This is a genomic window from Streptomyces sp. NPDC048111 (assembly GCF_043202815.1).
Classification (GTDB): domain Bacteria; phylum Actinomycetota; class Actinomycetes; order Streptomycetales; family Streptomycetaceae; genus Streptomyces.
In genome coordinates, this window is sequence record NZ_JBIDBD010000003.1 from 521,806 (window position 1) to 567,724 (window position 45,919).

Annotated in this window: 45 protein-coding genes; 27 read left to right on the forward strand and 18 right to left on the reverse strand. The window is 72.1% G+C overall.

Features of this window, described 5'->3' with window-relative positions; translation table 11 throughout:
- Nucleotides 1-121: 121 nt before the first annotated feature.
- Nucleotides 122-523 carry an ArsR/SmtB family transcription factor gene (locus ACGF3I_RS10065; RefSeq protein WP_393130151.1) on the reverse strand — a complete coding sequence of 134 codons (402 nt, stop codon included), beginning with the start codon at nucleotides 521-523 and terminating at the stop codon, nucleotides 122-124.
- A 79-nt stretch (nucleotides 524-602) separates the two neighbouring features.
- Here ACGF3I_RS10065 and ACGF3I_RS10070 point away from each other — a divergent pair, with 79 nt between their 5' ends.
- The gene (locus ACGF3I_RS10070) at nucleotides 603-995 is read left to right on the forward strand and encodes a VOC family protein (RefSeq protein ID WP_393130152.1); all 393 of its coding nucleotides are present in this window, start codon (nucleotides 603-605) and stop codon (nucleotides 993-995) included.
- On the opposite strand, the gene ACGF3I_RS10075 is transcribed toward ACGF3I_RS10070, so the two are convergent.
- Both ACGF3I_RS10075 and ACGF3I_RS10080 read right to left on the reverse strand, forming a co-directional pair.
- On the reverse strand, nucleotides 935-1,660 hold the full coding sequence (locus tag ACGF3I_RS10075; protein ID WP_393130153.1) for a helix-turn-helix domain-containing protein: 726 nt from the start codon (nucleotides 1,658-1,660) through the stop codon (nucleotides 935-937). The genes ACGF3I_RS10070 and ACGF3I_RS10075 overlap by 61 nt on opposite strands.
- Before the next feature lie 65 nt (nucleotides 1,661-1,725).
- Nucleotides 1,726-2,976, reverse strand: a complete 1,251-nt coding sequence (locus tag ACGF3I_RS10080; RefSeq protein ID WP_393130154.1) for a YihY/virulence factor BrkB family protein — start codon at nucleotides 2,974-2,976, stop codon at nucleotides 1,726-1,728.
- Nucleotides 2,977-2,993: 17 nt separating this feature from the next.
- Between ACGF3I_RS10080 and ACGF3I_RS10085 the strand changes: the two genes are divergently transcribed.
- From ACGF3I_RS10085 to ACGF3I_RS10150, 14 genes are all read left to right on the forward strand, one after another.
- Nucleotides 2,994-4,640, forward strand: coding sequence for an acyl-CoA dehydrogenase family protein (locus ACGF3I_RS10085; protein ID WP_393130155.1), 1,647 nt, complete (start codon nucleotides 2,994-2,996; stop codon nucleotides 4,638-4,640).
- Nucleotides 4,641-4,931: 291 nt separating this feature from the next.
- Complete coding sequence (locus ACGF3I_RS10090; protein WP_393130156.1) at nucleotides 4,932-6,224, forward strand: GAF domain-containing protein; 1,293 nt, start codon at nucleotides 4,932-4,934, stop codon at nucleotides 6,222-6,224.
- Between the two features lie 43 nt (nucleotides 6,225-6,267).
- Complete coding sequence (locus ACGF3I_RS10095; RefSeq protein WP_393130157.1) at nucleotides 6,268-6,831, forward strand: GNAT family N-acetyltransferase; 564 nt, start codon at nucleotides 6,268-6,270, stop codon at nucleotides 6,829-6,831.
- Nucleotides 6,832-6,948: 117 nt separating this feature from the next.
- Nucleotides 6,949-7,032 (forward strand): putative leader peptide, encoded by an 84-nt coding sequence (locus ACGF3I_RS10100; RefSeq protein WP_310591794.1) that lies wholly within the window; start codon nucleotides 6,949-6,951, stop codon nucleotides 7,030-7,032.
- Nucleotides 7,033-7,157: 125 nt separating this feature from the next.
- Nucleotides 7,158-8,855, forward strand: coding sequence for a nitrite/sulfite reductase (locus tag ACGF3I_RS10105; protein WP_393130158.1), 1,698 nt, complete (start codon nucleotides 7,158-7,160; stop codon nucleotides 8,853-8,855).
- Nucleotides 8,852-9,031, forward strand: a complete 180-nt coding sequence (locus tag ACGF3I_RS10110; protein ID WP_393130159.1) for a hypothetical protein — start codon at nucleotides 8,852-8,854, stop codon at nucleotides 9,029-9,031. The genes ACGF3I_RS10105 and ACGF3I_RS10110 overlap by 4 nt, the downstream gene beginning before the upstream one ends.
- Complete coding sequence (locus ACGF3I_RS10115) at nucleotides 9,028-9,744, forward strand: phosphoadenylyl-sulfate reductase (protein WP_393130160.1); 717 nt, start codon at nucleotides 9,028-9,030, stop codon at nucleotides 9,742-9,744. The genes ACGF3I_RS10110 and ACGF3I_RS10115 overlap by 4 nt, the downstream gene beginning before the upstream one ends.
- Before the next feature lie 32 nt (nucleotides 9,745-9,776).
- On the forward strand, nucleotides 9,777-10,322 hold the full coding sequence (cysC, locus tag ACGF3I_RS10120; RefSeq protein WP_393130161.1) for an adenylyl-sulfate kinase: 546 nt from the start codon (nucleotides 9,777-9,779) through the stop codon (nucleotides 10,320-10,322).
- The gene (cysD, locus tag ACGF3I_RS10125) at nucleotides 10,319-11,254 is read left to right on the forward strand and encodes a sulfate adenylyltransferase subunit CysD (RefSeq protein WP_393130162.1); all 936 of its coding nucleotides are present in this window, start codon (nucleotides 10,319-10,321) and stop codon (nucleotides 11,252-11,254) included. The genes cysC and cysD overlap by 4 nt, the downstream gene beginning before the upstream one ends.
- The gene (locus ACGF3I_RS10130) at nucleotides 11,255-12,610 is read left to right on the forward strand and encodes a sulfate adenylyltransferase subunit 1 (RefSeq protein WP_393130163.1); all 1,356 of its coding nucleotides are present in this window, start codon (nucleotides 11,255-11,257) and stop codon (nucleotides 12,608-12,610) included. It abuts the gene before it with no gap.
- 239 nt (nucleotides 12,611-12,849) lie between these two features.
- On the forward strand, nucleotides 12,850-13,962 hold the full coding sequence (locus ACGF3I_RS10135; RefSeq protein ID WP_393130164.1) for an aliphatic sulfonate ABC transporter substrate-binding protein: 1,113 nt from the start codon (nucleotides 12,850-12,852) through the stop codon (nucleotides 13,960-13,962).
- 43 nt (nucleotides 13,963-14,005) lie between these two features.
- On the forward strand, nucleotides 14,006-14,800 hold the full coding sequence (locus ACGF3I_RS10140) for an ABC transporter ATP-binding protein (RefSeq protein ID WP_393130165.1): 795 nt from the start codon (nucleotides 14,006-14,008) through the stop codon (nucleotides 14,798-14,800).
- Nucleotides 14,787-15,677 (forward strand): ABC transporter permease, encoded by an 891-nt coding sequence (locus tag ACGF3I_RS10145; protein WP_393130166.1) that lies wholly within the window; start codon nucleotides 14,787-14,789, stop codon nucleotides 15,675-15,677. The genes ACGF3I_RS10140 and ACGF3I_RS10145 overlap by 14 nt, the downstream gene beginning before the upstream one ends.
- A gap of 5 nt (nucleotides 15,678-15,682) precedes the next feature.
- Entirely contained in the window at nucleotides 15,683-16,423 is a 741-nt protein-coding gene (locus ACGF3I_RS10150; protein ID WP_393130167.1) for a sirohydrochlorin chelatase, read from the forward strand.
- Between the two features lie 91 nt (nucleotides 16,424-16,514).
- Here the strand turns inward: ACGF3I_RS10150 and ACGF3I_RS10155 are convergent, their stop codons facing one another.
- From ACGF3I_RS10155 to ACGF3I_RS10190, 8 genes are all read right to left on the reverse strand, one after another.
- Nucleotides 16,515-17,093 (reverse strand): TIGR03086 family metal-binding protein, encoded by a 579-nt coding sequence (locus tag ACGF3I_RS10155; protein ID WP_393130168.1) that lies wholly within the window; start codon nucleotides 17,091-17,093, stop codon nucleotides 16,515-16,517.
- A gap of 95 nt (nucleotides 17,094-17,188) precedes the next feature.
- A complete protein-coding gene (locus tag ACGF3I_RS10160; protein ID WP_393130169.1) occupies nucleotides 17,189-17,821 on the reverse strand; it encodes a DsbA family protein in 633 nt (210 codons plus the stop codon).
- Between the two features lie 99 nt (nucleotides 17,822-17,920).
- Entirely contained in the window at nucleotides 17,921-18,319 is a 399-nt protein-coding gene (locus ACGF3I_RS10165; RefSeq protein ID WP_393130170.1) for a DUF4440 domain-containing protein, read from the reverse strand.
- Nucleotides 18,312-18,872: a DUF1697 domain-containing protein gene (locus ACGF3I_RS10170; protein WP_393130171.1), complete on the reverse strand. Its 561-nt coding sequence runs from the start codon at nucleotides 18,870-18,872 to the stop codon at nucleotides 18,312-18,314. Before ACGF3I_RS10170 ends, ACGF3I_RS10165 begins: the two co-directional genes overlap by 8 nt.
- Before the next feature lie 78 nt (nucleotides 18,873-18,950).
- Complete coding sequence (locus ACGF3I_RS10175; protein ID WP_393130172.1) at nucleotides 18,951-20,156, reverse strand: S8 family serine peptidase; 1,206 nt, start codon at nucleotides 20,154-20,156, stop codon at nucleotides 18,951-18,953.
- A 272-nt stretch (nucleotides 20,157-20,428) separates the two neighbouring features.
- Nucleotides 20,429-21,739, reverse strand: a complete 1,311-nt coding sequence (locus ACGF3I_RS10180) for an ABC transporter substrate-binding protein (protein ID WP_393130173.1) — start codon at nucleotides 21,737-21,739, stop codon at nucleotides 20,429-20,431.
- A complete protein-coding gene (locus tag ACGF3I_RS10185) occupies nucleotides 21,739-22,578 on the reverse strand; it encodes a carbohydrate ABC transporter permease (RefSeq protein ID WP_393130174.1) in 840 nt (279 codons plus the stop codon). Before ACGF3I_RS10185 ends, ACGF3I_RS10180 begins: the two co-directional genes overlap by 1 nt.
- On the reverse strand, nucleotides 22,575-23,711 hold the full coding sequence (locus ACGF3I_RS10190) for a carbohydrate ABC transporter permease (RefSeq protein ID WP_393130175.1): 1,137 nt from the start codon (nucleotides 23,709-23,711) through the stop codon (nucleotides 22,575-22,577). Before ACGF3I_RS10190 ends, ACGF3I_RS10185 begins: the two co-directional genes overlap by 4 nt.
- 2 nt (nucleotides 23,712-23,713) lie before the next feature.
- On the opposite strand from ACGF3I_RS10190, the gene ACGF3I_RS10195 reads away from it, so the two are divergent.
- Nucleotides 23,714-24,631, forward strand: a complete 918-nt coding sequence (locus ACGF3I_RS10195) for a phosphotransferase enzyme family protein (RefSeq protein WP_393130176.1) — start codon at nucleotides 23,714-23,716, stop codon at nucleotides 24,629-24,631.
- 51 nt (nucleotides 24,632-24,682) lie between these two features.
- On the opposite strand, the gene ACGF3I_RS10200 is transcribed toward ACGF3I_RS10195, so the two are convergent.
- Together ACGF3I_RS10200 and ACGF3I_RS10205 are read right to left on the reverse strand one after the other, a co-directional pair.
- Nucleotides 24,683-25,405 (reverse strand): 3'-5' exonuclease, encoded by a 723-nt coding sequence (locus ACGF3I_RS10200; protein WP_393130177.1) that lies wholly within the window; start codon nucleotides 25,403-25,405, stop codon nucleotides 24,683-24,685.
- Between the two features lie 110 nt (nucleotides 25,406-25,515).
- Nucleotides 25,516-26,751 carry an SAV2148 family HEPN domain-containing protein gene (locus tag ACGF3I_RS10205; protein WP_393130178.1) on the reverse strand — a complete coding sequence of 412 codons (1,236 nt, stop codon included), beginning with the start codon at nucleotides 26,749-26,751 and terminating at the stop codon, nucleotides 25,516-25,518.
- Nucleotides 26,752-27,076: 325 nt separating this feature from the next.
- Here ACGF3I_RS10205 and glgX point away from each other — a divergent pair, with 325 nt between their 5' ends.
- Nucleotides 27,077-29,197, forward strand: a complete 2,121-nt coding sequence (gene glgX, locus ACGF3I_RS10210; protein WP_393130179.1) for a glycogen debranching protein GlgX — start codon at nucleotides 27,077-27,079, stop codon at nucleotides 29,195-29,197.
- Nucleotides 29,198-29,359: 162 nt separating this feature from the next.
- Entirely contained in the window at nucleotides 29,360-31,711 is a 2,352-nt protein-coding gene (treY, locus tag ACGF3I_RS10215) for a malto-oligosyltrehalose synthase (protein ID WP_393130180.1), read from the forward strand.
- A 100-nt stretch (nucleotides 31,712-31,811) separates the two neighbouring features.
- Here treY and ACGF3I_RS10220 read toward each other — a convergent pair whose 3' ends face one another.
- Nucleotides 31,812-32,777: a LysR substrate-binding domain-containing protein gene (locus ACGF3I_RS10220; RefSeq protein ID WP_393130181.1), complete on the reverse strand. Its 966-nt coding sequence runs from the start codon at nucleotides 32,775-32,777 to the stop codon at nucleotides 31,812-31,814.
- Between the two features lie 147 nt (nucleotides 32,778-32,924).
- On the opposite strand from ACGF3I_RS10220, the gene lpdA reads away from it, so the two are divergent.
- From lpdA to ACGF3I_RS10250, 6 genes are all read left to right on the forward strand, one after another.
- Nucleotides 32,925-34,334, forward strand: coding sequence for a dihydrolipoyl dehydrogenase (gene lpdA / locus ACGF3I_RS10225; protein WP_393130218.1), 1,410 nt, complete (start codon nucleotides 32,925-32,927; stop codon nucleotides 34,332-34,334).
- A gap of 101 nt (nucleotides 34,335-34,435) precedes the next feature.
- A complete protein-coding gene (locus ACGF3I_RS10230) occupies nucleotides 34,436-35,290 on the forward strand; it encodes a winged helix-turn-helix transcriptional regulator (protein WP_393130219.1) in 855 nt (284 codons plus the stop codon).
- A 17-nt stretch (nucleotides 35,291-35,307) separates the two neighbouring features.
- Entirely contained in the window at nucleotides 35,308-35,433 is a 126-nt protein-coding gene (locus ACGF3I_RS10235) for a hypothetical protein (protein WP_393130182.1), read from the forward strand.
- A gap of 399 nt (nucleotides 35,434-35,832) precedes the next feature.
- Nucleotides 35,833-36,324, forward strand: coding sequence for a hypothetical protein (locus ACGF3I_RS10240; RefSeq protein WP_393130183.1), 492 nt, complete (start codon nucleotides 35,833-35,835; stop codon nucleotides 36,322-36,324).
- A 1-nt stretch (nucleotide 36,325) separates the two neighbouring features.
- Complete coding sequence (locus tag ACGF3I_RS10245; protein WP_393130184.1) at nucleotides 36,326-37,630, forward strand: M48 family metalloprotease; 1,305 nt, start codon at nucleotides 36,326-36,328, stop codon at nucleotides 37,628-37,630.
- Between the two features lie 440 nt (nucleotides 37,631-38,070).
- A complete protein-coding gene (locus ACGF3I_RS10250) occupies nucleotides 38,071-38,787 on the forward strand; it encodes a transposase family protein (RefSeq protein ID WP_393130185.1) in 717 nt (238 codons plus the stop codon).
- Between the two features lie 13 nt (nucleotides 38,788-38,800).
- Here the strand turns inward: ACGF3I_RS10250 and ACGF3I_RS10255 are convergent, their stop codons facing one another.
- Nucleotides 38,801-39,361, reverse strand: coding sequence for a DUF1707 and FHA domain-containing protein (locus ACGF3I_RS10255; RefSeq protein WP_393130186.1), 561 nt, complete (start codon nucleotides 39,359-39,361; stop codon nucleotides 38,801-38,803).
- Nucleotides 39,362-39,554: 193 nt separating this feature from the next.
- On the opposite strand from ACGF3I_RS10255, the gene ACGF3I_RS10260 reads away from it, so the two are divergent.
- Together ACGF3I_RS10260 and treZ are read left to right on the forward strand one after the other, a co-directional pair.
- Nucleotides 39,555-40,508, forward strand: a complete 954-nt coding sequence (locus ACGF3I_RS10260; protein WP_393130187.1) for a GNAT family N-acetyltransferase — start codon at nucleotides 39,555-39,557, stop codon at nucleotides 40,506-40,508.
- Between the two features lie 73 nt (nucleotides 40,509-40,581).
- The gene (treZ, locus tag ACGF3I_RS10265; RefSeq protein WP_393130188.1) at nucleotides 40,582-42,321 is read left to right on the forward strand and encodes a malto-oligosyltrehalose trehalohydrolase; all 1,740 of its coding nucleotides are present in this window, start codon (nucleotides 40,582-40,584) and stop codon (nucleotides 42,319-42,321) included.
- 30 nt (nucleotides 42,322-42,351) lie between these two features.
- On the opposite strand, the gene ACGF3I_RS10270 is transcribed toward treZ, so the two are convergent.
- From ACGF3I_RS10270 to ACGF3I_RS10280, 3 genes are all read right to left on the reverse strand, one after another.
- Complete coding sequence (locus ACGF3I_RS10270) at nucleotides 42,352-43,482, reverse strand: M24 family metallopeptidase (RefSeq protein WP_393130189.1); 1,131 nt, start codon at nucleotides 43,480-43,482, stop codon at nucleotides 42,352-42,354.
- Nucleotides 43,483-43,637: 155 nt separating this feature from the next.
- Nucleotides 43,638-44,591 (reverse strand): hypothetical protein, encoded by a 954-nt coding sequence (locus ACGF3I_RS10275; RefSeq protein ID WP_393130190.1) that lies wholly within the window; start codon nucleotides 44,589-44,591, stop codon nucleotides 43,638-43,640.
- Between the two features lie 41 nt (nucleotides 44,592-44,632).
- Complete coding sequence (locus tag ACGF3I_RS10280; RefSeq protein WP_393130191.1) at nucleotides 44,633-45,304, reverse strand: nucleoside/nucleotide kinase family protein; 672 nt, start codon at nucleotides 45,302-45,304, stop codon at nucleotides 44,633-44,635.
- Between the two features lie 57 nt (nucleotides 45,305-45,361).
- Between ACGF3I_RS10280 and ACGF3I_RS10285 the strand changes: the two genes are divergently transcribed.
- Nucleotides 45,362-45,754 carry a VOC family protein gene (locus ACGF3I_RS10285; RefSeq protein ID WP_393130192.1) on the forward strand — a complete coding sequence of 131 codons (393 nt, stop codon included), beginning with the start codon at nucleotides 45,362-45,364 and terminating at the stop codon, nucleotides 45,752-45,754.
- The last annotated feature ends 165 nt before the right edge of the window (nucleotides 45,755-45,919 follow it).

The window sequence follows — 45,919 nt, forward strand, 5'->3', positions numbered from 1 at the left end:
TAAACCCCCCGGTCGGCTGCGGGCCGTGGGGGCTTCTCGCGCCGTTCCTCGCGCCCCTGAAGCCCCGGTCGGCTGCTGGCCGGAGGTGGTTTTCGCGGGCCTTGTCTTGCTGGTGGGTGGGTCAGTCTGTTGCTGGGTGGGGGGCTCTGGCTCTGCGGGGGGCGTGGGCGCGGGCGGGGGCTGTCGTCGTGGGGGCGGGGGGTGTTGCGGGGGGCGGGGGTGGGGTGAGGGCTGCCAGGGAGGCGTCTTCCAGGAGTGTGCGGACCGCCGGGCCCGCCGCCCGGTAGTAGATGCGCGTGCCGTCGCGCCGCGAGGTGACCAGGCCGGCCGCGCGGAGCTTGGCCAAGTGCTGGGACGTCGCGGCGACGTGGGCCCCGATGAGCTCGGCCAGCGTGCTCACCGGCAGCTCCGCCCCGCTGAGCGCCCACAGCAGCCGGTACCGCGAGGGGTCCGCCACGGCCTTCAGGACGGTGACGGCCCGGTCGGCCCGGTCCTCGTCCCAGCTCTCTCTTTGCGCTCCCATGCAAAGAGCGTAACGGAGCCCCTGCGGCGTGTCCGTTTCGTTCAAGACCCGCTCCCACCGCCCTGCCTACGGTGAGGTCATGACTCCACGACTCGACGCCTTCGGCCTGGTGGTGGCCGACATGGCCGCCTCGCTCGCCTTCTACCGCCGCCTCGGCCTCGACCTCCCGGCCGACGCCGACACCCAGCCGCATGTGGAGTGCACGCTCCCCGGCGGCACCCGGGTCCTGTGGGACACGGAGGACACCATCCGCTCCTTCGACCCCTCCTGGACGCGCCCCGAAAGCGCCGGCCGCACCGGCCTCGCCTTCGCCTGCGACTCGCCCGCCGAGGTCGACGCGACGTACGAGGCGCTCACCTCGGCCGGGCACCGCGGGCACCTCAAACCGTGGGACGCCTTCTGGGGCCAGCGCTATGCGACCGTGCTCGACCCGGACGGCGTGGAGGTGTCGCTGTTCGCCGCCTCGGCGTAGTCGGTCAGCGTCATCCCGGCCAGTGCCCGCATCTCCCGAGCGAGGTGGGCCTGGTCGGCGCAGCCCGCGGCGAGCGCGGCCTCGGCGTACGGCATGCCCCGCGCCACCAGGGCGAGGGCCCGCTGGAGGCGCAGGATGCGGGCCAGCGTCTTAGGCCCGTAGCCGAACGCGTCGAGGGAGCGCCGGTGCAGTTGGCGGGCGCCGAGCCCGGCCTCGGCGGCGGTGGCGGCCACGCTCCACCCCGCGGCGAGGCGCCGGGCGACCGCCCGGGCCAGCGGGTCCGGCCGGGGCGCCGTCGCGAGGGCCGCGGCTTCGAGGGCGGCGGCGGGGTCGGCCGCATCGCCGATCGACGCGGCCAGGGCGCGCACCCGTGCGCCCGGCCAGATCGCGTCGAGCGCGGGCCGGGTGTCACGCAGTTCGTGCGCCGGGACGCCGAAGAACGCGGGGCCCGCGCCGGGCGCGAAGCGGATCCCCGCATAGCGCGTGCCGAGCGGGGCGCGCGGCAGGTGGGCGCGGGTGTCGGGGCCGGCCACCAGAAGGCGCCCCTCGCACCAGAGCAGATCCATGCAGCCGTCCGGGAGCACGGGGCGCGGGGCGTCGTCGGCGTCCACGGTGCGGGTCCACACGACGGCGCCTGACAGCCGCGACGGCCGCTCTCGGTACATGCTTCGAGGGTAGCCCCGGGTGCCGCCCGTCCCCGGTGCGGTCACCTCCAGCACGCCGGGTGCGGTCAGTCGTGGTCGCGCGGGGTCTTCTCGTGGCCGCGGGGCGCCTTCCCGGGCGCCGCGTCCGAGGGCTTCCCCGCCGGCTTCTCCGAAGGTTTGTCCTCGTGCCGCTTGGCCGTGTGCAGGCGGGACTTGACGTCCTCGGGGGGCAGGAACTTCGACCAGCGCTCGGGGAACTCCGAGGGCATCCCGGGGTCGATGCCGTCGTCCCCCTCGTCCCCCTCCTCCGCGTCCACGCCCGCGTCGCCGAAGAGCATCGGCTGGGACGGGTGGGCGCGGGCCACGATCTCGGCGGCCTGGGCCGCCCGCGCCCGCTCGCCCGCCTCGCGCGCCGCCGCCGTGGCGACCGAGGGCCAGACCCGGTCGATGGCCGCGTTGACGGCCGCTCCCACCAGCACCGCGAACGCCGAGATGCCGATCCAGAGGAGTACCGCGATGGGGGCGGCGAGGGAGCCGTAGATGGTGGGCCCCTCCACCGTGCTGGTCAGATAGATGCGCAGCAGGAACGAGCCGAGCACCCACATCGCGAGGGCCACCAGCGCGCCCGGCACGTCCTCGATCCACGGCGAGCGGACCGGCACCGAGACGTGGAAGAGGGTGGTGAGGAAGGCGATGGACAGCAGGATCATCGTCGGCCAGTACAGGAAGCTGATCACGTCCGTGCCCCACGGGATCAGCTCGACCACCCGGTCGGGGCCCACCACCGCGAGCGGCAGCACGACCGCGCCGATGAGCAGCGCCACGATGTAGAGGACGAGCGAGAGCAGCCGGGTCTTCACGATGCCGCGCTGCCCGTCGAGCCCGTACATCACGGTGATGGTGTCGATGAAGACGTTGACCGCGCGCGAGCCCGACCACAGGGCGATGGCGAAGCCGATGGAGACGATTTCCGGGCGTTTGCCCTGGGTGACGTCGTCGAGCAGCGGCTGGGCGAACTCGCGCACGCCGCGCTCGGACAGGACCGTGCCGGCCGCGTTCAGGATGTTCTGCTCGATGCTGGCGACGGTGTGCGTGCTGGTCCAGCCGTCCACGTAACCGAGCAGGGCGATGACACTGAGCAGCAGCGGAGGCAGCGAGAGGAGGGTGAAGAAGGCGGCCTCGGCGGCCAGGCCCAGGATCCGGTACTCGACACAGGAGTTGACGGTGTCCTTGAGGAGCAGCCAGCCCAATTTCCGCTTGGAGACGTTGCGGTAGAGGACGCGGGCCCGGTGAAGGCGGCCGGATGTCCGCTCGGGTGTTTCATTTGCTGGCTGCACGTCCTTACCGTATCGGCATGGCAGCCACCACCCACACAGTGACCAACCAGGCTCCGCCCCTGGTGGGGTACGACGTCTTCACCGCCGACCGCGCCCTGGGCGAGGCGGTCGAACGGCACACCGCACCGGAGCTCGTCGACGAGGTGCGCGAGGAGCTCGCGGCCCTCGGACGGTCCGCCGGATCGGCCCAGGCGCAGGAGTGGGGTGTGCTGGCGAACGAGAATCCGCCGAAGCTGCGCACCCACGACCGGTACGGCCACCGGATCGACGAGGTCGAGTTCCATCCGAGCTGGCACCGGCTGCTCGGCAAGGCCGTGACGTCGGGGCTCACCGACGCCTGGGGCCGGCCCGCCGGTCATGTGCGCCGGGCCGCGGGGTTCCTGGTCTGGACGCAGGCGGAGGGCGGGCACGGCTGCCCGGTCTCCATGACGCACGCGGCGGTGCCCGCACTGCGCACCGACCCGGCGCTCGCCGCCGAGTGGGAGCCCCGGCTCACCTCGCACGTGTACGAGGAGGGGCTGCGGCCGGCCGCCGAGAAGGCGGGCGTGATCTTCGGCATGGGCATGACGGAGAAGCAGGGCGGCAGTGACGTACGGGCCAACACCACCGTGGCGGCCCCGCTGGCCTCCGACGGCGCGTACGCGCTGACCGGGCACAAGTGGTTCTGCTCGGCGCCGATGAGCGACGGGTTCCTGGTGCTCGCCCAGGCGTCCCCCTCCGCGCGGGACAGCCTCACCTGCTTCCTGGTGCCCCGGGTCCTGGCCGACGGCACCCGCAACACGTTCGCGATCCAGCGCCTCAAGGACAAGCTGGGCAACAAGTCGAACGCCTCCAGCGAGGTCGAGTTCGACGGGACGTGGGCGCGCCGGGTCGGCGAGGAGGGACGCGGGGTGCGCACCATCATCGAGATGGTGGCGGCGACCCGGCTCGACTGTGTGATCGGCTCGGCGGCGATCATGCGCCAGGCGGTGGCCCAGGCGGTCCACCACGCCTCGTACCGACGTGCGTTCGGCGGGTTGCTCGTCGAGAAGCCGCTGATGCGCAACGTGCTCGCCGATCTTGCCCTGGAGTCCGAGGCCGCCACCACGCTGGCGCTGCGGCTCGCCGCCGCCTACGACGCGGACACCGAGGAGGAGCGGGCGTTCCTGCGCCTGGCGGTGCCGGCCGCCAAGTACTGGGTGACCAAGCGCTGTACGCCAGTGGCCGGCGAGGCGCTCGAATGCCTCGGCGGCAACGGCTACGTCGAGGAGTCCGGGATGCCGCGGCTGCTGCGGGAGGCGCCGCTGAACTCGATCTGGGAGGGCTCGGGCAACGTCCAGGCGCTCGACGTGCTGCGGGCGCTCCAGCGCGAGCCGCACGCGATCAACGCCTTCCTCCAGGAGGTCGGCAAGGCGCGCGGCGCGGATCACCGCCTGGACGGCGCCATCAAGGACCTGCTCACCGAACTCGCCGACCTGGACGGCATCGAGGGCCGGGCCCGCCGCCTGGTGGAGCGGATGGCGCTGGTGCTCCAGGGGTCGCTGCTGGTGCGCTGGGCGCCCCCGGAGGTCGCGGACGCGTTCTGCGCCTCGCGGCTCGGCGGTGACTGGGGGGCGGCCTTCGGGACGCTGCCGCACTCGCTGGATCTGGCGGCCGTGGTGGAGCGGGCCCGCGCCGAGGTGTGAACCGGCGTCCGGCGCGGCCGAAAACCGGCGGGCCGAGCGGTCCGTCGGGGGTGGTGCTGCGCCGACACGGCACCACCCCCGCACTCTCATGCGTCCGAGGACGGAGCATGACGACCGGACTTCCGGTGCACTGCCCACCTTCGTACCCACGCACGGCCGTTCGCGAGAGTTGCAAAGGGTTGCAACCATGTGGGGCATATCGCCGCGCGCCAACCGGCGGGCGGGCACGATGAATTCAGGACACCGGGGCCCGGCTCCGAGGGACTTGGGTGTCGAGGCCAGGAGGATTCCGTGCAGACCACCACGCTCGACGTGGCCCGGCTCGCCGCCATGGACGCCCAGGAGGCGACCCGGCTCCTGCAGGGCGTGCGCGCGGCTGCGCTCGCCGGCCGGCGCTCGAAGGTCGTGCCGCGTACGGAGATCGGCGAGTCCTGGCGGCGCGCGCTGAGCAGCGGGCTCGATCCGGACGGCGACAACACGGCGGGCCTGCTGTCCCTGGCCGAGGTCGAACGGCGCCGCCGGCACTCGCCGTTGGCGGAGGTCCTGCCGGTGCTCAGGGAGGCGCTGGTCTCGGTCGCGGACGCGGCCCAGCACATCATGGTCGTCTCGGACGCCGAGGGACGGCTGTTGTGGCGCGAGGGCCATCCTTCGGTCCTGAGGCGCGCCGACGCCCTGGGGTTCGAGGTCGGCGCCGACTGGAGCGAGCGGGCCGTCGGCACCAACGGGGTGGGCACCCCGCTCGTCACCGGCCGTCCGGTGCAGGTCTTCTCGGCCGAGCACTACGTGTCCTCCCACCACACCTGGACCTGCGCGGGCGCGCCCGTCGTCGACCCGCGCGACGGGCGGCTGATCGGGGTGGTGGACATCAGCGGCCCACTCGGCACCATGCATCCGGCCACCCTGTCCTTCGTGACGTCGGTGACCCGGCTCGCCGCGGCCGAGCTGCGCAACCGGCACTTCGCCGCCCTGGAGCGGCTGCGCACGGCGGCGGCGCCGGTGCTGTGCCGGGTGGGCGGGCGGGCGCTGGCGGTGGACGACAACGGCTGGGTCGCCGCGGTCACCGGGATGCCGCCCACCGAGCGGCTCGTCCTGCCGAAGTCGCCGCGCGCGGGCCGCGTCTGGCTGCCCTCGCTCGGCATGTGCGCCATCGAGCCGCTGCCCGGGGGCCGGCTCGTGCAGGTCGTCGACGAGGCGGACGGCCCGGGCACCCCGGCGGCCCGCCGGGTCGTGCTCGACCTCAGCAGGCCACGGCGCTGTTCGGTGACCGTGTCGGGGGAGGCCGGCAGCTGGACGCACGAGCTGAGCCCCCGCCACGCCGAGCTCCTGTTCGTGCTCGCCCTCAACCGGGAGGGCCGCAGCGCCGCGCAGCTGGCGCAGGACATCTTCGAGGACCCGACGCGCACGGTGACCGTACGGGCGGAGATGTCCCGGCTGCGCCGCGGTCTCGCCGAGGTGCTCGCGCACCGCCCGTACCGCTTCAGCGAGGACGTGCACGTGGAGGTGGTCCGGCCCGACCGGCCGGCCGACCTGCTCCCCCACTCCCTCGCCCCCGCGATCGCCCTGAGCCGGGGTGCGACCCCCTGACCTGCGTTGGAGGCGCGGGGGCGCGCATGATTGCCTGGGCCGCATGAGTATCACCGTGACCACCTGGTCCCTGGAACAGACCTCTCCGGCCGATCTGCGCCCGGCCGCCGAGCCGGCGGACGGTCTGACGATCATGCGCGCCGAGGTCCCCTCGCCCGAGTTCAGCCGCTTCCTCTACACGGCGGTCGGCGGCGACATCCGGTGGATCGACCGCCTCGGCATGACGTACGCCGAGTGGGAGCGGGCGCTCGCGGAGCCCGGCACCGAGACGTGGGTGGCGTACGAGCGCGGCACTCCGGCGGGTTATGTGGAGCTGGCGGCGCAGGCGGGCGGCTCGGTGGAGATCGTCTACTTCGGCCTGGTCCCGGCGTTCCGCGGGCGGCGCATCGGCGGCCACCTCCTGACGCACGGGGTGCGCAGGGCCTGGGACCTGGCGGAGCGCTGGCCGGAGCTGCCCGCCACCAAGCGGGTGTGGCTGCACACCTGCTCCCTGGACGGGGAGCACGCGATGGACAACTATCTGCGGCGGGGCTTCCGGCTCTTCGAGACCAAGGAGGAGCCGGCCGAGGACGTGGCGACGCCGGGCCCCTGGCCCGGTGCCTTCTGAGCCAACTCGGCCGCCCGGGCAGTGACCCGGACCACACCGTCTCACGATGCAGGACATCTTTGTCCATATGATGGATAGTGGTGGACTGGGTCCAAAGTCCCGTGACACGCTTCCGTCATGTCTGGAACTGGAATTGCCTTGGTGAGTCGGCGGCACGTCGACCTCGGCCGCATGTCCAGCGCCATCTGTCCGGCACGCTGACACACCAGCACCGCCGCGAGTTCCACCTCTCCCGGATTCTTTCCGTACCTGACAGCGCACCGCCGCGCCGAAGCGCGAGTGCGCAGGTCAGAGCCGCCCACCTGCAGTCCCGAAGGACATACGCCATGGCCGCCAGCCCAGAAGACCCTGCCCCCACGACACCGCGCCGCAAGACCGGCCGGCACCGTGGCGAAGGCCAGTGGGCCGCCGGACACTTCACGCCCCTGAACGGGAACGAACAGGTCAAGAAGGACGACGACGGTCTCAATGTGCGGACACGCATTGAGACGATCTACTCCCGGCGGGGCTTCGACTCCATCGACCCCAGCGACCTGCGCGGCCGGATGCGCTGGTGGGGCCTCTACACCCAGCGCCGCCAGGGCATCGACGGCGGCAAGACCGCGATCCTGGAGCCGGAGGAGCTGGACGACGAGTACTTCATGCTGCGCGTCCGCATCGACGGCGGGCGGCTCACCACCGAACAGCTGCGGGTGATCGGCGAGATCTCGCAGGAGTTCGCGCGCGGCACCGCCGACCTCACCGACCGGCAGAACGTCCAGTACCACTGGATCCGCATCGAGGACGTCCCGGAGATCTGGAACCGGCTCGAAGCGGTCGGCCTGTCCACCACCGAGGCCTGCGGCGACACCCCGCGCACCATCCTCGGCTCGCCGGTCGCCGGCATCGCGGCGGACGAGATCATCGACGGCACCCCGGCCATCGACGAGATCCACCGCCGCTTCATCGGCAACCCGGCCTTCTCCAACCTGCCCCGCAAGTTCAAGACGGCGATCTCGGGATCCCCGCAGCTGGACGTCGCGCACGAGATCAACGACGTGGCCTTCGTCGGCGTCGAGCATCCCGAGCACGGCCCCGGCTTCGACCTGTGGGTCGGCGGCGGGCTATCCACCAACCCCAAGCTGGGCGTGCGGCTCGGCGCGTGGATTCCGCTGGACGAGGTGCCGGACGCCTTCGAGGGCGTCATCTCGATCTTCCGCGACTACGGCTACCGGCGGCTGCGCAACCGCGCCCGTCTGAAGTTCCTGGTCGCCGACTGGGGCCCGCAGAAGTTCCGCCAAATCCTTGAGGACGAGTACCTCAAGCGCGAGCTGATCGACGGCCCCGCGCCCGAACTGCCCAAGGACGTCTGGCGCGACCACCTCGGTGTGCACCCCCAGAACGACGGCCGCTTCTACATCGGTTTCGCCCCCCGCGTGGGCCGGGTGGACGGCGCCACCCTCAGCAAGATCGCCGAGCTGGCCGAGACGCACGGCTCGGGCCGGCTGCGCACCACCACCGAGCAGAAGCTGATCGTGCTCGACGTCGCGCAGGACCGCGTCGAGTCCCTGGTCGGCGGCCTGGAGGCGCTCGGCCTCAAGGTCAACGCCTCGCCGTTCCGGCGCGGCACCATGGCCTGCACCGGCATCGAGTTCTGCAAGCTCGCCATCGTGGAGACCAAGGCGCGCGGCGCCTCGCTCATCGATGAACTGGAGCGCCGCATCCCGGAGTTCGACGAGCCGATCACCATCAACATCAACGGCTGCCCCAACTCCTGCGCCCGCATCCAGGTCGCCGACATCGGCCTCAAGGGCCAGCTGGTCCTGGACGACGACGGCAACCAGGTCGAGGGCTTCCAGGTGCACCTGGGCGGCGCGCTCGGCCTCGAGGCCGGCTTCGGCCGCAAGGTCCGCGGCCTCAAGGTCACCTCGGCCGAACTGCCCGACTACGTCGAGCGCGTCCTGAAGCGCTTCCAGGCCGACCGCGCCGAGGGCGAGCGGTTCGCGACCTGGGCCGCGCGCGCCGGCGAGGAGGCCCTGTCATGAGCGAGCGAGCGGCGCCCTACCACTGCCCGTACTGCGGGGACGAGGACCTGCGTCCCCACGAGGCCGGGCACGGCGCGTGGGAGTGCGCGGCGTGCAACCGGGCCTTCCAGCTGAAGTTCCTCGGGCTGCTCGCCCGCGGAGTGACCCGCAACGACCGCGGAGGGGAAGCGATATGACGGCCACTCAGGTCGCCGGCGGCCGCACGGCCGCCGAACTCAAGGCGCTCGCCGAGCAGGCGGGCCGTGACCTCGAAGACGCCTCGCCGCTGGAGATCCTGCGGTGGGCCGCCGCCACCTTCGGCAAGCGGTTCTGCGTCACGTCCTCCATGGAGGACGCGGTCGTGGCCCATCTCGCCTCGCGGGCGATGCCCGGGGTGGACGTGGTGTTCCTCGACACCGGCTACCACTTCCCCGAGACCATCGGCACCCGCGACGCCGTCGCCGAGGTGATGGACGTCAACGTCATCACCCTCACCCCGCGCCAGTCCGTCGCCGAGCAGGACGCCGAGTACGGCCCCAAGCTGCACGACCGCGACCCCGATCTGTGCTGTGCGCTGCGCAAGGTCAAGCCCCTTGAGCAGGGCCTGAGTTCGTACACGGCCTGGGCCACCGGGCTCCGCCGCGACGAGTCCCCGACCCGGGCGAACACCCCGGTCGTCGGCTGGGACGAGAAGCGGCAGAAGGTCAAGGTGTCGCCGATCGCCCGCTGGACGCAGGACGACGTGGACGCCTATGTCGCCGAGCACGGGGTGATCACCAACCTGCTGCTCATGGACGGCTACCCCTCCATCGGCTGCGCCCCCTGCACCCGAAGGGTCGCCGAGGGCGAGGACGCGCGCGCCGGACGCTGGGCCGGACGCAACAAGACCGAGTGCGGACTGCACGGATGACGGGCCGTCAGCACAGTGATCAGGAGACTTCGATGAGCGTGACGGAGGCGGGAGCCACCATCTGGCTGACCGGTCTGCCGAGCGCCGGCAAGACCACCATCGCCCATGAGCTCGCGGGCCGGCTGCGCGCGGCCGGACACCGCGTGGAGGTGCTCGACGGCGACGAGATCCGCGAGTTCCTCTCGGCGGGCCTCGGCTTCAGCCGCGAGGACCGGCACACCAACGTGCAGCGGATCGGCTTCGTCGCCGAACTGCTCGCGGCCAACGGCGTCAAGGCGCTGGTCCCGGTGATCGCGCCGTACGCGGACAGCCGCGAGGCGGTGCGGGGACGCCACAAGAGCGAGGGCACCGCCTATCTGGAGGTGCATGTCGCCACCCCGGTGGAGGTCTGCTCCGTACGCGATGTGAAGGGTCTGTACGCCAAGCAGGCGGCGGGCGAGATCAGCGGCCTGACCGGCGTCGACGACCCGTACGAGGCGCCCACCGCGCCGGACCTGCGGATCGAGTCGCACACCCAGACCGTGCAGGAGTCCGCGGCGGCGCTGTTCGCGCTGCTCACCGAGAGGGGCCTGGCATGACGTCGGCAGCAACCGTGACCGAGGGCGTGGACAGCCCGTACGCGCTCAGCCACCTGGACGCCCTGGAGTCCGAGGCGGTGCACATCTTCCGCGAGGTGGCGGGAGAGTTCGAGCGGCCGGTGATCCTCTTCTCCGGCGGCAAGGACTCCATCCTGATGCTGCACCTCGCCCTGAAGGCGTTCGCCCCGGCGCCCGTGCCGTTCACGCTGCTGCACGTGGACACCGGGCACAACTTCCCCGAGGTGCTCGCCTACCGCGACCGGGTGGTCGCCGAGCACGGGTTGCGTCTGCACGTCGCCTCGGTGCAGGACTACATCGACGCCGGCAAGCTGCGCGAGCGGCCCGACGGCACCCGCAACCCGCTCCAGACGCTGCCGCTGACGGAGGCCATCCAGGAGCACCGCTTCGACGCGGTGTTCGGCGGCGGCCGGCGCGACGAGGAGAAGGCCCGGGCCAAGGAGCGGGTGTTCTCGCTGCGCGACGAGTTCTCGCAGTGGGACCCGCGCCGCCAGCGTCCCGAGCTGTGGCAGCTCTACAACGGCCGGCACGCCCCCGGTGAGCACGTGCGGGTCTTCCCGCTGTCGAACTGGACCGAGCTGGACGTGTGGCAGTACATCGCCCGCGAGGACATCGACCTGCCGCAGATCTACTTCGCGCACGAGCGCGAGGTGTTCCAGCGCGCGGGGATGTGGCTGACCGCGGGCGAGTGGGGCGGCCCCAAGGAGAGCGAGACGGTCGAGACGCGCCTGGTGCGCTACCGCACCGTCGGCGACATGTCCTGCACCGGCGCCGTCGACTCCGACGCGACGACGCTGGATGCCGTCATCACCGAGATCGCCGCGTCCAGGCTGACCGAGCGGGGCGCCACCCGCGCCGACGACAAGATGTCCGAGGCCGCGATGGAAGACCGCAAGCGCGAGGGGTACTTCTAAATGAGCACGTCCACCGAGCAGTTGGCCGGACTTTCGGCCACCACCCTGCTGCGCTTCGCGACCGCCGGGTCCGTCGACGACGGCAAGTCCACCCTGGTGGGCCGGCTCCTACACGACTCCAAGTCGGTCCTGACCGACCAGCTGGAGGCCGTCGAGGCCGCCTCCCTCAGGCGCGGCCAGGAGGCCCCCGACCTCGCGCTGCTCACCGACGGCCTGCGGGCCGAGCGCGAGCAGGGCATCACCATCGACGTCGCCTACCGCTACTTCGCGACCCCGCGGCGCCGGTTCATCCTGGCCGACACCCCGGGCCATGTGCAGTACACCCGCAACATGGTGACCGGCGCCTCCACCGCCGACCTCGCCGTGGTCCTGGTGGACGCCCGCAACGGCGTCATCGAGCAGACCCGCCGGCACGCCGCGGTCGCGGCCCTGCTGCGCGTGCCGCACGTGGTCCTGGCCGTCAACAAGATGGACCTGGTGGCGTACGAGGAGAAGGTCTTCGCGGCCATCGCCGAGGAATTCACCGCGTACGCCGAAGAGCTGGGCGTTCCGGAGATCACCGCGATTCCGATCTCGGCGCTCGCCGGTGACAACGTCGTGGAGCCCAGCGCCCACATGGACTGGTACGGCGGCCCCACCGTCCTGGAACACCTGGAGACGGTGCCGGTCAGCCACGACCTGACCTCCTGCCACGCCCGCCTCCCCGTGCAGTACGTGATCCGTCCGCAGACCGCCGAGCTCCCCGACTACCGCGGATACGCGGGCCAGATCGCGGCCGGCACCTTCCGGGTCGGCGAGCCGGTGACCGTCCTGCCCTCCGGGCGCACCAGCACCGTCGCGGGCATCGACCTGCTGGGAGAGTCCGTCGACATCGCGTGGACGCCGCAGTCCGTCACCCTGCTGCTCGCGGACGACATCGACGTCTCGCGCGGCGACCTGATCGTGCCGAGCGGGGACGCACCCGCCATCACCCAGGACGTCGAGGCGACGGTGTGCCACGTGGCCGACCAGCCCCTGACGGTGGGTCAGCGGGTGCTGCTCAAGCACACCACCCGTACGGTCAAGGCGATCGTCAAGGAGATCCCGTCGCGGCTCACCCTGGACGACCTCTCGCAGCACCCGGACCCGGGCCGGCTCGTCGCCAACGACATCGGCCGGGTGACGGTGCGCACCGCCGAGCCGCTCGCGCTCGACTCCTACGCCGACTCCCGGCGCACCGGTTCCTTCCTGCTCATCGACCCGGCGGACGGCACCACGCTGGCGGCCGGCATGGCGGGCGAGGCCTTCGCGTCCGCCTCGGTCCACTCCCACGCCCCGGCCGCCACGGCCGAGGACGAAGAGGGCTGGGACTTCTGATGCACCACGACGTCTACTCGACCTTCGCGAAGGAGGGCGGCCGTGTCGGCAGCGGCGCGCTCGGCAGCGGCCAGGGCGGGGTGGGCCGATGTGCGCGATGACGTACGCGCACCGCTCGCGCGCCCGGCTGCACCGCCAGCACCCACCACCGCACCGAAGACCCGCCGACTTCCCGGCCGCGTCCCGGAGTTGAGACTCCGAACGACGTAAGCACCGGGCCTCCGAGAGGACACCCTCCCGTGCCTGCCAGCTCGACCGCGAGGCGCAGCCTCGCCGCCGCCGCCACCCTGCCCCTGCTGTTCGGGGCGCTGGCCGCCTGCGGCTACGGCTCGGCCGCCGACAAGGACGACGCCGCGAAGGCGGCGCCCGCCGCGGACGGCAAGAAGCTCTCCGCCGACTCCGTGAAGATCGGCTACTTCCCGAACCTGACGCACGCCACCGCGCTGGTCGGCGTCCAGGAGGGCTTGATCCAGAAGGAGTTGGGCGGCACGGCCGTCAAGACGGCCACCTTCAACGCCGGCCCCTCCGAGATCGAGGCGCTCAACGCGGGCTCGATCGACATCGGCTGGATCGGCCCCTCGCCGGCGATCAACGGCTACACCAAGTCCAAGGGCCAGAGCCTGAAGATCATCGGCGGCTCCGCCTCCGGCGGTGTGAAGCTGGTGGTCAACCCCCACAAGGTCACCTCGCTCGACGACCTCAAGGGCAAGGACATCGCCACCCCGCAGCTCGGCAACACCCAGGACGTGGCGTTCCTCAACTGGATCGCGGACAAGGGCTGGAAGGTCGACGCGCAGAGCGGCAAGGGCGACGTCAACGTGGTCCGCTCGGACAACAAGATCACCCCGGACGCCTACAGGTCCGGCTCGATCGACGGTGCCTGGGTGCCCGAGCCGACCGCCTCCAAGCTGGTGTCCGAGGGCGGCAAGGTGCTGCTCGACGAGTCGGACCTGTGGCCGGACAAGCAGTTCGTGATCACCAACATCATCGTGTCGCAGAAGTTCCTCAAGGAGCACCCGGACGTCGTCGAGGCGGTCCTGCGCGGCTCGGTGAAGACCAACGAGTGGATCGTGACCCACCCCGACCAGGCCAAGGAGTCGGCGAACGCCGCCCTCAAGAAGCTGTCGGGCAAGGCGCTGCCGGCCGACATCATCGACCCGGCGTGGAAGTCGATCAAGATCCTGGACGACCCGCTGTCGGCCAGTCTCCAGGCCCAGGCCGACCACGCGGTGAAGTCCGGACTCCTCAAGAAGCCCGACCTCAAGGGCATCTACGACCTGGACCCGCTCAACAAGGTCCTCAAGTCCCTGGGCAGGCCTGAGGTCGGCGACGCCGGCCTCGGCGCCAAGTAGTCCCCCACCAGCCGGCTCACAGGTTTCCCAGGAGGTGACGACCATGGCCACCGCACTCGCCAAGGCCACGGACCGCACGGCGGCAGAGCACGCGTACGCCGCCCGCATCGGGCATGTCTCGAAGTCCTTCAACGGTCCCGCGGGACCGCAGCTCGTCCTCGACGACATCACCCTCGATGTCGCTCCGGGCGAGTTCGTCACCCTCCTGGGCGCCTCGGGCTGCGGGAAGTCGACGCTGCTGAACCTGGTCGCGGGCCTGGACGCCCCCACCGCGGGCAGCATCGAGACGCCCGGCGGACGCCCGGCGCTGATGTTCCAGGAGCACGCCCTGTTCCCGTGGCTGACGGCGGGCAAGAACATCGAACTGGCGCTGCGGCTGCGCGGGGTGCCCAAGAACGAGCGGCGCGAGCGGGCCGAGGAACTCCTCTCCCTGGTCCGCCTCCAGGGTGCGTACGGCAAGCGGGTGCACGAGCTGTCCGGCGGTATGCGCCAGCGGGTGGCGATGGCCCGCGCCCTCGCGCAGGATTCCCAACTCCTTTTGATGGACGAGCCGTTCGCCGCGCTGGACGCGATCACCCGGGACGTGCTGCACGACGAGCTGACCCGCATCTGGCGCGAGACGAACGTGTCGGTCCTGTTCGTGACGCACAACGTGCGCGAGGCCGTCCGGCTCGCGCAGCGCGTGGTGCTGCTCTCCTCGCGGCCGGGCCGGGTGGCCCACGAGTGGACGGTGGACATCGACCAGCCGCGGCGCATCGAGGACGCCGACGTGGCGGAGCTCTCCGTCGAGATCACTGAACAACTGCGTGGGGAGATCCGCCGCCATGGCCAGCACTGAGACCACCGACGTCAAGGGCTCCCCCGACCTGGGCAGCCTGGAGGCGGGTCTTGACGCACTCGAGACCGTCCAGACCCACCGCACCCCGGTGCGCGAGGTCCTGGTCAAGAAGGTGCTGCCGCCGCTGACCGCGGTCGTCCTGGTCCTGGTGGTGTGGCAGGTCCTGGTGTCGGCGAAGGTCACCGACGAGTACAAGCTGCCCGCGCCGGCCGCCGTCTGGTCGAGCCTGGAGGACATGTGGCTCCAGGGCACGCTGTTGGACGTGGTGTGGACCAGCGTCTCGCGCGGCCTGCTCGGCTTCCTGCTCGCCCTCGCCATCGGCACCCCGCTCGGGCTCCTGGTGGCCCGGGTCAGGTTCGTGCGCGCGGCGATCGGCCCCATCCTGTCCGGCCTCCAGTCGCTGCCTTCGGTGGCCTGGGTGCCCCCGGCCGTGCTGTGGCTCGGCCTGAACGACTCGATGATGTACGCCGTGATCCTGCTCGGCGCGGTGCCCTCCATCGCCAACGGCCTCGTCTCCGGCGTCGACCAGGTGCCCCCGCTGTATCTGCGGGCGGGCCGCACGCTCGGCGCCACCGGGGTGCGCGGCGCCTGGCACGTCCTGATGCCGGCCGCGCTGCCCGGCTACCTCGCCGGCCTCAAGCAGGGCTGGGCGTTCTCCTGGCGTTCCCTGATGGCCGCCGAGATCATCGCGTCCTCGCCCGATCTCGGCCTGGGGCTCGGCCAGTTGCTGGAGAACGGCCGCAACAACTCCGACATGCCCGGCATCTTCCTGGCGATCGTCCTGATCCTGATCGTGGGCATCGCCATCGACCTGCTGATCTTCAGCCCGCTGGAGCGCAGGGTGCTGCGCGGCCGCGGTCTGCTCGTGAAGGGCTGACCGCCGTGCACCGCCCGGTCCTCCTCGTCATCGCCCACGGCAGCCGCGACCCCCGGCACGCCGCGACCGTGCACGCCCTGGTGCGGCGGGTGCGGGCGCTGCGGCCCGGCGTCCGGGTGGAGACGGGTTTCCTGGACTTCGACACGCCGTCCGTCCCCGACGTCCTGGACCGCCTGGACACCGAGGGCGTACGGGACGTGGTGGCCCTGCCCCTGCTGCTGACCCGGGCCTTCCACGCCAAGGCCGACATCCCGGCCGTGCTCGACCGGGCACCGGCCCGCCTGGACATCCGCCTCGCGGACGTCCTCGGCCCCTCGCCCCTGCTGCTCGCCACGCTGGAGCGACGGCTGTACGAGGCGGGGCTCAGCCCCGCCGACCGAAGCTCGACCGGGCTCGTCCTGGCCTCGGCGGGCTCCACCGACCCGGAGGCGATCGCAGTGATCGCTGAAATTGCGCGGGAGCTGCGGCACACCGGTTGGTGCGCCGTGCGGCCTGCGTTCGCCTCCGCGGCTCTGCCCCGTACCGAGGACGCGGTACGGGCCCTGCGCGCCGAGGGCGTCCGCCGGGTGGCGGTGGCCCCCTATGTGATCGCTCCGGGCTTCCTGCCCGACCGCATCGCCAGGGGCGCGGCGCAGGCCGATGTACTGTCCGACGTCCTGGGCGCGGCGCCGGAGCTGGCCCGCCTGCTCCTCCAGCGCTACGAGCAGGCCCGCTCCGGGGCCGGGCGCCCCCTGCTGAGCGCGTAGCCGCGCGGCGCGGGCCCCCGGGACCGCCGCGGGAGGGGCCTCAACTCGGCCCGGTCTCCGGGGTACTTGGCCCTGCCTGCGAGATCCGGGCCTACGCCGACCCGCGCGGATCGCGGCCCGAGGCGGCGAGGGCGCGCTCGAAGGTGGTGGCGGCGGGCGCCGGCCGGACGGGGTCGGCGAACCCCTCGTACTGGCGGTAGAGCTCCGCGTTGTCCTCGACGACCTTCAGGACGAACGCGGCGGACTCCTCCGACAGGCGCACCTCCTGCCCGGTGGCACGGGCGACGTCCCACCCGTGCACCGCCATCTCCTTGATCACCATGGCGGCGATCCGCGCGGCGGGCAGTGCGGCGCCGCCCAGGTCGACCTCGCCCTCCCACACGTCCGGCTCGGACCAGGCGGTCACGGCCCGGTCGAGCTGGGCGGCGTAGCGCTCGGCCCAGTCGGCGTCGGCGGTGAAGTCCCGGGCGGTGAGCTCGTCCGGGAGCGGCTTGCGCAGGGCCCGGTGCTCCAGGCCGTGCGAGGTGTAGAGCACCCAGTGGTTGACCAGGGCCCGCACGTCCCACCCCTGGCAGGGGGTGGGCCCGGCGAGCCGGTCGGCGGTGACGCCGCGCGCGATGCGGGCGGCCTCTGCGGCGCATTCGGTCATGACGCGGTGTTCGTTCTTCATGCCGCCAGCGTCTCCCGGCACCACGGGCGCCGTATTGAACAAACGCGACAGGCCGACCGGCCGTGCGACGGCCCGCCGCACAGGGGTTTCGGGTCTCAGTCGAAGCGCAGGGAGCCCGTGCGGGTGCGCTTGAGCTCGAAGAAGTCGTCGTACCCGGCGATCGTGCGCACGCTGTCGAAGAGCCGCGCCGCCTCCTCGCCGCGCGGAATGGAGCTGAGCACCGGCCCGAAGTAGACCTTGCCGTCCAGGTGCAGGGTCGGGGTGCCCACATAGCCGTCCTCGGCCGGGTCCTTGCCCGCGTCGTGGCTGCGGCGCACGGCCTCGTCGTACGCCGGGTCGTGGGCGGCGCCGGCCAGGGCCGCGGGCAGACCGAGTTCCGCGAGCGACTGGGCGATCACCTCGTCGAAGTCCTCGTTCTTCTCCTGGTGGATACGGGTGCCGAAGGCGGTGTAGAGGTCGCGCAGCACCGCGTCTCCGTGCGCCTCGGCCGCCGCGACCGCGACCCGGACCGGGCCGATCGAGCGGTCCACCAAGTCCCGGTACCAGTCGGGGAGTTCGTTGCCGAGGTTGTGCAGGTGGAGACTCATCGGCCGGAACCGGAGGTCGAGGGCGCGGTGCTGCTCGACCTCCAGGATCCAGCGGGAGGTGATCCAGGCGAAGGGGCAGGCGGGATCGAAGTAGAAGTCGACGGCGACGCGCTCTGCGGGGTCCTGCGAAGTGTTCGTCATGACAGGAGACTAGCTCCGCATTGGCCCCCGGTCCTGGGCCATTCGACAGGAGATCCACTGGTCCAATCACGTCGCCGTCCAGCCGTGGCGGGGTGCGGCTCAGCCGTCCTGGGGCAGGGGGTCCGACGGCAGGGCCGTGAAGGGGGTGGCCTGGTGGAAGTAGAGCAGCCAGCCGTCGTCGGTACGCCGCCACAGTGAACTGCGGTGCGCCAGACGTCCGTTGTTGTCGGTGTCGAAGGTCAGATGGACCACGTCGGGGGCGAGCCGCACGCCGGTCATGCCGGACGCGGTGATCGGCCGGGCGACGCGGGCGTCCTCCGCGGTGAGTGCCGCGATGATCTCCGCCCGGTTCCAGCGCCGCCCCGAACGGCCGAACTCCACGTAGTCCGGGTGCAGTTGGGCTGCCAGCAGCTCGGCGCTCGCGCGCACCTCGGGGTCGAGCAGTCGCAGCTCCCCCTCGACGGCGGCCTCCACGGCGCGCCCCTCGCTCTCAGGCACGGGCCGCCTCCGTCATCTCGACGAGCGCCTTGACGGTGTTCCAGTTGCGCGAGGTGGCCTCGACGCCCTTGAGCAGGGCGGGCCGGGACAGGGCCGCGCCCAGCTGCGAGGTGCCGAGGCCGCCGGGCGCGTACAGATAGAGCACCTGGTCGCCGAGCCGGAACTCCTCGGGGAGGTAGGCGGCCGGGTCGAGGGAGGCGAAGCGCTCGGCGGTGACGGCGGGGCCGGAGAAGAAGGTGGCGTGCAGCTGTTTGCCGGCCAGGTCGTCGGCCGGGAAGGGGCAGGCGTCCAGCACGGAGCGCAGATAGGCCCCGTCGCGCACCATGCAGGCGACGGTGAAGCCGAAGTGCTTCTCCAGGGCGGCCGACAGGTCGGCCGCGAGCGCGTCCTGGTCGCCGGAGGCGCTGGTGAAGACGGCGTTGCCGCTGTTCAGATACGTCCTCACCGCGCCGTGACCCAGCTCCTGGAGGAGCCGGCGCAGCTCGGCCATGGGAACCTTCCTGTTCCCGCCCACATTGATGCCGCGCAGCAGAGCGGCGTACGTCGTCGTCATGGGCCCCACAGTAGGACGGCCTCCGCGCCCCGTGGGGGACGGGCGCGGAGGCCGTCGTTCACTGCTGCCGGACGGTGTCTACTCGACGACCTTCAGCAGCTTGTTCGGGGTGCCCGGGCTCGCGTTGCCGATCTTGTCCGGCGTGGCGCCGCGGGTCAGGGCGTCGGAGACCTGGGCGGGGGTGGCGTCCTGGTGTCCCGCCAGGTAGACGGCCGCCGCGCCGACGACGTGGGGGGTCGCCATGGAGGTGCCGGAGATCGTGTTGGTGGCCGTGTCGGAGGTGTTCCAGTCGGAGGTGATGTCCGAGCCGGGGGCGTACAGGTCGACGGCCGCGCCGAAGTTCGAGAAGCCGGACTGCTGGTCGTCCTTGGTGGACGAGGCGACCGTGATGGCCTCCTTGACCCGGGAGGGCGAACCGTTGCCGGCGTCCGCGGACTCGTTGCCCGCGGCCACGCCGAAGGTGATCCCGGAGGCGATGGCCTTCTGGACCGCCTCGTCCAGGGCGGGGTCGGCGGTGCCGCCGAGGCTCATGTTGGCGACCGAGGGGCCCCGGTGGTTCTTGGTGACCCAGTCGATACCGGCGACCACCTGCTCGGTGCTGCCCGAGCCCTGGTTGTCCAGGACCCGCACGGCGACGATCTTCGCCTTCTTGGCGACGCCGTGCGCGGTGCCCGCGATGGTGCCCGCGACATGGGTGCCGTGGCCGTTTCCGTCGTCGGCCTTGTCGTTGTTGTCGACCGCGTTGAAGCCGTAGGAGGCCCGGCCGCCGAAGTCCTTGTGCGAGATGCGGACCCCGGTGTCGATCACATACGCGGTGACGCCCTCTCCGGCGCTCGCGGGGTACGTGTACGTGCCGTCGCCCGCCGTCGCGGTCTGGTCGATGCGGTCGAGCCCCCAGGACGGGGGGTTCTTCTGCTCGGCGTTGATGTGGAACTTCTTGTTCTGCACGACCTTGCCGACGGACGGGTCGGCGGCGAGGCGCTTGGCCTCGGTCTGCGACAGGCCGTCGGCGGAGAAGCCGTTGAGGGAGGAGGAGTAGTCCCGCTTGAGCTCGCCGCCGTACTCCTCGGCGAGCTTGCGCTTGGTGTCGGCCGTGGCCGACTTGTCGAGCAGGACGATGTAGCTTCCGTCCACCGCGCCCTGGGCGTTCAGTCCGTAGACCGGGCCCTCGGCGGGCGCCGCTCCGGCGAACGGGGAGTTCAGCGCGGTGAATCCGGCCGCCGCCACGAGGGCGGTTATGCCCGCGGTGAGCTTGATCCTGCTCGCACGCTTGTGAGTTGCCATGAAGAGGGGTCTCCTCGTCATCTGTGTGGGGGGTTTGCCTACCGGAAGGAAACTTTCCGGGGCTGGTTCGAAACCCTTGCCGATGGGCGCGCACAGATCAAGGACTTCATGCAGCTGTGACTTAGCCAACAAGGTTTCGTAATGCGAAATCCTTCATGAGCGGGCAACTCGGGCCTTATGGAGGGCCGGTGGACACTCTGTGTGATCCCCGTACCCTTCGGCACACGTCAATGGGGCTGTCCGCAAAGGGAGTTCGCGCGCGGTGACACGGGTCATCGCTGATAGCGGGCGAGGACCCGGTTTCCGTCCTGGACCAGGCGCTTGCGCAACTCGGCCTCGTCGATGGCGCCGCTGTAGTACTCCTGGAGTGCCGGGGTCGCCACCTTGTCCTTCCACTCGGGGTAGCCCCGCACCGACTGGGCCGGGGCCGGGCGCAGATGGGGGGCGAGGGCCGTGCCCGTGGCCCAGCCGTAGGCGGTGGTGTGCAGGGCGGGGTCGGCCAGCGCCTCGGTTCCGGTCGGCAGCATCCAGTCGCCCCGGGCCAGGCGCACCATGTGGTCGGGGCGCAGCAGGAAGGCGATGAACTCCGCGGCCTCCCTCTTGTGCGGGCTGTCCTGGGCGATGGACAGGGTCTGCGGGCTCACGCCCTGGTCGAGGCCCGCGCTTCCGGCCGGTGCGGGCAGCACCGTCCACGAGAAGCCGGGCGGCGCCTGCTGCACGATCTGCTGGCGGTAGGAGAAGCCCAGGGGGACCATCGCGTAGGTGCCGGCGAAGAAGCCGGGCAGCGTGTCCGAGCCGCCCATGCCCAGGGTGGAGCGCGCGGCGCTGTGATCGGTGCCGATCTGGGCGGCGATGGTGCCGGGCACGACGGCGTCGCCCGCGGTGAACGCCACCTTCGTCCTGCCGTCGGCGCCGTGCGCGAAGAGCCGGCCGCCCGCCGACAGGCCCAGGTTGAGGGTGACCGAGACGGGCTCCTTGAGCGGCCAGGCCACCCCGTAGCGGCCGTCCCGGGTGAGCCGTTCGGTCACCTGCCTGAACTCCGGCCAGCTCCACGGGTGTTCGGGGGTGGGAACGCGCGCCCCGGACGCCGTCAGGAGCTTCGTGTTGGCGATGAGCACCCTTGGTTCCTGGAGGAACGGCACTCCGTACACCCCGGCGCCGAAGGTCGTCGTCTCCCAGCTGCGCGCCGGGATGTCCGCCCTCAGCGCCGGCGGCAGCAGGCCGTTCAGGTCCGCGAGGTAGCCGCCGTGGGCGAAGTCGGCCAGGTCGTCGGAGGCGTCGTGCAGCACGTCCGGTGCCTCGCCTCCCTCGAACGCGGTGAGCAGCTGGTCGTGGACGGTGTCCCAGCTGCCCTGCACGTATTCGACCTGGACGCCCGGATGCGCGCCGTTCCACTCGCGCACCAGGGCTCTGGTCGCCGCCACGGACTCCTTCTGCCAGGCCAGGGACTGGAAGCGCAGCCGGACCACTCCCGGAGCGTCCGTGCCCGCGCCGGAGCACCCGGCGAGCAGGGAGAGCAGCAGGGCGAAGGCTGCCGCGGTGCCCAACAGCCGTACGGGACCGCGTCGTTCCCCGGGTCGCATCAGCTCTTCACCGCCCCGGCCAGCATGCCGCCGGTGATCCGTTTCTGGATGATCGCGAAGATCACCAGGGAGGGCAGGGTGGCGAGGAAGGCGGCGGCGGCGAGCGGGCCGAGGTCGGCGACGCCCTCGGCACCCAGGAAGTGGGTGAGTACGACGGGCAGCGTCTGCTTCTCCGGGGACTTGAGCAGGACGAGGGCGAAGAAGAACTCGTTCCACGCGGTGATGAAGGCGAAGAGCGCGGTGGCCACGATGCCGGGCGCGAGCAGGGGCGCGGTGACGGAGACGAGGGTGCGCAGCCGCCCCGCCCCGTCGACGGCGGCGGCCTCCTCCAGCTCGGCGGGCACCGCGCGCACATAGCCGTTCAGCATCCACAGCGCGAACGGCAGTGACCAGACCACGTACACCATGACCAGACCGCCCACCGAGTTGATCGCGTGCAGGTTCTTGAGGACCAGGAAGAGCGGGATGATCAGCAGGACGAACGGGAACGCCTGGCTGATCACCACCCAGGCGGTGGCGGCGGCCGTGAGCCGGCCGCGTCCGCGGGCCATGACGTACGCCATCGGCGTGGCGATCAGGACGGCGATGAGGGCGGCCGAGACGGCGGCGATCAGGCTGTTGAGACCGGCGTGGAGCAGCGGCTGCTCGTCGAAGGCCTGGCGGAAGTTGTCGAGCGTGGGATGGCGCGGGATCCAGGCCGGGTGCAGCGAGCCGAGTTCGCGCGGCGACTTGAAGGCGGTGGAGATCAGCCACAGGAAGGGGAACGCGAGGAAGACGAGATAGGCGAGGAGCGCGAGGTACTGTCCGGCGCGCCCGGCGCCGCGTGTGCGGGCACTCATGCGTCGCCCCTCTCCCCGAGGCGGCCCGCCAGGAAGACGGCGAGGCAGACGGAGATCACCGCCACCATGACGCAGCCCATGGCCGCCGCGTACCCGAACTGGCCGTAGCGGAAGGCCTCTTCGTAGGCGAAGAGCATCGGAAGGCGGGTCCGGCCGCCGGGCCCGCCGTTGGTCAGGACGTAGACCAGCGCGAAGGAGTTGAAGTTCCAGATGAAGTTGAGCGCCGTGATGGCGAGGGCCACCGGTTTGAGCGCGGGCCAGGTGACGGCGCGGAAGCGGCGCCAGGCCCCGGCGCCGTCGATGGCGGCGGCCTCGTGCAGTTCGGGCGGGGTGTTCTGCAGCCCGGCCAGCAGGGCCACGGTCGTCTGCGGCATGCCCGCCCAGATCCCGACGACGATCACGGCGGGCAGGGCGGTGGCGAGCCCGGTCAGCCAGTCGTGGCCGCCGCCGAGGCCCAGGGTGCGGGTCGTCTCGTTGAGGATGCCGGCGTCCGGCTGGTAGACGAGGCGCCACATGATGCCCACCACGACCTCGGGCATGGCCCAGGGGATGATCGCGAGTGCCCGTGCCAGCCAGCGCAGCCGCAGCCGCTGGTTGAGGAGCAGGGCGAGGCCGAGGGCGAGCAGGAATTGCGGCACGGTGACCCCGACCGCCCACAGCAGCCCGATCCTGAACGAGTCCCAGAACAGCCCGTCGTGCGCCAGATCACGGAAGTTGAGCAGCCCGACCCACTGCGTGGCGGAGGTGCGGCCGGACTGGGAGTCGGTGAAGGCCAGGGCGAGCCCGTAGAGCAGCGGGCCCACGCTGAGGACCAGGATCGGCAGGAGCGCCGGAAGGACCAGGAACCAGGCGGCTCCCCCGCGCCCGTCCCCGCCCCCGTTCCCGCCCCTGTTCCCGAGGCCGCCCCCGCCGCTGCTCCCGCGTCCGTCCCTCCGCCCGTCCCCCCGCCTGTTCCGATGCGTCGGCCTTCTGGTGGCTGACCGCGCACCGGCGGTCGTCGATGACACCTTTTCGACCCCTTTGTCCAGTAATGCCGAACAGCCTCCGTCATCGTGCTGACGGTCCGTCCGTTCGTCAAGACGACCTGCGTGAATGCGAGACTTGGCAGGTACCCAACGATCACCGGGAGACATCCATGGACGAGGCACGGGCGCGCGCCCTGCTGGCCGCCGCGGCACTGAGCGACGCCGGGGGGCTGCTCGCGCGAGCGGGCGCGGACGCCGAGCTGCTCGCCCTGGGCGAGAACGCGGTCTTCGCGCTGCCCGGCGGCGGCGCTCTCGGGCCGGACGGTCTCGTGGTCAAGGTCGGCCGCGACGCCACGCACCATCCGGAGCTGGCCGAGCGCGCCGAGCGCGAACTGGCCGTGGCCCGCTGGCTGGCCGACGCCGGGGTGCCCGCGGTCCGGGCCGCTGAGCCGGAGCCGCGCCTGGTCGAGGGGCACCCGCTGACCGTCTGGCACCGGCTCCCGACGGCCGAACGTGCGGCCACCCCGGCCGATCTGGCCCCGCTGCTGCGGCGCGTCCACGCGCTCGCGCCGCCCTCCTTCCCGCTGCCGCGCCGCGAACTGCTCGGCGGCGTCGAGCGGTGGCTCCAGCTGGCCGGCGCCGCGATCGATCCGGCGGACGCCGCGTATCTGCGCGCCCGCAGGGACGGGTTCGCCGAGGCCGCGGCGGCACTCACGCCGCATCTGCCGCCCGGCCCCCTGCACGGCGACGCCCTCCCGCGCAATGTGCACATCGGCCCCGACGGGCCGGTCCTGGTCGACCTGGAGACCTTCTCCGCCGACTTGCGCGAGCACGATCTGGTGGTGCTGGCCCTGTCCCGCGACCGCTACGGGCTGCCCGCCGAACAGTACGACGCCTTCGTCACCGCCTACGGCTGGGACGTGCGGGAGTGGGAGGGATGCGCGGTCCTGCGCGGGGCGCGCGAGACGGCCAGCTGTGCCTGGGTCGCGCAGCACGCGCCCACCAACCCGAAGGCGCTCGCGGAGTTCCGCCGCCGCGTCGCCTCGCTGCGCGACGAGGATCCCGGGGTGCGCTGGTATCCCTTCTGACCGCCCCGCCGGCACCTCCCGCGCGCCGCGCCCCGCCCTCGGCGCCCGGTCTCAGCCGCCGGACGGGACCAGCGGGCGCAGCGGCCAGGAGCCGTCGACCACCGCGTCCGCGGTGCCCTTGTTGCGCAGGAACTGCTGGAAGTCGGCGGCCCACTCGGCATACCACTGGATCTGACGGTCATGCAGCTCCGCCAGGCTCAGGCGCGCCACCTGCGGGTGGCGCTCGGCTATCGCCACGGCCACCCGGGCCGCCGCCAGCGCGTCCGCCGCCGCGTCGTGCGCCGCTTCCAGGACCACGCCGTACTCGACGCAGACCGCCTCCAGGGTGCGCTTGCCCTTGCGGTAGCGGTCCACGGAGCGGTCGATCGTGTAGGGGTCGACGACCGGGCCCATCGGCGCCCCGCCGAGCCGGTCGCCCAGCGAGGGCAGTTGGTGGCGCCTCAGCTCGGCGGCCAGCAGCGTCAGATCGAAGGCCGCGTTGTAGGCGACCACCGGAACTCCCCGGCGCCAGTGCCCCGCCAGCGCCTCGGCGACCTCGTCGGCCACCTCGGCCGCGGGCCGGCCCTGCGCGGCGGCGTGCTCGCTGCTGATGCCGTGAACGGCGGAGGCCTGCGCCGGGATCCGTATCCCCGGATCCGCCAGCCAGCCCTGCCGGCCGACCACCTTGGCGCCGTGGACCTCGACGATCGCCGCCGTCACGATCCGTGCCTCGCGCGGCTCGGTGCCGGTGGTCTCCAGGTCGAACCCGACCAGCGGTTCCAGGTGCCAGCTCATGCCGATGCCCCTCCTTCGTGGTGCTTTCCCCCAGTTGACGACCACCCTCGCACGCGGCACTGACAATCGGCCCGGCGGCCGGAACCCGCCGCCGAGCGTCCCACCACTATTCAGGACACAGGACGCGAATCGACCCAGACCGACTCGAACTCCTCGCGGTAGGTCTCGAAGAGACCGTGCTCCACGTCCTGCCCCGGCCGCACCACGCCCCGCCGGCCACCGCCGCGCAGCACGAGCACGGGCGCCTCCATCCCGCGCGCGCGGCGCAGATACGACTGGACGACCGCGAGGCCGTCCGACCCGTCGCCGTCCACCAGATACGCGGTGAAGCGCGGCGTTTCGTCGAAGACCTGGATCTCGAAGGCCCCCGGATCGCGCAGCGCCGTGCGCACCCGCCGCATGTGGAGGATGTTCATTTCCACCGAGCGGCTCAACTCCCCCTTCTTCAGCCCCAGTTCACGCTCTCTTCGTTTCACGGCGCTGCTCGCCGGATTGAGGAAGAGCAGGCGCACGCGGCATCCGGTCTCGGCGAGCCGGACCAGACGCCGGCCCGAATAGTTCTGCACCAGCAGGTTCAGGCCGATGCCTATCGCGTCCAGCCGCCGGGCCCCGCCGAAGAGGTCCTCCGCGGGCAGCTGGCGCTGGAGCCGCACCCGGTCGGAGTGGACGGAGACCACGTCGGCATAACGGTCGCCCACCAGGTCCTCGACGGCGTCGATGGGCAGGCGGTGCGCCGCCGGGGCCCCGCTGCCGCCGCCCAGGACGTCCAGGAGCCGGGCCGAGGCACGCTCGGCCTGGGCCAGCACGGCCTCGTTCAGGGCGCGGTTGCGGGAGACGACGTTGCGGGCCACCTCCAGCTCGTCCAGCGCGAGTTCGACGTCGCGCCGGTCGTCCACGTACGGCTCGAAGCAGGGCCAGTGCTGCACCATCAGCTCCCGCAGCTGCGGGAGGGTGAGGAAGCTGAGCACGTTGTCGTCGGCCGGGTCCAGGAGGTAGCCCTTGCGACGGGAGACCTCGCGCACGGCGACGGCGCGCTGCACCCACTCCTGGCCGGCCGGGCCCGCCGCGGCCACCACCCAGTCGTCCCCGTGGACCGGCTCGTAGATCGGCCGGAGCACGGCGGCCACCACCGCGCGCAGACGCTGTTCCACCAGGTTGAGCCAGATGTAGGCGCGCCCGGCCCGCTGGGCGCGGGTGCGTACCTCGCTCCAGGCGTCGGCGCCCCAGTCCAGCTCCGCCCCGATCTCCATCGGGCGTGCGACGGAGACCGCTCCGGGCGGGAGGTCGCCGGAATCCCCCTCATGACCCGTGTCACCAGGGGGCAGCTCAAGGCCTCCCGAGCTCACCCGCGCACCGCCTTCCGCCCCCCGGCAGATCTCCTGCGGGCCCGGCCCGCCCCCATGCCCTTCAACGATCAAGGAAGGGTACTCCGGGAGCGGGAGGCGTTGCAGCCCGATCACGAGTCGAGTTTGCCAACTGGCCCGAGGATACGGCCTGTTCTGGCGGGCACTATCTGACGGGGTGAGCGGATTCATGGCGCACCCCCCGCGCGGGCCGGAGCCGGGTCACCCGTTGGCGCACGCGGACGTCCCGGGTGACGGTCGTTCTTTCAGGGAGGATCTGGCCGAACAGCCCACCAGTAACCCGAGTGGAAGTGGAAGAGTCTTGCCCATGCAGGTGTGGCCGGGACAGGCTTACCCACTCGGCGCCACGTACGACGGCGCCGGGACCAATTTCGCGGTCTTCTCCGAGGCCGCCCGTCGGATCGAGTTGTGTCTGCTCCACGACGACGGCTCGGAGACGGCCGTCGAACTGCGCGAGTCCGACGCGTTCGTGCGCCATGCCTATCTGCCCGGTGTGCTGCCGGGACAGCGGTACGGCTTCCGGGTGCACGGTCCGTACGAGCCGCGGCAGGGGCACCGCTGCAACTCGGCGAAGCTGCTGCTCGACCCGTACGCGCGCGCCATAAGCGGTGAGATCGCCTGGGACGAGTCGGTGTACGGCTACCACTTCGGCAGGCCGGACAGCCGCAACGACCTGGACTCGGCGCCGCACACGATGGCCTCGGTGGTGGTCAACCCGTTCTTCGACTGGGGCGACGACCGCCCGCCCCGCACCGACTACCACCACACGGTCTTCTACGAGGCGCACGTCAAGGGTCTCACCATGCTCCATCCGGAGCTGCCGCCCGAGCAGCGCGGCACCTACGCCGCGCTCGCGCATCCGGCGGTCATCGACCATCTGACCCAACTGGGCGTCACCGCGCTGGAGTTGATGCCGGTGCACCAGTTCGTCAACGACCACCGGCTCGCGGACGCCGGGATGTCGAACTACTGGGGCTACAACACGATCGGGTTCTTCGCCCCGCACAACGCGTACGCCTCCTGGGGGGACCGCGGCCAGCAGGTCCTGGAGTTCAAGCAGGCGGTGCGGGCCCTGCACGAGGCGGGCATCGAGGTCATCCTCGACGTGGTCTACAACCACACGGCCGAGGGCAACCACCTCGGCCCGACCCTGTCCTTCCGCGGCCTCGACAACGCGCAGTACTACCGGCTGGCCGAGGATCCGCGCTACTACGAGGACACCACCGGCACCGGCAACAGCCTCCTCATGCGGTCCCCGCACGTGCTCCAGCTGATCATGGACTCGCTGCGCTACTGGGTGACCGAGATGCACGTGGACGGTTTCCGCTTCGACCTCGCGGCCACCCTGGCCCGCCAGTTCCACGACGTGGACCGGCTCTCCTCCTTCTTCGACCTCGTCCAGCAGGACCCGGTGGTCAGCCAGGTCAAGCTGATCGCCGAGCCGTGGGACGTGGGCGAGGGCGGCTACCAGGTGGGCAACTTCCCGCCGTTGTGGACCGAGTGGAACGGCAAGTACCGCGACACGGTGCGGGACTTGTGGCGCGGTGAGCCGCGCACCCTCGCCGAGTTCGCCGGCCGCCTCACCGGCTCGTCCGACCTGTACCAGGACGACGGACGGCGGCCCCTGGCCTCGATCAACTTCCACACCTGTCACGACGGCTTCACACTGAACGACCTCGTCTCCTACAACGACAAGCACAACGACGCCAACGGCGAGGGCAACCGGGACGGCGAGAGCCACAACCGGTCCTGGAACTGTGGCGCCGAGGGGCCGAGCGAGGACCCGGAGGTGACGGAGCTGCGGGCCCGCCAGATGCGCAACTTCGTCGCCACCCTGATGCTGTCCCAGGGCGTCCCGATGATCAGTCACGGCGACGAGTTCGCGCGCACCCAGAGCGGCAACAACAACGCGTACTGCCAGGACACCGAGCTGTCCTGGGTGCACTGGCCGGACCAGGACGACGACGCGGACGGCACGCTCCTCGCGTTCACCCGGGCCATGGTGGGGCTGCGCCGCGACCATCCGGTCTTCCGGCGCCGGCGCTTCTTCCACGGCCGCCCGGTGCAGGGCACCCACGACGAGCTCTCGGACATCGCCTGGTTCACCCCCGACGGCCAGGGGATGACCGAGGAGGACTGGCAGTCCGCGAGCGCCAAGGCCCTCTCGGTGTTCCTGAACGGCAACGCGATCTCCGAGCCCGGACCGCGCGGCGAGCGCATCGGCGACGACTCGTTCCTGCTGATGTTCAACGCCAGCGCGGAGGAGATCGACTTCGTGGTCCCGGTCAACCACGGCCGCCAGTGGCAGGTGGTGGTGGACACCGCCCGGCCGGAGGGCGTGCCGCCGGGCGAGGGGCCCAAGGTGGCGGCGGGCGAGCGGGTCCCGCTGATCGGCCGGAGCCTGACGGTGCTGAGGCGGCCGGCCTAGCGGCGCGCGCGGGCCGTGCCCGGTGGCGGGGGGGGGCCGGGCGCGGCGGGTGCGCCCCGTGCCGGTCGCGATCCGGCCATCGGGCGGGGCCGACGCCGCCGACCGGGGCAACCGCGCGGGCCGAGGGGCACAGAAGGCCCGCGACCGGGTACGTGGGTTCATATGACCCCGCCCCTCGCGACTTACCGGCTCCAGCTCCAGCCCTCGTTCCCGTTCGCCGCCGCCGAGGACGCGCTGCCCCACCTCGCGGAACTCGGCGTCTCGCACGTGCACCTCTCGCCGGTCCTGGAGGCCGTGCCCGGCTCGACCCACGGCTACGACGTGACCGACCACGCGCGGGTGCGCGAGGAACTGGGCGGCGAGCCCGGCCTGCGCAGACTCGGCGCGCGCGCCCGGGAGTTGGGGCTCGGCCTGGTCCTCGACATCGTGCCGAACCACATGTCCTCCGCCGCCCGCCACAACCGGCAGCTGTGGGACGTGCTGCGCGCGGGCCCCGGATCGCCGTACGCCCACTGGTTCGACATCGACTGGGAGGCGGGCGACGGGCGCGTCCTGCTGCCGGTGCTCGCCGGTCCCCTGGGCGCAGAGTTCGACCGCCTGACGGTGGAGGACGGCGTACTGCGGTACGGGGAGGAGCGCTTCCCCCTGCGGGAGGGCACGGCGGGGCTGCCGATGGCCGAACTGCTCGACGCGCAGTTCTACCGGCTCGGCTGGTGGCGCCTGGCCAGGACCGAGCTCACCTACCGGCGCTTCTTCACCATCGCGGAGCTGATCGGCGTCCGGGTCGAGGACGAGGACGTCTTCGCCGCGACGCACGCCAAGATTTTGGAGCTGATCCGCGACGGCGTGGTGGACGGCCTGCGGGTGGACCATCCCGACGGGCTCGCCGACCCGGAGGCGTATCTGCGCCGGCTCGACGAGGCGACGGACGGCCGCTGGACGGTGGTGGAGAAGATCCTCACCGGCGACGAGCACCTGCCGGCCACCTGGGCGGTCGCCGGCACCACCGGTTACGACGCGCTGCGCCACCTGGACGGCCTGTTCACCGACCCGGAGGGCATGAGCCAACTCACCGCCGGATACCGGGCGTTCACCGCCGTGAGCGCCGACCGGGGCGGGCGCTGGGAGCCGACGGTGCGGCGGGCCGCCTACCGGGTGCTGACCCATGAGCTGGCCGCCGAGACCGAGTTCCTGGTGCGCCTGGCGCAGCGGATCTGCGCGACGGGCGGTCCCGAGCTGCGCGACCACGCCCCGTGGGCGCTGCGCCTCGCGCTGCGCGAGCTGCTGGTGCGCGTGCCTGTCTACCGGCCCTACGGGCTCGGCGCGGACCAGGTGCTCACGGCGGCGGCGGCTTCGGAAGCCAAGGCCGCCTTCCCGGTCGCGGAGGAGTCGGCGGCGGTCGACGTGGTGCGCGGCCTGGCGCTCGGCACCCTCGGCGACGGACCCGACGAGGCCCGCTTCCGTACCCGCTTCGCGCAGACCTCCTCCGCACTGCACGCCAAGTCCGTCGAGGACACGGCCTTCTACCGCTACACCCCGCTCCTCTCGGTCAACGAGGTGGGCGGGGACCCGGCCAGGCCCTCGGTGACGCCGGAGGAGTTCCACGCGTTCTGCGCGCGGCTGGCCCGGGACTGGCCGGCCACGGGCACCGTGCTGTCGACGCACGACACCAAGCGCAGCGCCGACGTACGCGCCCGGATCGCGGTGCTCTCCGAATGCCCGCAGCGGTGGGCGGCCCTGCTGGAGCGGCTCGCGGGGGCCGGCGCGCCCGATCCGCAGCTGGCCTGGATCGCCTGGCAGACCTCGGTCGGGCTCGCCGGGCTCCCGGCCACCGAGCGCCTGGAGGCCGCCCTGTTGAAGGCCGTGCGCGAGGCGGGTCTGCACACCGGCTGGACGGAACAGGACCCCGGCTACGAGAAGGCCGTGAGCGACTTCGTCGCGGCCGGCCCGGGCGGACAACTCGCTTCACACGTACGGGACTTCACCCGGGAGACGGAGTCGGCCGCACGGGCGAACGCCCTGGGGGCGGCGCTGCTGCATCTGACGATGCCGGGCGTACCTGACCTGTACCAGGGGACGGAGAGCGAGTACGCGGCGCTGGTGGACCCGGACAACCGCCGTCCGGTCCCCTTCGATCCGGCGGCGCTGCGGACGCCCGAGGGCAAGCTCGCCGTGACGCTCGCCGCGCTGCGCCTGCGCCGTGAACTCCCGCACGCCTTCGGCGAGTCCGGCACTTACGCGCCCCTGGGCGTCCGGGGCCCGCGCGCCGGTCACTGCGTGGCGTTCTGCCGCTCGGGCGAGGTGGTGACCGCCGTGACGCGGCTGTCGCTGCGCCTGGCCGAGGCGGGCGGCTGGGCGGACACGGAACTCGTCCTGCCGGAGGGACGCTGGGCCGATGTGCTGGGCGCTGGGCGGGAGTTCAGCGGTCCGGTGGATCTCGGCGAGCTGTTCGCGCAGAGTCCGGTGGCCCTGCTCAGGAAGGTCGCCCGAGCGGCTGACGCGCCCAGCGGGTGAGCGGCCGGCCTCGGCCGGGTCGCGGGCGGAGGGGGCTTGGCTCGGCCCCGGGCGGCGGCAGAGACCCGGCAGGGCGGCGGGCAGCGGGCAGCGGGCGGCGTCAGGACACCCCGGTCGGCTGCCCGGGTGAGGGCGCCCGCCTGTCGTACCCGCCGGTCGGCTCGTCGGGAGCGGGCGCCGCCGTGCCGTACGGGGCCGAGCCCCGCAGGAGTTCGGTGAAGGCCGCCGCTGCGCCGGCCAGCTCCACGCGCGAGAACACGGTCAGGGGCCGCTTCCAGGAGGCGTCGACGGAGAGCAGCACGCAGTCCTCGCCGATCCCGCCGCGCACGGCGTGCGTGGGCACCGCGACCACTCCCACTCCGGCCGCCGCCATCCGTACCGCCGTCGAGGTGTGCTCGGTACGCACCACCGTGCGCGGGATGAAGCCGGCCCGCTCGCAGACCAGGTCGAGGAAGGGGCGTCCCTCGACGAGGGGTTCCATCGCACAGCGCACCCAGGCGTGATCGGCGAACTCTTCGAGCCGTACCGAGCTGCGATGGGCCAGCGGATCGTCGAAGGCGACGGCGAGCGCGATCTCCTCCTCGCCCACCGGCACCACGGGCCCCGTCCAGCGGGTGGGCGGCGGTCCCACCGCCAGATCCGCGGCCCCGCGCTCCAGGGACTCCTGGAGCGCCTCGGGACTGGCGTGCTCGTGCAGGAAGAGCTGGACGCCGGGGTGGGCACGGCGCCAGCGGGCGAACACCTCGGGCAGCACGCCGACGGCCACCGCGTGCACGGCCGCGATGTGCAGCTCACCACCCTCGGCGCCGGCCGCCGCGCGGGCCGCGCGCTCGGCCTGTACGGCGCTGCGCACCGCGAGCCGGGCGTGCGGCAGGAAGGCGCGGCCCATGGGCGTGAGCCGCACCCCGCGCGAGGTGCGTTCGAGGAGCGCCCCTCCCACGGCCTTCTCCAGCGCCTTGATCTGGTGGGACAGCGCGGGCTGGGTGACGTGCAGGAGTTCGGCGGCCCGCGTGAAGGAGGTCTCCTCCACGACCATCACGAAGTACTCCAGCTGTCGCAGGCTCATGCCGTGTTCTCCCTCGCTCCGTCGGCCGCGGACACACCGCGGACTCCGCTCGCCCCGCCCGCGCCATAAGCATGGTGCATGGGCCCCAGAAGAACATTGCCTTGGACTCATGAGGGGCGCCGGGCAGAAGGTGGCTCCATGAGCCAGATGAATGAATCGGCCGAGACCGATGTGATCGTGATCGGCGGCGGCACCGGCGGGTACTCCACCGCGCTGCGGGCCGCCGCCCTGGGCCTGCGGGTCGTGCTCGCCGAGCGCGACAAGGTCGGCGGCACCTGTCTGCACCGCGGCTGCATCCCCAGCAAGGCGATGCTGCACGCCGCCGAGCTGGTGGACGGCATCGCCGAGGCGCGGGAGCGGTGGGGCGTGAAGGCGAGCGTGGACGGGATCGACTGGCAGGCGCTGGTGGCGACCCGCGACGACATCGTGTCCCGCAACCACAAGGGCGTCGAGGGCCACCTCGCGCACGCGGGGGTCCACGTGGTGCGCGGCAGCGCCCGGTTGACCGGTCCGCGCGGCGTGTCCGTCGAAGGGCACGGGACGTTCACCGCCCGGCGCGGCATCGTGCTCGCCACCGGTTCGCGGCCCCGGATGCTGCCGGGCCTGGCAGCCGACGGCCGGCGCGTGGTCACCAGCGACGACGCGCTGTTCGCCCCGGGCCTCCCCCGGTCCGTGCTCGTGCTCGGCGGTGGCGCGATCGGCGTCGAGTACGCCTCCTTCCACCGCTCGATGGGCGCCGAGGTCACCCTGGTGGAGGCCGCCGACCGGCTGGTGCCGCTCGAAGACGCCGACGTCGGCCGCCACTTGACGCGCGGCCTGAAGAAGCGCGGGATCGACGTGCAGACCGGGGCGCGCCTGCTTGCGGCCGATGTACTGGAGAACGGCGTACGGGCCTCGGTGCGCACCGCCCGTGGCGAGGTCCGCGCGGTCGAGGCCGAACGGCTCCTGGTGGCGGTCGGCCGCGCGCCGGTCACCGACGGACTCGGCCTGGCCGCGGCCGGGCTCGCCGTCGACGAGCGGGGTTTCCTCGCGCCCGCCGACTGGTCCCGCCTGGAGACGTCCGTGCCGGGGATCCACGTGGTCGGCGATCTGCTGCCGCCGCCCTCCCCGGGGCTCGCCCACGCCTCGTTCGCGGAGGGCCTGTTGGTCGCCGAGACCCTGGCCGGGGTGCCCTCGCCACCGGTCGACTACGCGGCCGTCCCGCGGGTGACGTACTCCTCGCCGCAGACCGCCTCGGTGGGTCTGACGGAGGCCGAGGCCCGCGGCCGCGGACACGACACCGTCGTCAACACCATGCCCCTGACGGCCGTCGCGAAGGGGATGGTGCACGGGCAGGGCGGTGTGGTGAAGGTGGTCACCGCGCGGGGCGGGCAGGTGCTGGGCGTCCACCTCGTCGGTCCGAACGTGTCCGAGATGATCGCCGAGAGCCAGCTGATCGTGGGCTGGGAGGCCGAGCCGTCGGACGTGGCGCACCACATCCACGCGCACCCCACGCTCTCGGAGGCCGTCGGCGAAACCTTCCTCACCCTGGCGGGGCGTGGCCTGCACCAGCAGTGACCCGGCCGCGCGCCGCGTCCGGGTCAGTGAGCGTTTTTCATCATCGGTTTGAGCTGGCCAGATGCAGCGTGGGGACGGCTTGGACGAGGCTGGTGATTCGGGTGGTCGAGCATCGGAGCTTGCGAAGGAGGCACCAGGACTTGAGGGTCGCCATGGCCTGCTCAACGAGGGCACGGATCTTCGCGTGGGATCGGTTCACCGCGACCCTCCGCGCCCTGGGGCGTGACGGCATGGTGTCCGGGCGGGTGTGCCCGACAGTGCCGCCGCGCGTGGAATACGAACCGACCCCTCTCGGGCACGAGGCGGGGAAGCTGACCATCCTCAACGGCGAGTGGGCGCGGGTCCACGTCGACCAGATCCACAACGCGCGCACGGACTTCGACCACCAGGCCGCCGTGGCACCCGCCCCGCTCACATCACCAAAGGCGCCGGCATTCCGCTCGTCAGGTGGCGCACGGCAGATGGGCGCAGGGCTCTCTGTGCCTGGTGCGGCGCAGCGCGCCGGGCAGCTCCTTGAGGTCCCCCTACGGTGCTCTGCCCCGCATCTTCAGTCCAGGCAACCCGTTCCGCACCACGGTCCCGGGGGCCGCTTGCGACACGATCACTGTCGCTGTGGGCGCGGAGGGGCACGTGACGTGTCACTGCGCTCCGCAGGGACGGGCGCCGGTAGACGTCGAACCGGCCATCTGCCGTGGGTTGCGGATGTCCACGGAGGCCCCTCATTGGCGCTACGGACGGGACAGCGTGGGCAAAACCTGTGCGAGCTGCCGCCACCGCACTCGGCCCGGCTGCGATCGATGACTCGGCCCCGGGGGACGACGCCCCCACAGCCCGCTGAGGCGGCCTGCTTGACGCCAGGCACTTACCGGCTCGCCGGGTCCCTCCTATCCTGGGGTCGTCCGGTCCCTTCAGGCGAAGGGGGCAGAAGGCCGCTCTCGGGAGCGGCCTGCTCCTGAGAGAGAGGGGACTGGGTATGAGTGACGACAAGTCATCTCATCGAGCGAGGCTCGCCGGCGAGCTGCTGAAGCGGTTTGCCGTCGCACTGAGCGTTCGCGCTCTGTGGGCGGTCGTCCGCGAGGTGATGCACGCCTCCGGGTGACGCTCAGGCTGGAGGGAGGCACGGTTCGGGGCAGGCCCCCTTTGCTCCCGGGCCGCACGTGCCTCCCTCCACGCCCGCTCCGGAGCGGCAGGTGCCGCCCCGGCGGGCGGCGGACGAACAGGAGTCCGACAGGACGTCCGGATGCCCCTCGGCGTCCGGGACGACGGTGACGCGGCGGTCGCCTGTCGGCGAAGGTGCCCTCCTCGGCACCCGATGCTCCGCCGGCCGTTGGAAGGCCCTTGGCCCCACCAGCAATCGTGAGGGCCGGAATCGTCCTGGCCCGCTGCCTGCGCTGCGTTGCTACGGTGGTTCGGCTCGGTGCGCCCTGTGCCGAGCAGCGGGTGGAGCGCGGGCCGGCGGTTCGCGCGGGACGGGGGACCAGTGGCTACGGTACGGAAAGTGGTGCGCGACGTGGTAGCCGACCAGGCTCCGCACGAACTGCCGTTACTCGACGGACTCGCCGGAATCGACGACGGACGGTTGACGCAGCTTTTCGCCGACTCTGAACGGCGTGAAGCCCTTCTCGGCTTCGGGATCACGGAGGTTGCGGGCCTCGTCACCCCGGTGGTGTGGATGGCTGTCGACGAGACGGCTCGCCGTGCCGTTCGCAGTACGCTCGACGCCTCCACCCGACGCCTCTCCGTCGTAGCGCGTCGGTTGCTGCGCCGGCCGCTCCCGAGCCCGCAGGCGGTGACGCCGCTGACGTCAGCTCAGCTCTCGGTCGTGCACCAGCGGGTACGGGAACTGGCCCGGGCCTCGGCCATCGAAGTACCGCAGGCCCAAGCCCTCGCCGACGCGGTCGTCTCCCGGCTTGCGAGGGAGGGCGAAAGGCCACCCGCAGAGCCTGCGCCCGCCATCCGTCCCGCTCCGGAGACCGAGCAGAGCCCTTGACATGGGCGGGAGGAAGAAGGTCCGCGAACTGGGCGACGGCACCACTCGCCGCTTTCTGTTCCTGCTCTTCCTGCTGGTGACCTCCAGCCACTTCCTGCTCTACGCCGTCACCTCACGCTGGCGGGACCGCACGGAGTACGACCGCTGCACCACGTCCGCCCTCATCGGACCCGACGGCAAGATCCGGCCTCTGCTGCGCGATGACCAGGTGCTGGCCTTCGGCTCCCAGGTCAAGGCATGCGCACATACCCTGCTCTACCCCGCCTACCTGCAATCTCTCCTCGGCACCGCCCTCGTGCTGGTGGTCACCTTCCTCGTTCACCTGGCGATCCCCCGCTGGCGGGACCGCTCCGGCCGCCTGCACCGCATCACCCAGCAGACTCACCCTGAGGTGCACGAGGAACTGCTCCGCCTAGCCGCTCTCGCGGGGCTCGCACCCTCTCCCCGTTTCGTCATCGATCCTCAGGCCCTGTCCGCAGGAGCGGTGGTCTTCGGGCACGGCCGACACGTGACCGTATGCATCAACGCCGGCCTGCTGGCACGACGCACCTCCCATCCACGCCAGTTCCAGGCGGTGCTCCTCCACGAACTGGCCCACGTCGACAACGCCGACGCCGGAATGGCCTACGCCACCGTTGCCCTGGGCCGGGTCTTCATGATCGCTGTCCTGCTGCCCTACACCTTCTTCGAAGGCTGGCTGGCGCTTCGGGGACATGTCCCCGGCTCCGCCCTTCCACTTGAGAGAGAGCAGCGCCCACGGATACCGGAGATGCTGTTCGCCGCCGCCCTTGTCGTGCAGATCCAGTGGGCCCGCGCGGACATCCTGCGCCACCGTGAGCTCTACGCCGACCGCCAGGCAGTCGCCTGGGGAGCCGACCCCGAGATATGGCGATCCGCCGGGGACCGCGCCGCCTGCCCGCCCTCGGGCCGACGCCCGCGCTCACTCCTGCGAACGCCGGCACTTTGGCTTGCCCTTCCCTGGCGCACCCACCCCAGCTGGCAGCTACGCGCTCGGTCCCTGGATCAGCCCTGGCTCGGCAACCTGACAGCCACGGGGCTGGCCGCGGGATCCGTTCTCAGCCTGTTCTACGCGTTGGACGGCATCCGGCAGACCGGATACAGCGGCCCCCTGGACGGACCGCTCTCCCTGCTCGGCTTCGTCCTGGTCCTGGCAGTGGCCTACGCGGCGAAACCGCAACTGGATCCAGGGCTCGTAGCAGCTGTGGGCGAGCGCGTGACCGAGACACTGGAGGACCTCGTTGAACGCGGGGACCGCTGGCTGGACAAGAGGAAACGCAGACCGTAAGGCAACCGGCCCCCTGGGCAGATGAACTGGGCTCGGCGGTTGTTGAGGATGGAAGGCCGAGCTGACCGAACGCTGGAAGGCCGCCCACCAGAGCGGCGCACCGCCGCCCCGCCCGGTCAGGCCCCCGCCGCCTGGGAGCACGAGACGCTCGACTTCGGTTGACCGCCGGCAACGGGCCGGCCTGCCCGCCCGCCGCACTCGGGTGCGTGTGAAGCGCCGGAGGCGCCGTGATGCCACCCGCAGGCCCGCCCGGTGCGCCGCCGTTTCCGGCTACTTCGCGGCCGCCGGGGCGGTGGCCCTGCTGGCCTCGTCGCCACCGACGGCCTGCCGGTTCGTCTGGCCCCTCACGCGCCGAAGCTCAGACGAGGTCCGCCGAGGTCGCATCGTCGGGCCGCTCTGCCGAGTGGGCACCCGTTGGCGCGGGTGCCAGCAGCGGGTCGGTGCGGGCGCCGGTCGCTCACGGAGGAGCGCAGACGAGGCGCCCCTCGCCACGTTCGCGCCGTCGCTGGCCGCGGCGGCTGCTGGTCCTGGCCCATCTGCGGTGCGGCCATACCTACGCGCAGCTCGCGGCTGGTTTCGGCGTCGGCATCGCCACCGCCTACCGGTACATCGCTGAAGCGGTCGAGGTCCTGGCAGCCCTCGCCCCGGATCTCGCCGAAGCGGTGAAGACGGCCTCGACCAAGGCGTTCGTGATCCTGGACGGCACTCTGCTGCCGATCGACCGGATCGCCGCGGACCGGCCCTTCTTCTCCGGGAAGCACAAGAGACACGGCATGAACGTGCAGGTCATCACCGACCCGACCGGCAGACTGCTGTGGGCCTCGCCCGCGCTGCCGGGAGCGGTCCACGACATCAGGGCCGCGCGTACCCACGGCATCATCGACGCCCTGGCCGAATCGGGTGTGGAGTGCTGGGCGGACAAGGGCTACCGCGGCGCCGGCGGCACCATACGGCTGCCCTACTGGGGCCGCTGGGAGACGCTGTCCGCAGGTCAGCAGGCCGTCAACCGCTCGCACGCCAAGATCCGCGCACTCGTCGAGCAGGCCATGGCTACCCTGAAGAACTGGCGTCTCCTGCGCAAGATCCGCTGCAGCACCACCCGCATCACCCACCTCGTCCAGGCGATCCTCGCCCTGCACCTGCCCTGCTCACGCTGAGGTTGGAAACAGCTCAGTGGGTGGCGAGCCGGAAGGCCATCCGGCCGAAGCTGACCTGGTCGCCGTCGGCCACGGCCACCGCCACCGTGCCCGTCACCCGCCGCCCGTTGACGCACGTCCCGTTGGTGGAGCCGAGGTCGCGCAACTGCCAGACACCGCCCTGGAAGACGAGTTCGGCATGGACCCGCGAGACCGTCTCGTGGCTCAGGCGCAGCCCGTTCGCCGGATCGCGGCCGATCCGCAGCGGGTAGGGGCCCGGCGCGGGGAAGAGCAGCTTGGGCAGCCGCTCCGTCTGCCAGGCCCGGCGCAGCGAGACGGAGAACTCCGAGATCCGGCCGACCGCTCCGAACACGGCCTTCGACCAGCGGCCGCCCCGGTCCAAGTCGGCGGTCAGGACGGCCAGTTCGTCCGGCCCGCGGGCGGCCAGCGCCAGCTCCATCCGCCGCAGGAACGTGTCGTGCGACAGTTTGCCCTCGGCGGCGCCCTCCCGCAGCACGTCCAGCACCCGGTCGCGTTCCGCGTCGGAGAGCCGCGCCGGCGCCGGGGAGGTCCGGAATTCGAAGGAGGACGTCACACCGGCGATTGTCCTTCCCCGACGGGCGGCCTGTCCAGCGGCGGGCGACCCGTGACCGGGGGCCCGTACGCACCACCGTCGCGCCGCTGACCTGCGGCGCAGAAGGTACCGGCCGGACCGAAATCCCGTGTCGGGCAGGACGGTTGTGCTGTTAGGGTCTGCCGATTCGCACCATCCACGGGGGGACCCACTCTTGTCGTACACCGCGTCGGACCTCACCATCCGTCCGCTCGCCGGGCCCGGGGAACTCGGGCTCTTCCAGCAGCTGTCCTACGTCCTCGACCACGAACTCGAGGACGACCTCGCCACCGGCCGCCGCACCCCCGAGCGGATGTGGGTGGCTCTGCGCGGGGACCGCGTACTGGCCCGCGTCGCCTGGTGGTCGACCGGCAGCGGCAAACCGCCGCACAGCCTGGACGTCTTCGACGTCGACGACTCGCTGCCCGCGGCCGAGCGCCACGAGATCGGCCTGAGCCTGCTGGAGACCGCCACCGCGGCCGTGGTGCCCGCGGGCCGGGCCCGCCCCGAGTACGGCCGCTTCCTGCCCGGCAACTGGCGCGAGGACGCCGCCGCCCGCGAGGTCACCGAGACCCGTATGAACATCCTGGCCGCCTCCGGCGCCACTCCGCTCGTCGAGCGGCTGCGCCTGGAGTGGCGGCCGGGGGCCCCGCTTCCCGAGGCGTCCACCCGGCTCGTCTTCCGCCCGGCCACCGACCGCGAGGAGCTCGTCTCCCTAATGACGCTCGTCGCGGAGGGCTCGCTCGACGAGCACACCCGCGAGGAACTGCTCACCATGACGCCCCGCGAGTCCGCCGAGCTGATGTACGAGGAGGAGTTCGCGACGTACACCACGCCGCGCGAGTGGTGGCGGATCGCCGAGCTCAGGGGCGGCGGCGGGCCGGTCGGCTTCGTGATCCCGGCCCGCAACAACTACCACCCGATCATCGCCTACATCGGGGTGCTGCCCGCCCACCGCGGCCACGGCTACATCGACGACGTCCTCGCCGAGGGCACCCGCGTCCTGGCCGGACAGGACGTGGCGCGCATCCGGGCCGCGACGGACGTGGCCAACGTGCCGATGGCGAACGCCTTCGCCCGGGCCGGCTACGCCGTCTTCGAGCGCGCGATCAACATGATCTGGAAGTAGTCACGAATTGCGGGCGTGTCCCCCTTCTCTGTCGCACCATGGTCACAACCGGCCACGACAGGGGGACACACCAGTGCTGTTCGAAGTGTGGGCGCCGCACGCCGACCGGGCCGCCCTTCGCCTGGAGGGCGCCACCCATCCCATGCACCGCCATCCCGTGCGCGCGGGCTGGTGGCTGACGGAGGCCGAGGGGCGCTCCGGGGACCGCTACGGGTACGTCCTGGACGACGGCCCGGTCCTGCCCGACCCGCGCTCGCGCCGCCAGCCGGACGGGCCCGACGGGCTCAGTGCCGTCGTCCTCCACGAGACGTTCCCCTGGCAACAGCCCTGGCAGGGACGGCCGTTGCAGCAGGCGGTCCTCTATGAGCTGCACATCGGCACGTTCACGCCCGAGGGAACCCTGGACGCCGCGGTGCAACGGCTGCCGCACCTGGCCGAGTTGGGGATCACCCACATCGAGCTGATGCCGCTCTGCCCCTTCCCCGGCCGGTACGGCTGGGGCTACGAGGGCGTCTCGCTGTGGGCGGTGCACGAGCCCTACGGCGGACCCGACGCCCTGAAGCGCTTCGTCGACGCGGCGCACGCCCACGGCCTCGGCGTCGTCCTGGACGTGGTGCACAACCACCTGGGTCCGTCCGGCAATTACCTGCCCGCCTTCGGCCCGTACTTCACCGACACTCACCACACCCCGTGGGGCGCGGCCGTCAATCTGGACGCCCCCGGCTCCGACGAGGTCCGTGCCTTCCTCCTGGAGAGCGCGCTGGCCTGGCTGCGCGACTACCGTCTCGACGGGCTGCGCCTGGACGCGGTGCACGCCCTGGCCGACGAACGCGCGTACCCCTTCCTCGAAGAACTTTCGACGGCGGTCGACGCGCTCGGCGCCGAACTCGGCCGGCCGCTCTTCCTCATCGCCGAGTCCGACAGCTGCGATCCGCGCACCACCCGGCCGCGCCCGGAGGGCGGACTCGGCCTGCACGCCCAGTGGAACGACGACTTCCACCATGCCCTGCACACCGCGCTCACCGGCGAATCCCAGGGCTATTACGCCGACTTCGCCCGCGCGCCGCTCGCCGCCCTCGCCAAGACCCTCACCCACGTCTTCTTCCACGACGGTACGTATTCGAGCTTCCGGGGCCGCACCCACGGCCGCCCCGTCGAGCGCTCCCGCACCCCCGCCCACCGCTTCCTCGGCTACGCCCAGACGCACGACCAGATCGGCAACCGCGCCCAGGGCGACCGCCTGAGCGCCGCCCTCTCCCCCGGCCTGCTGGCCTGCGCGGCGGCGCTCACCCTGACGAGCCCGTTCCCGCCGATGCTGTTCATGGGTGAGGAGTGGGGCGCCCGCACGCCCTGGCAGTTCTTCACCGACCACACCGACCCCGACCTCGCACAGGCCGTACGGGAGGGCAGGCGGCGGGAGTTCACCTCGCACGGCTGGGCCGCCGAGGACATCCCCGACCCGCAGGACCACGCCACCCGCCGGCGCTCGTGCCTGGACTGGGCGGAACCCGCCGGCGAGCCCCACGCGCGGCTGCTCGCCTGGTACCGCGAACTCATCGCCCTGCGCCACGAGCGCCCGGACCTGACGGACCCCGACCTCGCGGCCGTCAAGGTGGCCTTCGACGAGGAGGCGCGCTGGCTCACCTACCGGCGCGGGGACCTGCGGATCGTGGTCAACCTGTCCAAGGAGGCGGTGCGGATCAAGCTCGGGGGCGGGGGCCGGGTCCTCTCGGCGTGGGAGCCGGTCGAGGCACCCGGCCCGGACGGAACCCTCACGATGCCGCGGGAGTCGTGCGCGGTGCTGGGGCGCTGAGGGCCCCAACTCCCCTGCGCAAAGGCTCCGTTACTCGACGATGGCCAGGGCGCGGTCGGTGTTGTTCAGACGCCGGCCGCCGTCGTCGGTCACGGTGACGATGTCCTCGATGCGGACGCCGAACCGGCCCGGCAGATAGATGCCCGGCTCGATCGAGAAGCACATCCCGGGCACCAGCGGGCGCTCCTCGCCCTCGATCATGTAGGGCGGCTCATGGGTGGTGACGCCGATGCCGTGCCCGGTGCGGTGGATGAAGTACTCGCCGTAGCCGGCCTCCGCGATCACCGCGCGGGCCGCCCGGTCGACGTCCTGGCAGGCGGCGCCGGGCCGTACCGCGTCGAACCCCGCCTGCTGTGCCTCGCGCACCACGTCGTGGACGCGCCGCTCCTGCGCACCGGGCTCGCCCACGTGCACGGTGCGGGTGGTGTCGGAGCCGTAGCCGTGCTTGAGGCCACCGAAGTCCAGGACGACCATGTCGCCCTCGCCGATCGTGCGGTCCCCGGCCTCGTGGTGCGGGTTGGCGCCGTTGGGGCCCGAGCCCACGACGGTGAAGTCCACCTGTGAGTGGCCGTACTCGAGGAGCAGTGCGGCCAGGTCACCCGCCACGTCGGTCTCCTTGCGCCCCGCGAAGCGCACCTTGAGGATCTCGCCGTACGCCGCGTCCGCCGCCGCACCGGCCGCGTCCAGGCGGGCCAGCTCGTGGGCGTCCTTGACGGCCCGCAGCATGGGCAGCGCCTCGGTCAGCGAGACGTAGGAGGTGCCCGGCAGAGCCTTCTGCAGGCCGAGCAGATGCATCGCCCAGGCGTTGTCGCTGACCCCGAAGCGCCCGGCGGCGTCCAGGAGCGGGGCGGTCACGGCGTACGGGTCCTTGCCGTCGGTCCAGTCCCGCAGGGTCAGCGCGGCGGCCCCGGCCGCGTGCTCGGCGTCCGGCGCCTCCAGGGTGGGCACGACCAGGACCGGTTCCTGACCCGCCGCCAGCACCAGGACGGTGAGCCGCTCGGTGATCGCGGTCGGCCGGTAGCCGGTGAGGTACACGAGATCGGGGCCGGGCGCGACCAGCACGCCGGCGAGGCCGGCGCCGGCCGCGGACTCGGCGGCGCGGGCCATCCGGGCCCGGTAGTCGTCGGCGGTGAAGGGCGCGGGAGCGGGTGTCGTGGACATGGCCCTCATCCTGCCCGGCCGCCCGCCCCCGCGCGAGCGGTATCCGGGCCCCGCCCGGGGCCCGGCCCCTGCCCCGTCACCGCCGCGGGACGCACCCCGCGCCACCGCCGCCGGACACCGTCACAGCCCCTACGGCGTGGCGTTGCCCGACACCGTCACAGCCCGTCCGTGTCCTCACCCACGAGCCGTTCGAGGAGCTCACCGAAGTCCTCGCCGACGACGATGCGCAGCCCCTCGCCGTCCCGATCGCTGAGCTGGGTCAGCGTGCCGCCGCGCCACCAGTAGACGTACGGGCTGATCGAGCCCGGGGTGTCCTCGAAACCGGAGGCGGCGAACGACGCCATGGCGTTGAGGGCGAGGACCATCCCGGAGTCCCGGATGACGTGGAAGGCGAGCTGATGGCGGAACGGCATCGCCACCAGCGCACCGTCGGGCGGCAGTTCGCGTCCGGTGACCTGGCGCACGACGGCCTCCAGGGCGAGCACCCTGCTCGCGGTGTAGAAGGAGTCCCCGACGACGATGTCGAAGCGCGTACCGTCGTCGCCCTTGACCGTCTCGTGCGCCTCGACGGGCAGCTCGCGCAGATTGCGCAGCGCCTGTTCACGCAGGTCGGGCACCTTCCCGAGCGGTTCGAGCGCCTCGTCGGTGAGCATCATGACGCTCTCGGGCAGGTCGAGCGCGAGGATCTCGTAGAGACCGGGCGCGACACTGCGCGCATAGCCGAAGCTCTGCGGATCGAGGCCGTCCCCGCTGATCACCCGGGGATAGAGCTGTGCCCTGATCTGCTCGGGCGGCATGGTGTCGAGCGCGGACGGCGCGTCCATGGTGCGCAGCACCATGCCGACGTGCCTGCGGACGAGTTCCGGCCAGACGCGCGGGCCGCGGGGGTCGTTGTGGCAGACCGCGGCGAGGTTGCCGAGGCCGAAGCGGCGACCGCCGCTGTCCTTCACGGAGTCCGCGTAGACGGTGACCTCAAGGCCCAGCTCGGCGAACGCCTCCCGGACCGCGGAACGGAAGCGGGCGCCCTCGTCGTCCGAGAAGAAGCCGAACTCGGGGTCCCTCGGGACGTCGCTCGCGTCCCGTCTGGGTCCTCGTCGGAATATCCCCACGTCTGCTGCCTTCCCCTCGCACGATCACCGCAGCTGCGAGCCTACCCAGTGAGCGAGCCGGTGATGACAAGGTCCGCCCGCGCGCGTCCGGCCGCGACCAGGGCCGCGTTGACCTCGTCGGACTCGCCGACCCAGCGTTCCGCGTCCGGCCGCGGCCGGCCGTGCCGCACATGCCGCTCGACGAGTCGGCGCACCCGCTCCTCCTCGTCGAGGTGGAGGTACCAGACCTCGTCCAGAAGGTCCCGCACCTGTGCCCAGGGACCCTGGTCGTGCAGCAGGTAGTTGCCTTCGGTCACCACGAGCGGCACCTCGGGTGCGACGGGGACGCTCCCGGCCAGCGCCTCCTCGATCGAGCGGTCGAAGTCGGGCGCGTACACGACGGTGCCGGGCACCGGGGTACGCAGCCGGGCGAGCAGCGCGGCGTACCCGGCGGCGTCGAAGGTGTCGGGCGCGCCCTTGCGTCCCGCGCGTCCGAGCCGGCGCAGCTCGCTGTTGGCGAGGTGGAACCCGTCCATGGGTACGAGCACGGCCTCCCCGCCCAGCCTGCGCACCAACTCCCCTGCCAGGGTGGACTTCCCGGCGCCGGGCGGCCCGGCGATGCCCAGGATGCGCCGACGCCCGGGGACGACGAGACCCCGGGCCCGCACGACGAGCCGATCGAGATCCAATACCTTGCCCTCGCCCAACGTTCCGCCGACCTCATCCGCACTCATCCCGGCATTGTTCCACCGACGGCCGACAGACGGCGTAGTACGTATAACCTGAACCGTATGCCGCACATCGCACTGATCACGCTCGTCGTCCGCGACTACGACGAGGCCATCGACTTCTACACCCGGGCCCTCGGCTTCGACCTGGCCGAGGACACGGACCGGGGCGACGGCACGCGCTGGGTGGTGGTCCGGCCGGGCAGCACCGCGAACGGCGCGGCCGCACTGCTGCTGGCACGCGCGAAGGACGAGGCCCAGCTGGCGAGTGTGGGGGCGCAGACCGGCGGCCGGGTCGGATTCTTCCTGCACACGGAGGACTTCGCGGCCGATCACGCCCGCATGCAGGCGGCCGGCGTCCACTTCCTGGAGGAGCCCCGCCACGAACCGTACGGTTCGGTGGCCGTGTTCGAGGACCTGTACGGAAACCGCTGGGACCTGCTGCAGCCGGCGTGAGGGGGTGGTCCGGGGGGCCGCGGGTTCCCCGGCCCACAACGCGAGAAAGCCCCGCACCGTGACCGTAATTCCTTACGGTCTGGTGCGGGGCTTTCCCCACAATTTGTTCGGCGGCGTCCTACTCTCCCACAGGGTCCCCCCTGCAGTACCATCGGCGCTGAAAGG

Bases quoted from the DNA above. Each gene is read 5' to 3' on its own strand.
- ACGF3I_RS10180 (WP_393130173.1), bottom strand. From the start codon at position 21,739: ATGCGACCCGGGGAACGACGCGGTCCCGTACGGCTGTTGGGCACCGCG.
- ACGF3I_RS10115 (WP_393130160.1), top strand. From the start codon at position 9,028: ATGACGGCCACTCAGGTCGCCGGCGGCCGCACGGCCGCCGAACTCAAG.
- ACGF3I_RS10145 (WP_393130166.1), top strand. From the start codon at position 14,787: ATGGCCAGCACTGAGACCACCGACGTCAAGGGCTCCCCCGACCTGGGC.
- ACGF3I_RS10270 (WP_393130189.1), bottom strand. From the start codon at position 43,482: ATGTCCACGACACCCGCTCCCGCGCCCTTCACCGCCGACGACTACCGG.
- ACGF3I_RS10155 (WP_393130168.1), bottom strand. From the start codon at position 17,093: ATGAAGAACGAACACCGCGTCATGACCGAATGCGCCGCAGAGGCCGCC.
- ACGF3I_RS10160 (WP_393130169.1), bottom strand. From the start codon at position 17,821: ATGACGAACACTTCGCAGGACCCCGCAGAGCGCGTCGCCGTCGACTTC.
- glgX (WP_393130179.1), top strand. From the start codon at position 27,077: ATGCAGGTGTGGCCGGGACAGGCTTACCCACTCGGCGCCACGTACGAC.
- cysD (WP_393130162.1), top strand. From the start codon at position 10,319: ATGACGTCGGCAGCAACCGTGACCGAGGGCGTGGACAGCCCGTACGCG.
- ACGF3I_RS10095 (WP_393130157.1), top strand. From the start codon at position 6,268: ATGAGTATCACCGTGACCACCTGGTCCCTGGAACAGACCTCTCCGGCC.
- ACGF3I_RS10070 (WP_393130152.1), top strand. From the start codon at position 603: ATGACTCCACGACTCGACGCCTTCGGCCTGGTGGTGGCCGACATGGCC.
- ACGF3I_RS10065 (WP_393130151.1), bottom strand. From the start codon at position 523: ATGGGAGCGCAAAGAGAGAGCTGGGACGAGGACCGGGCCGACCGGGCC.
- ACGF3I_RS10175 (WP_393130172.1), bottom strand. From the start codon at position 20,156: ATGGCAACTCACAAGCGTGCGAGCAGGATCAAGCTCACCGCGGGCATA.
- ACGF3I_RS10170 (WP_393130171.1), bottom strand. From the start codon at position 18,872: ATGACGACGACGTACGCCGCTCTGCTGCGCGGCATCAATGTGGGCGGG.
- ACGF3I_RS10110 (WP_393130159.1), top strand. From the start codon at position 8,852: ATGAGCGAGCGAGCGGCGCCCTACCACTGCCCGTACTGCGGGGACGAG.
- ACGF3I_RS10140 (WP_393130165.1), top strand. From the start codon at position 14,006: ATGGCCACCGCACTCGCCAAGGCCACGGACCGCACGGCGGCAGAGCAC.
- ACGF3I_RS10195 (WP_393130176.1), top strand. From the start codon at position 23,714: ATGGACGAGGCACGGGCGCGCGCCCTGCTGGCCGCCGCGGCACTGAGC.
- ACGF3I_RS10235 (WP_393130182.1), top strand. From the start codon at position 35,308: ATGAGTGACGACAAGTCATCTCATCGAGCGAGGCTCGCCGGCGAGCTG.
- ACGF3I_RS10200 (WP_393130177.1), bottom strand. From the start codon at position 25,405: ATGAGCTGGCACCTGGAACCGCTGGTCGGGTTCGACCTGGAGACCACC.
- ACGF3I_RS10075 (WP_393130153.1), bottom strand. From the start codon at position 1,660: ATGTACCGAGAGCGGCCGTCGCGGCTGTCAGGCGCCGTCGTGTGGACC.
- lpdA (WP_393130218.1), top strand. From the start codon at position 32,925: ATGAATGAATCGGCCGAGACCGATGTGATCGTGATCGGCGGCGGCACC.
- treY (WP_393130180.1), top strand. From the start codon at position 29,360: ATGACCCCGCCCCTCGCGACTTACCGGCTCCAGCTCCAGCCCTCGTTC.
- ACGF3I_RS10190 (WP_393130175.1), bottom strand. From the start codon at position 23,711: ATGTCTCCCGGTGATCGTTGGGTACCTGCCAAGTCTCGCATTCACGCA.
- cysC (WP_393130161.1), top strand. From the start codon at position 9,777: ATGAGCGTGACGGAGGCGGGAGCCACCATCTGGCTGACCGGTCTGCCG.
- ACGF3I_RS10085 (WP_393130155.1), top strand. From the start codon at position 2,994: ATGGCAGCCACCACCCACACAGTGACCAACCAGGCTCCGCCCCTGGTG.
- ACGF3I_RS10280 (WP_393130191.1), bottom strand. From the start codon at position 45,304: ATGAGTGCGGATGAGGTCGGCGGAACGTTGGGCGAGGGCAAGGTATTG.
- ACGF3I_RS10285 (WP_393130192.1), top strand. From the start codon at position 45,362: ATGCCGCACATCGCACTGATCACGCTCGTCGTCCGCGACTACGACGAG.
- ACGF3I_RS10100 (WP_310591794.1), top strand. From the start codon at position 6,949: ATGTCTGGAACTGGAATTGCCTTGGTGAGTCGGCGGCACGTCGACCTC.
- ACGF3I_RS10220 (WP_393130181.1), bottom strand. From the start codon at position 32,777: ATGAGCCTGCGACAGCTGGAGTACTTCGTGATGGTCGTGGAGGAGACC.
- ACGF3I_RS10130 (WP_393130163.1), top strand. From the start codon at position 11,255: ATGAGCACGTCCACCGAGCAGTTGGCCGGACTTTCGGCCACCACCCTG.
- ACGF3I_RS10105 (WP_393130158.1), top strand. From the start codon at position 7,158: ATGGCCGCCAGCCCAGAAGACCCTGCCCCCACGACACCGCGCCGCAAG.
- ACGF3I_RS10185 (WP_393130174.1), bottom strand. From the start codon at position 22,578: ATGAGTGCCCGCACACGCGGCGCCGGGCGCGCCGGACAGTACCTCGCG.
- ACGF3I_RS10245 (WP_393130184.1), top strand. From the start codon at position 36,326: ATGGGCGGGAGGAAGAAGGTCCGCGAACTGGGCGACGGCACCACTCGC.